The organism is Rosistilla oblonga (assembly GCF_007751715.1).
Taxonomy (GTDB): domain Bacteria; phylum Planctomycetota; class Planctomycetia; order Pirellulales; family Pirellulaceae; genus Rosistilla; species Rosistilla oblonga.
The window spans coordinates 6,920,578-6,978,248 of the sequence record NZ_CP036292.1; the positions used below are offsets into that span (position 1 = coordinate 6,920,578).

The 57,671-nt window shown below is 59.4% G+C and carries 37 protein-coding genes (2 of these 37 only partly in view); 19 read left to right on the forward strand and 18 right to left on the reverse strand.

The window, feature by feature from the left end; translation table 11 throughout:
• Positions 1–1,105: the start of a choice-of-anchor Q domain-containing protein gene (locus CA51_RS24435; RefSeq protein ID WP_145123728.1), read on the reverse strand. Its footprint begins 3,986 nt before the window's first position; 1,105 of the gene's 5,091 nt are visible here — the first part of the coding sequence; it begins with the start codon at positions 1,103–1,105; its stop codon lies beyond the left edge, outside the window.
• Positions 1,106–1,195: 90 nt separating this feature from the next.
• Positions 1,196–2,272, reverse strand: a complete 1,077-nt coding sequence (locus CA51_RS24440; RefSeq protein WP_145123729.1) for a TIGR03032 family protein — start codon at positions 2,270–2,272, stop codon at positions 1,196–1,198.
• 1,293 nt (positions 2,273–3,565) lie between these two features.
• Here CA51_RS24440 and CA51_RS24445 point away from each other — a divergent pair.
• Together CA51_RS24445 and CA51_RS24450 are read left to right on the forward strand one after the other, a co-directional pair.
• Positions 3,566–7,183 carry a DUF1553 domain-containing protein gene (locus CA51_RS24445; RefSeq protein WP_145123730.1) on the forward strand — a complete coding sequence of 1,206 codons (3,618 nt, stop codon included), beginning with the start codon at positions 3,566–3,568 and terminating at the stop codon, positions 7,181–7,183.
• 66 nt (positions 7,184–7,249) lie between these two features.
• A complete protein-coding gene (locus tag CA51_RS24450) occupies positions 7,250–8,518 on the forward strand; it encodes a DUF1501 domain-containing protein (RefSeq protein WP_145123731.1) in 1,269 nt (422 codons plus the stop codon).
• A 27-nt stretch (positions 8,519–8,545) separates the two neighbouring features.
• Here CA51_RS24450 and recQ read toward each other — a convergent pair whose 3' ends face one another.
• Entirely contained in the window at positions 8,546–10,747 is a 2,202-nt protein-coding gene (recQ, locus tag CA51_RS24455; RefSeq protein ID WP_145123732.1) for a DNA helicase RecQ, read from the reverse strand.
• A gap of 378 nt (positions 10,748–11,125) precedes the next feature.
• On the opposite strand from recQ, the gene CA51_RS24460 reads away from it, so the two are divergent.
• From CA51_RS24460 to CA51_RS24475, 4 genes are all read left to right on the forward strand, one after another.
• On the forward strand, positions 11,126–12,130 hold the full coding sequence (locus tag CA51_RS24460) for a DUF1559 domain-containing protein (protein WP_145123733.1): 1,005 nt from the start codon (positions 11,126–11,128) through the stop codon (positions 12,128–12,130).
• A gap of 85 nt (positions 12,131–12,215) precedes the next feature.
• Complete coding sequence (locus CA51_RS24465) at positions 12,216–12,740, forward strand: peptidase associated/transthyretin-like domain-containing protein (RefSeq protein WP_145123734.1); 525 nt, start codon at positions 12,216–12,218, stop codon at positions 12,738–12,740.
• Between the two features lie 747 nt (positions 12,741–13,487).
• On the forward strand, positions 13,488–14,495 hold the full coding sequence (locus CA51_RS24470; protein WP_145123735.1) for a DUF1559 domain-containing protein: 1,008 nt from the start codon (positions 13,488–13,490) through the stop codon (positions 14,493–14,495).
• 159 nt (positions 14,496–14,654) lie between these two features.
• Positions 14,655–15,170, forward strand: a complete 516-nt coding sequence (locus tag CA51_RS24475; protein ID WP_145123736.1) for a peptidase associated/transthyretin-like domain-containing protein — start codon at positions 14,655–14,657, stop codon at positions 15,168–15,170.
• Positions 15,171–15,227: 57 nt separating this feature from the next.
• Here the strand turns inward: CA51_RS24475 and ypfJ are convergent, their stop codons facing one another.
• On the reverse strand, positions 15,228–16,109 hold the full coding sequence (gene ypfJ / locus CA51_RS24480; protein WP_145123737.1) for a KPN_02809 family neutral zinc metallopeptidase: 882 nt from the start codon (positions 16,107–16,109) through the stop codon (positions 15,228–15,230).
• A gap of 244 nt (positions 16,110–16,353) precedes the next feature.
• On the opposite strand from ypfJ, the gene asnB reads away from it, so the two are divergent.
• Positions 16,354–18,261, forward strand: coding sequence for an asparagine synthase (glutamine-hydrolyzing) (gene asnB, locus CA51_RS24485; RefSeq protein WP_145123738.1), 1,908 nt, complete (start codon positions 16,354–16,356; stop codon positions 18,259–18,261).
• A gap of 299 nt (positions 18,262–18,560) precedes the next feature.
• Here the strand turns inward: asnB and CA51_RS24490 are convergent, their stop codons facing one another.
• From CA51_RS24490 to CA51_RS24500, 3 genes are all read right to left on the reverse strand, one after another.
• Complete coding sequence (locus CA51_RS24490) at positions 18,561–18,920, reverse strand: Hpt domain-containing protein (RefSeq protein ID WP_145101836.1); 360 nt, start codon at positions 18,918–18,920, stop codon at positions 18,561–18,563.
• Between the two features lie 99 nt (positions 18,921–19,019).
• A complete protein-coding gene (locus CA51_RS24495; protein WP_145123739.1) occupies positions 19,020–20,297 on the reverse strand; it encodes a DUF1552 domain-containing protein in 1,278 nt (425 codons plus the stop codon).
• 16 nt (positions 20,298–20,313) lie between these two features.
• Positions 20,314–22,725 carry a DUF1592 domain-containing protein gene (locus CA51_RS24500; protein WP_197451447.1) on the reverse strand — a complete coding sequence of 804 codons (2,412 nt, stop codon included), beginning with the start codon at positions 22,723–22,725 and terminating at the stop codon, positions 20,314–20,316.
• 168 nt (positions 22,726–22,893) lie between these two features.
• On the opposite strand from CA51_RS24500, the gene polX reads away from it, so the two are divergent.
• The 3 genes from polX to CA51_RS24515 all read left to right on the forward strand — a co-directional run bounded on the left by polX (position 22,894) and on the right by CA51_RS24515 (position 26,228).
• Entirely contained in the window at positions 22,894–24,630 is a 1,737-nt protein-coding gene (gene polX, locus CA51_RS24505) for a DNA polymerase/3'-5' exonuclease PolX (protein ID WP_145123741.1), read from the forward strand.
• A gap of 66 nt (positions 24,631–24,696) precedes the next feature.
• Positions 24,697–25,839 carry a metallophosphoesterase gene (locus CA51_RS24510; RefSeq protein ID WP_145123742.1) on the forward strand — a complete coding sequence of 381 codons (1,143 nt, stop codon included), beginning with the start codon at positions 24,697–24,699 and terminating at the stop codon, positions 25,837–25,839.
• Entirely contained in the window at positions 25,836–26,228 is a 393-nt protein-coding gene (locus CA51_RS24515) for a TspO/MBR family protein (protein WP_145123743.1), read from the forward strand. Before CA51_RS24510 ends, CA51_RS24515 begins: the two co-directional genes overlap by 4 nt.
• A gap of 36 nt (positions 26,229–26,264) precedes the next feature.
• Here the strand turns inward: CA51_RS24515 and CA51_RS24520 are convergent, their stop codons facing one another.
• On the reverse strand, positions 26,265–27,734 hold the full coding sequence (locus tag CA51_RS24520) for an RICIN domain-containing protein (protein ID WP_145123744.1): 1,470 nt from the start codon (positions 27,732–27,734) through the stop codon (positions 26,265–26,267).
• Between the two features lie 778 nt (positions 27,735–28,512).
• On the opposite strand from CA51_RS24520, the gene CA51_RS24525 reads away from it, so the two are divergent.
• The 3 genes from CA51_RS24525 to lipA all read left to right on the forward strand — a co-directional run bounded on the left by CA51_RS24525 (position 28,513) and on the right by lipA (position 32,020).
• The gene (locus CA51_RS24525) at positions 28,513–30,117 is read left to right on the forward strand and encodes an amidophosphoribosyltransferase (RefSeq protein WP_145123745.1); all 1,605 of its coding nucleotides are present in this window, start codon (positions 28,513–28,515) and stop codon (positions 30,115–30,117) included.
• Entirely contained in the window at positions 30,114–31,001 is an 888-nt protein-coding gene (locus CA51_RS24530) for a cysteine peptidase family C39 domain-containing protein (protein ID WP_145123746.1), read from the forward strand. The genes CA51_RS24525 and CA51_RS24530 overlap by 4 nt, the downstream gene beginning before the upstream one ends.
• A gap of 104 nt (positions 31,002–31,105) precedes the next feature.
• The gene (gene lipA / locus CA51_RS24535; protein WP_145123747.1) at positions 31,106–32,020 is read left to right on the forward strand and encodes a lipoyl synthase; all 915 of its coding nucleotides are present in this window, start codon (positions 31,106–31,108) and stop codon (positions 32,018–32,020) included.
• Positions 32,021–32,139: 119 nt separating this feature from the next.
• Here the strand turns inward: lipA and CA51_RS24540 are convergent, their stop codons facing one another.
• The 3 genes from CA51_RS24540 to CA51_RS24550 are packed head-to-tail and all read right to left on the reverse strand — an operon-like array spanning position 32,140 to position 36,340.
• On the reverse strand, positions 32,140–33,147 hold the full coding sequence (locus CA51_RS24540) for a hypothetical protein (RefSeq protein ID WP_145123748.1): 1,008 nt from the start codon (positions 33,145–33,147) through the stop codon (positions 32,140–32,142).
• Complete coding sequence (locus CA51_RS24545) at positions 33,144–35,060, reverse strand: dermokine domain-containing protein (RefSeq protein WP_145123749.1); 1,917 nt, start codon at positions 35,058–35,060, stop codon at positions 33,144–33,146. Before CA51_RS24545 ends, CA51_RS24540 begins: the two co-directional genes overlap by 4 nt.
• Positions 35,057–36,340 (reverse strand): MotA/TolQ/ExbB proton channel family protein, encoded by a 1,284-nt coding sequence (locus CA51_RS24550; protein ID WP_145123750.1) that lies wholly within the window; start codon positions 36,338–36,340, stop codon positions 35,057–35,059. The genes CA51_RS24545 and CA51_RS24550 overlap by 4 nt, the downstream gene beginning before the upstream one ends.
• Before the next feature lie 370 nt (positions 36,341–36,710).
• On the opposite strand from CA51_RS24550, the gene CA51_RS24555 reads away from it, so the two are divergent.
• The 3 genes from CA51_RS24555 (at position 36,711) to CA51_RS24565 (ending at position 39,356) form a co-directional block, all read left to right on the forward strand.
• Positions 36,711–37,085 (forward strand): hypothetical protein, encoded by a 375-nt coding sequence (locus CA51_RS24555; protein WP_145285396.1) that lies wholly within the window; start codon positions 36,711–36,713, stop codon positions 37,083–37,085.
• A gap of 92 nt (positions 37,086–37,177) precedes the next feature.
• Complete coding sequence (locus CA51_RS24560) at positions 37,178–38,965, forward strand: helix-turn-helix domain-containing protein (RefSeq protein WP_145123752.1); 1,788 nt, start codon at positions 37,178–37,180, stop codon at positions 38,963–38,965.
• Between the two features lie 64 nt (positions 38,966–39,029).
• Positions 39,030–39,356, forward strand: coding sequence for a hypothetical protein (locus tag CA51_RS24565; protein WP_145123753.1), 327 nt, complete (start codon positions 39,030–39,032; stop codon positions 39,354–39,356).
• On the opposite strand, the gene CA51_RS24570 is transcribed toward CA51_RS24565, so the two are convergent.
• From CA51_RS24570 to CA51_RS24580, 3 genes are all read right to left on the reverse strand, one after another.
• Positions 39,353–40,465, reverse strand: a complete 1,113-nt coding sequence (locus tag CA51_RS24570; protein WP_145123754.1) for an HD domain-containing protein — start codon at positions 40,463–40,465, stop codon at positions 39,353–39,355. The genes CA51_RS24565 and CA51_RS24570 overlap by 4 nt on opposite strands.
• 149 nt (positions 40,466–40,614) lie before the next feature.
• The gene (locus tag CA51_RS24575) at positions 40,615–42,297 is read right to left on the reverse strand and encodes a CRTAC1 family protein (RefSeq protein WP_145123755.1); all 1,683 of its coding nucleotides are present in this window, start codon (positions 42,295–42,297) and stop codon (positions 40,615–40,617) included.
• Between the two features lie 68 nt (positions 42,298–42,365).
• A complete protein-coding gene (locus CA51_RS24580; protein WP_145123756.1) occupies positions 42,366–43,772 on the reverse strand; it encodes a tetratricopeptide repeat protein in 1,407 nt (468 codons plus the stop codon).
• 89 nt (positions 43,773–43,861) lie between these two features.
• On the opposite strand from CA51_RS24580, the gene CA51_RS24585 reads away from it, so the two are divergent.
• Together CA51_RS24585 and CA51_RS24590 are read left to right on the forward strand one after the other, a co-directional pair.
• Positions 43,862–44,950, forward strand: coding sequence for a DUF1559 domain-containing protein (locus CA51_RS24585; protein WP_145123757.1), 1,089 nt, complete (start codon positions 43,862–43,864; stop codon positions 44,948–44,950).
• 53 nt (positions 44,951–45,003) lie between these two features.
• On the forward strand, positions 45,004–45,318 hold the full coding sequence (locus tag CA51_RS24590; protein ID WP_197451448.1) for a hypothetical protein: 315 nt from the start codon (positions 45,004–45,006) through the stop codon (positions 45,316–45,318).
• Positions 45,319–45,459: 141 nt separating this feature from the next.
• Here CA51_RS24590 and CA51_RS24595 read toward each other — a convergent pair whose 3' ends face one another.
• On the reverse strand, positions 45,460–46,863 hold the full coding sequence (locus CA51_RS24595; RefSeq protein ID WP_145123759.1) for a neutral/alkaline non-lysosomal ceramidase N-terminal domain-containing protein: 1,404 nt from the start codon (positions 46,861–46,863) through the stop codon (positions 45,460–45,462).
• A 694-nt stretch (positions 46,864–47,557) separates the two neighbouring features.
• Here CA51_RS24595 and CA51_RS26010 point away from each other — a divergent pair.
• Positions 47,558–49,216 (forward strand): calcium-binding protein, encoded by a 1,659-nt coding sequence (locus CA51_RS26010; RefSeq protein ID WP_197451449.1) that lies wholly within the window; start codon positions 47,558–47,560, stop codon positions 49,214–49,216.
• Positions 49,217–49,354: 138 nt separating this feature from the next.
• Here CA51_RS26010 and CA51_RS24620 read toward each other — a convergent pair whose 3' ends face one another.
• From CA51_RS24620 to CA51_RS24630, 3 genes are all read right to left on the reverse strand, one after another.
• The gene (locus CA51_RS24620; RefSeq protein ID WP_145123760.1) at positions 49,355–51,310 is read right to left on the reverse strand and encodes an ABC transporter ATP-binding protein; all 1,956 of its coding nucleotides are present in this window, start codon (positions 51,308–51,310) and stop codon (positions 49,355–49,357) included.
• A 252-nt stretch (positions 51,311–51,562) separates the two neighbouring features.
• The gene (locus CA51_RS24625) at positions 51,563–56,638 is read right to left on the reverse strand and encodes a PVC-type heme-binding CxxCH protein (RefSeq protein WP_145123761.1); all 5,076 of its coding nucleotides are present in this window, start codon (positions 56,636–56,638) and stop codon (positions 51,563–51,565) included.
• Between the two features lie 12 nt (positions 56,639–56,650).
• Positions 56,651–57,671: the 3' portion of a neutral/alkaline non-lysosomal ceramidase N-terminal domain-containing protein gene (locus CA51_RS24630; RefSeq protein WP_145123762.1), read on the reverse strand. 398 nt of this gene lie beyond the right edge of the window; only the last 1,021 of its 1,419 coding nucleotides appear in the window; the start codon falls outside the window, past its right edge; it ends in the stop codon at positions 56,651–56,653.

Sequence of the window (57,671 nt, forward strand, 5' to 3'; positions counted from 1 at the left end):
TCGTACTACCAGTGACACCGACCGCTGAGTCGCGAAACCACAACCCTCCGCCATCCGCATAATCCCCACCGGTTCTGTTGCCGCTCAACGTGCTACCCGTTATCGTCACCGAACCGCTGGACGTATAGATTCCACCGCCATCCGCATTATCCCCACCGGTTCTGTTGTCGCTTAACGTGCTACCCGTTAACGTCACCGAGCCACTGCCCGTCCTGACCCCACCGCCACTCGCACTATCCCCAGCGGTGCTGTTGCCGCTTAACGTGCTGCCGATTAACGTCACCGAACCACTAACCGTGCTGATTCCTCCGCCAACCGCCCAGACACCAGCGGTACTGTTGCCGCTTAACGTGCTACCCGTTAACGTCACCGAACCACTCGACGTACTGATCCCACCGCCCAACGCCCAGCTATCAGCGGTACTATTACCGCTTAGCACGCTGTCTGTTAACGCCACCGAACCTCGATACGTGTAGATACCACCGCCGAACGCAACTCCCCCAACAGTGCTGTTGCCGCTCAAGGTGCTACCCGATAACGTCACCGAACCACTGTACGAATAGATTCCACCGCCGCTCGCACTCTCCCCAGTGGTGCTATTGCCGCTCAGCGTGCTGTCGACCAAGGCAAGCGTGCCCGCCGAATCGAATCGGATCCCACCTCCGCTGTGTGTCGTTTCCCTCGAACCGTTTATGAATTCATTCGAACCGGTCGTGCGGCCACCGGTCAGCGTCATTTGCTGCAGCGTTACGTCGACCGATTCTCCGACGACATTCAGCACTCGCGATTGCTGATTTGCATCGATCACAGTCGTTGCTTGCCCGGAGCCAGTGATCGTAACCGTGTCGGTGATCGTCAATTCGCCAAGCCCCAGCACGATCGGCTGAGCGACGGTTTCGGAAAACGTGATCTCGTCCGCACCAGGCGAACTATTGGCCGCATCGATCGCTTCGCGCAGACTAAGCACTCCGTCGGACGCCGCGACGACGTCATCGAAAGTGGTGACATTGAAGACCGCCAGCAACCGCCGACTCTCCAGCGTCTCAACGCGCAAACGACGTGATGCGGTGAAAGACTTGCGATTTAATTTTCGTCGTTTTTTCATGGCAGTGTCTCAATATCTCGGCGTTAACAACAACGATGTCTTAGGGATATGACAGCGAGACGTTTCGTATGACGCCACACCTGTCGCGATTTATTTGCGAAGCTCCGGCGGAACATCAGCCAAGGCGTGATCGGGTAATTCAAACGAACCGGCCAGCAACTGGCGATCCTCGTTGACGAGTTCGGGGTAACGGGAACCGACCAAGACCTCGACGGCAAAGATCTCTTGGACGGCGTCTTCAAACTTGACAAACGCAACGATCTCGCCGGTCTGGATATTCACCACCCAGACACCGCAGATCCGTTCGGATAAATCGCGTTCGGCAATCGGCACGCCACCAAACACCGCCGCCTCACGAACTTGTGACAGACCGATGAAGGCCAGCGGACCGTGGAATGACAGACCTCGCGTGAACCCAGGCAATTCGACGATCGATTCGTATTTGCCCGTGCCCATGTCGATCGTGCCGAACCCGCCGGTCCCCGAATGCAAGACGAACAACTTGCCGTCGTACCAACGGGGCGAATGGGGCATCGAGAGCCCACGGGCGATGATCTCGTTGGTGTCGAGATCGATCAACAGTCCGCCATCCTTCTTATTCACACGCCAACCAGCGGGCTCATCGGTTTCACCCAGTGCCGAGACGTAGCGAATCCGGTTGTCGCGAACGGCCAGGCCGTTCAGATGACAGCAGTCACCGGGGATGTATTTGGTGATGAAGGGAGGGCGCCAGACGGGTTCAAAGTTATAGATGCCGCTGCGGCGAGCCAAACAGGAGAACAGCGTGTTGATGAAGACGACGTCGTCATCGACCCACGCCATCTCGTGAATCTGAATATCGCCGGTCCAATGTGCAACGCGAGGCAGAAAGCAAGCATCGTTGACTGCCGGGTCCAGCTTGGCAGCAGCGGCGGGAATGTTGTGGAATTCCCAGACCTGCATCGACGACCCGATCGCCAACCGGTTCGGCTCGACAGCCAGGCCCATCGGTTTCTCGAACACACGGAAGTGCGTGTTCAGAACGCCCGCCTCTGGCCGCAACATCACCAGCTTGCCCGACTGGTAGGTCGTCACGAGAATCGAAATCCCAAGCTGATCCAAGATCTCGGGCAGATTCGACGTATGCACCGATCGCAAGGCGTTGGGGGGCTCTGCGGGGGATTCCATGATGGCCTTTAGCTCCCTCCAGTACAGAACGTTCAAGTGTTAACACGAGTGACGCTCGCCAGCCGCCCATCGCAGCCACCCATCCAGCGCAACCGCAATATACCTAAAGAGTGGCCCACAGCAAGCGAAATCCATACAACCCAGCGATTAGGGACAGACGACTTGAGATTGCCGCAGATCGCAAAAGGTACCGAAAATCGCCCCTTGACCCCTTGTTCAAATAGGTTTACAGCGATGAAACCTGCCCGTTACCACGAGACAGTTAATCTCGGCGTATTTCGACTACATCCAGTGCAACGCTCCCGAAGGGATCGCAGATCGATCTGCGCCCCCGTCGGGGGCGGCGTTTGATTTACGACCAGGTTCCGGTGGTATTCGCTGCGCTCAAACCACCGGCTACCTTCTGAGGCCGCTTCGCGGTCCATGGGCCGCCGGAACGTTGGGAGCCTAGTTTGGTTTGGCGGGGCGAAGCTCCAGCAATTTGCCTAGCCCAGGCCAACGGCCTGGGCTAGGCGATCGCAGCATTCGATCGGTAGGGCCAACGGCCCGGCAATTTGCTGAGTTCGGATCGATCGGCGAACACATCGCCTGGCCTTCGGCCCGGCACCTGCATTGGGTGCGAGCACGTTACGGCCACGATCGATGCACCGAGTCCCGCAGGGACCGCAGACGGTAGCCGGAGGTCGCCGCGCCGCGGCGCACCTCCGGAACACAACGCCCACCGCGTGCGACGCTCCCGCAGGGAGCGCAGTTCGCTGTACGCCCCCGTCGGGGGCGGCATTCGATTTCGCGATTCGGTTCCGGTGGTATTCGCTACGCTCAAACCACCGGCTACCTTCTGGGGCCGCGTTGCGGCCACGATCGATGCACCGAGTCCCGCAGGGATCGCAGACGGTAGCCGGAGGTCGTCGCGCAGCGGCGCACCTCCGGAACACGACGCCCAAACGTGCCCAACGCTCCCGCAGGGATCGCAGATCGATGGTTCTGCGGGGCGAAGCTCCAGCAACCCCAAAGCTTGCGAACCGCAAAACCGACAGCCGCATTGGTTCGGTCGACGGCACCGAGCCGCGTCGCCGATACGTCTCTATGGCGACCCGATCACACCGACTCGCCTCACCGCCAAAATTCGACAAAATCGCGGCAAACGCTGCTAAAATAGGGCAGTACGACCGCTCTCCGCCGCAAGCCACGCGGTGACTTGGGCAAAAGATTGGGGTTCTGATCCCCCATCCGCCTGGTATAATGTCCACTCAACGGCCCCACCTTCACACCTCGCGCCCCCGATGATGCGATATGCGATTTCCCCACTACTGGCTTGCCTGCGTAGCCCTGATTGCAGCTCCCGCGATCCAGCCGACGTGCCAAGCCGCCGACAATAGCGGGCAACCGATCCTCCAATGGTCCTTCGACCAACAGCCTCCCGGCACGATCGTCGGCAAGGCGAGTCTGGAACCGTGGGGGCCCGCCGCTCCGGAATTCCCCGACTTCGCCAAGGACAACCAAGCGCTGTCGCTGAACGCGCCATCCTACATCCGCCTTGAAGATACGAAGGAAGAGGACCGCTACGATTTCGACAACGGCGATTGGATCTCGGTCGAAGCTTGGGTGAATCTGTATTCGATCGTTCAGCACGCCTACATCATCGGCAAAGGGCGAACCGGGCGCAGCGGTTTCGACTCCGACAACCAAAACTGGGCCGTGCGGTTGAGCAATCACCGTGGCGAAGCCTGCGTGAACTTCCTGTTCCGCAGCCGCGCCGACGAAGCTGGCCCCGCCGATTGGCATCGCTGGACCTCGTCCAAAGGCTTCGCTCCGGGAAGCGGCTGGCATCACATCGCAGTCTCCTACCAGTTTGGCAAGCCAGAGACGATCCAAGGTTTCGTCGATGGCAAGCCGGTCAAAGGTACCTGGGATATGGGAGGTCCAACCAAACGAGCCCCCGTCGTCGATGAAGACGAAGTCTGGATCGGGTCGTCGATGAAGGGAGCCCGCAGTTGTTCGTTCAACGGCGAGATCGATGAACTGAAGCTGTACCGGAACGAACTGCCCAGCGAACTGATCGCGTCGCGTTACAAATACGTTCCGCAACCGATCAAAAAGCCGGAGGTCCCCGAAGGCAAGGTCCTCGTCCAACTGCTGGGCCCCACGGCGACCTTCGATTCGATCCCGCGACGAATGGACGAACCGCAACTGGAATGGCACCAAGATTCGCTCGCGTTCTCCCAGCTTCCCTACAAATACGATGACTGGGGCATCCGCGACGATTGGACTGAAGGCAACCAAAAGTCGATGGTCGTCCGCGCATGGACCGAATTGACACTGCCGCCGGGCGATTACCAATTGCTGGTTCGATCGCGCGGCTACTCGCGACTGAAGATCGACGACCAGGACGTCGTCACGACGCCGCGGCAACCGAACCGAGCCGGTGCTCACCACGTGGTCGATCCGCTGCCGAAGGTTCCCGTGCCGGGAATGCGTCCGCACTTCATGAGCGATTCCGAACGGATCGTCGACTTCCACAGCGACGGCAAAACGCATCAGATCCTGTTCGAAGCGATCGTTGGCGGGCCGCGATATCGTCTGGAGTTTGGCGAATCGTGCGTCGCGATCGCTCGCCCCGGCGAGATGTTCGAAATCATTGGCCCAGGCAAATCGTACCCGCTGACCGACGAGGGCTGGCTGGCCTTTGCCGCCGACCACAAGCAACTGGTGGGCGACATGAACCGCGAGCGACGTCGAGCGGCAAACAAGATCCAATCCGATTATTGGCAGCAGCGACACGAATACGCGCGACAGCATCTGCTGGAAGAACCCGCGTCGCGAGAGATCGACCAGCTGATCGCCGCGAAGATCGACGCCGTCAATACAGAACGCCAAGCTGCCGCTACGGCGACCGCATCGGATACCTTCTATCGCGAGCGGATCGAACCGATCTTGGCATCCCACTGCGCCCGCTGTCACAGCGAAAAGCGGCAGGGAGAACTGAGCGTGGTCGATCGCCAATCGCTTTTAGAAGGGGGTGAATCGGGCGATCCCGCCGTCGTGCCGGGCGATCCCGACGCCAGCTATCTGATGGACCTGATCTCCGCCGATGCCGACGATTACCGCATGCCTCCCAAGGGCGACGGGCTGAGCAAAGAGGAGATTGCAGCGGTTCGCCAATGGATCGCCGACGGCGCCGCGATGACTCAGACCTCCAAGCCGCCGGTCGAACTGACCAACAACGTCGACGACTACACCTTCTTACGCCGAGTCTCGATCGACACCATCGGCCTCGCGCCGACGCTCGAAGAGATCGACCAGTTCTTCAACGACGATCCCGCCACTCGCCGCGACAACGCGATCGATCGCTTATTGAACGATCCTCGCTGGGCGGAAAACTGGGTCGGCTACTGGCAGGACGTGTTCGCAGAAAACCCGAACCTGCTGAAACCAACACTTAACAACACCGGACCGTTCCGGTTCTGGATCCTCGAGGCGTTGCAAGACAACAAACCGATCGATCGCTTTGCGACCGAGTTGATGATGATGCGGGGCAGCCAATGGTACGGCGGCTCGGCTGGATTTTCAATCGCTTCGCAAAACGATGTGCCGATGGCTGCCAAAGCCCACGTGATCGGCACCGCCTTCATGGGCGTCGAAATGAAATGCGCCCGATGCCACGACGCCCCTTACCACTCGTGGAAGCAGGGCGATCTGTTCCAGATGGCTGCGATGCTCAACCGCAATTCGATCAAGCTGCCCGAGAGCAGCACGGTACCGGCGGCCTTCTTCGAGAAGCAAGCTCGCAAATCGTTGATCGAAGTCACCCTGAAACCGGGAGCGACCGTCCGACCCGAATGGCCTTTCGCCAGCCTGTCGTCCGAGAGCGCAACGGACATCGTTCAAGATCCCTCCGATTCGCGGCAGGTCTTGGCGGCGCAAGTGACTGCTTCGCGGCGGTTCGCCGAAGTGATCGCCAACCGAATCTGGACACGATTGATGGGAGCCGGGATCGTGCAACCTGTCGACGACTGGGAAGGCAATCCGCCCAGCGATCCAGCCCTGCTGGCGGCGATTGCCGATATCCTGATCCAATCGGGCTACGACCAGAAAGAACTGCAACGGGCGATCCTTTCCAGCGACGCTTACCAACGCGTTGCGATCCCAGTCGATGGCGAACAACGCCTGTTCGCGGGCCCCTATCGCCGCCGCATGTCGGCTGAACAGATCGTCGATTCGTCGCTGCACGCCGTTGGCCAAACGATGCGTACCGAACAATTGACGATGGACATCGAAGGAACTCTGCCACCGAATACGTTTGTCAATTTTGGATTCCCCAAACGATCGTGGGAATTCACAACGTTGGCGAACGAACGCGATCGCCCCAGCCTGGCACTGCCGCGAGCCCAAGCGATCATCGACGTTTTGAAGGCCTTCGGTTGGCGGAACTCCCGCCCCGAACCGATCAGCCAACGCGAAGAGACGCCCAACCTGATCCAACCGGGCGTACTGGCCAACGCCACCTTCGGCACCTGGCTGACGCGACTGAGCGACCACAGCGAACTGACGCAATTGGCGCTGCAGGATCAAGACCTCGACGCCTTCATCGACGCGTTGTATCTGCGGATGTTGACTCGCAAACCGACCGATCCCGAACGGGCCCAGTTCCGCGAACTGCTGGAACCTGGCTACGCCGATCGATTGGTCAGCGACATCGACGCCTTTGCTCCGCAGCCTCCCAAACGGTTCCGTTATGTCTCGTGGTCGAACCACCTGAATTCGGAAGCCAATGTGATCAAGGTCGAGATGGAAGCCTACGCACGCCAAGGCGATCCACCGACACGAATGTTGACCGAAGCCTGGCGATTGCGAGCTGAAGATGCGATCTGGTCGCTGCTGAACAGCCCCGAAATGATCATGGTCCCGTAACGGACCTTTCAATCGCCCAGGAAACCTCACCTCCGACACATTCCCACGCAACCCAACGATCTTGCCATGAAACGACGACACTTTTTGCAATCGACCGCCGCTGCAGCAGCAGCCACACCACTACTCGCCTCGCAAACCAACGCGATGCCGATGGGCAAAGCGGAACACTGCGTGATGATCTGGCTCGGTGGCGGCATGGCTCAGATCGACACCTTCGATCCCAAAGCGATGGGAGACGCGAAGGCGAAGAAGGCGGGCAGCTACTACAAAGCGATCGACACCGCCGTCCCGGGCGTTCAGGTTTGCGAGCACCTTTCAGGGACCGCGCGGATGATGGATCGTGTGACCGCACTGCGAACGGTTCACCACGACGTCGTCGATGAACACGCGGCGGCGACCAACCGGATGCACACCGGCCGGCCGACGACCGGCACCGTCCAATATCCATCGATCGGTTCGATCATCGCCGACCAACGCGGTGCCGCGGGCGAAGGCGTTCCCGCTTACATGCTGATCGGATATCCCAACCTCACCCGCGGCCCGGGCTTCCTTGGCCAGAAGGCTGGTTTTGTCTACCTGACCGATATCGAATCAGGACCGGCCGGACTGGCTCGTCCGGCCGAGATCACCGACGGCCGCCAAGCCCGCCGCGAACAACTGCTCACCGCCGTCCGGTCCGCGGGCCGCAAGCGGTTTGCTGGCGACAAGCTGTACGCCGACTACGATTCGGCGGTTGCGGAGAGCCTGCGTTTGAGCGGCCCCGACTTTATGAAGTCGTTCGATCTGAGCAACGAACCGGACGACTTGCGGAACCAATATGGCGACGGCTTTGGCCAGCGTCTGCTGATGACGCGGCGGCTGTTCCAATCGGGCGTCCGTTTCATCGAAGTCTCCCACAACATGAACTTCCGCAACGGAACCGGCTGGGACACGCACAACGATGGCCAGCTGAACCAGCACGTGTTGATCCAAGAGCTAGACCGGTCGATGTCGGCGTTGATGGCTGACCTCGAAGCCCACAAGATGCTCGACAAGACGCTGATCGTGATCAACAGCGAATTTGGTCGCCCGGCTCAGTTCGATTCCGGCGGCGGCCGCGGCCATTACAGCAAGAACTTCTCGATGGTCTTGGCCGGCGGCGGCTTGCGTCACCAAGGAGCCTACGGAGTCAGCGACGAACTGGCGATGAACGCTGTCGAAAACCCGATCTCCGTTCCCGATGCCTTTGCCACGATCATGGCGACGATGGGGATCGACACCAGCATCAATCTATACGATGGCGATCGCCCCGTTCCGATCACCGATGGCGGTGTCCCGATCGCGAGCTTGTTCTAGGCAACCGCCACAGCGTCCCAAGCGGGATCATCCCGCTTCGCCTTGCCGGTTGCTCCAGCAACTGGCGACGATCCGGATCGAATCGTAATCGACCTTGCCGTCGAGGGCGTCGAAGATCGGCCGCAGCCGCTCGAGCCCCGTTTCGGCAAGCACGGCTTCGATCTGCCCGATCACCTCGGTCTCGACCCACGGCGTTGGGTCGGTGACGCGTTCGTGTTTCAGGTAGTCGTTCAAATAACCGGCCACCGTCGATCGGGCTCGCTTCAATTCGACGACCGCGTCGTCCAACGACATCCCGTTGCGGAACAGATCCATCGCGGCAAGGCTCGACGCAGCCAACGCCTTCGGTTTCTTCGCGACCGGCTTGACCGCTCGCGTCGCCACGGCGGCATCTTGCTGCAGCTCATGCTGGGCACAATAGCTGGCGATTTCCGCGAGGAAGATCTCGCCAAAGTCCTGCTGCTTCTTCTCGCCGACTCCCGAGACGCTCATCAAGCGGGGCACGTCCGATGGACGGATGCGGGCCATGTCGCGGAGCGTCACGTCGCCGAAAACGACATAAGCCGGCACCTTCTTCTCCGCGGCGATCTTGCCGCGCAACTCGCGCAAGTGCTCGAACAGCCCGCGATCTACACCCTCCCACGATTCGGCCGACGCCGCCTTGGGCTGAGCCTCTTTGTTGGCGGGGCGTAACAACCGCGGCTCCACCTCGCGGCGCAACAACTGGCGACCGCTTGGCGTCACGCTGATCGTGTTGTATTCGCCGCTACGCAACAAGAAACCTTGCTCCACCAGTTGTTCGATCCAACCGCGGACCGTGTTGACGGTCTCGCTGGAGAGCAGCCCATAGGTCGAAAGTTTGTCGTGCCCCATCTGCACTATCCGCTGCTCCTGCGATCCGACCAGACACTTGGCGTTGTAGTCGGCCCCGAACCGCTCCTCGGTCCGCAACACATTCGACAAGATCTTCTGACCGATCGTCGTCGCATCGTCGACCAAATCGATCTCGTCCAGACAGACGTCGCAGGCTCCGCAATTTTCCGCCTCGAGATCCTGGCCAAAGTAGCGGACGATCGATCGATGCCGGCACGAGACCGACGCGCAGAAGTGGTTCATCGCCTCAAGCGACGCCACTGCGGAATCGAAAACCGACGGATCGCCGCCGCGCATGATCCGCTTCCACGTCACCAGATCGCCGCCGCTGTAGATCAGCACGCATTCGGCTTCCAGGCCATCGCGCCCGGCACGCCCGCTCTCCTGTTGATAGTGCTCCAACGACTTCGGCATCCCAGCGTGGACCACGTACCGAACGTTCGATTTATCGATCCCCATCCCAAACGCGACGGTTGCCACGATCACGTCGACCTGCTCGCTGAGGAACGCTTCCTGGTTCTGCGCCCGCTGAGTATCGCTCAAACCAGCGTGATAGGGAGCGGCCTTGAAGCCCAACCGAACCAGATTCTCCGTCGTCCGGTCGACCTCCTTGCGGCTGATACAGTAGACGATTCCCGATTCGCCGGCGTGACGCTGGATGACTTCGCAGACCTGCCCGAACCGATTGTTCGCCGCCAAAACGCGATAGACCAGATTCGGGCGATCGAAACCGCCGACCAACATCTGCGGCGATTCCAATTGCAACTGCTGGGCGATGTCCTCGCGAACCTGCTGCGACGCGGTCGCCGTGTAGGCGTGCACGCCAACGCCAGGGAAGGCCTCTTTAAGGAACCGCAACTGCCGGAATTCGGGCCGGAAGTCGTGCCCCCACGCGCTGATACAGTGGGCTTCGTCGATCGCCACCATCGAAACCTTGGCAGACTTCAGGAACTCGATCATCCGCGCGTCGACAAGTCGTTCGGGGGCGACGTACAGCAGTTTCAGCTCTCCCGCCTGGATCTGGTCGGCAATCTCGCGGCGCTCGTCAGCCGAGAGCGTGCTGTTGATATACGCCGCCGAAATACCGCAACTGCGTAGCGCATCGACTTGGTCTTTCATCAACGATATCAACGGCGACACGACGACGCCCATCCCGTCGAGACAGGTCGCCGGGGCTTGGAAGCAGAGCGATTTACCGCCACCGGTCGGCAGCACAACGACGCTGTCGCGATGCTGCATCACACACTCCATCGCCTCGCGCTGCAGCGGGCGAAAGGAATCGTAACCCCAGCTTGTCTCTAGGGCGGCGAGCAGTTGCGATTCGATCGACAGATTTTCAGGTTCTTCGGTTTCCATGCTCGGAGTTTATCAGAAAGCACCCCGAATCGGCTGCCCGCCCAATCGACAATCAACGCACAATCGGTAGGCGTCGACGGCACGCTTCCTAAGCAAGACACCAGCGATTGCACGGCTTTCGTCGAGAAACGCCAAAAACACGAAGAACAAAAAACACGGCAAATCGCTGCGCAAATCGACGCCCCCCGATCCCCGCGACAAACACCGGCACACCTTTTGCATACCGCTCGATCAGCCATCCAGCAACTTCAGCTGGGCGGATCATTCTCCTCACGAGCGTTTGTTATCCCCACGATTTTCGGTGCCGGTATACCTGTAACTCCAACAGACAGCTCCAGTTCCGAACCCACCTCAAAAATCACCTGGAGTACATTCCCGATGCGTCGCAGAAACGGATTTACATTAGTTGAATTACTGGTCGTGATCGCAATCATCGGCATCCTGGTTGGCCTGCTGTTGCCAGCGGTCCAAGCCGCCCGCGAAGCAGCGCGGCGGATGCAGTGCAGCAACAACATGAAGCAGCTCGGCTTGGCTCTGCACAATTACGTCGACACCTACCAAAAGTTCCCCGCCTCAGCCCGCGGATACGGTGGATGTGTCGGGAACGCAGTCAACGGCGAAATCAAGAATGCCAACGGCCTGGTCGCACTGCTTCCCTACATCGAACTGCAAAACGTCTACGACCAGTTCAATCACGACGAAGCCTTTTCGGTAAACCCAGGCGGCTACCAACGGGCAACCGGCACCGTGGTCGGCGATCCGATCACCAACGGCAACGCAGCGCTCGCCGAACTGGAACTCGATGTCTTCCTATGCCCGTCCGACCCCAACCCGGCCAAGGGGCGGTTGGTGGGAAGCGCTTACGGTCCCGGCGGCAGCTTCTCCGGCGCCGCAACCAACTACGACTTCATCGTGAAGTGCGGCACTGAATTCGGCACATGCAACAGCTACGCCACGACCAGCAGCACCGAAAAACGGATATTTGGTGGCGACGTGAACTCCCGAATGGCCGAGGTCACCGACGGGCTTACCAACACATTCATGGTAGGCGAGACAACCAAGTATCACTCCAACGGCGCTGCCTTCGCCTGGTCGTATCGTGCCTGGGTGATGACAGGTATCGATCCCTATTACACGACCGCCAATGGTGGAATCAACGTCTGGCACCAACCCTGGGTCGCACCAACTTGGCAGAACCCACCCTACATTCCACAACGCGGCCGACCTCGCAGTTGGTGGGTACCAGCAGCCAGCTTGCACCCGGGCGGATGCCACTTTGTGATGGGCGATGCATCGGTGCAATTCATCAACGAAACGATCGACAAGCCGACTTTGTTGAACCTAACAGTCATGTCGGATGGCCAAGTCGTTACGCTACCGTAGTGGACGACAATCCAAACCGTCGGGCTGCAGAGCCCGTTCACCTTCCAAGGCGCATGCGATGTTCCGTTTTGCGAGAACGAGCCTTTTGATCACAGTTGCCGCAATCACCGGTTGCGGCAAGGCTACGAGCGATCCGGGGCCAAGCTTTATCCCCGTCTCGGGAACGCTCACTCTCGACGGTCAGCCACTCCCTTTCAAGAGCGTACGGCTGTCGCCGACCGACGGCACCGCAGGCCGCGGCGCGGCCGGATATTCCGATTCCGAAGGCCGGTTCCACTTAGTGGCTGTCGTTTCCGACAAGCTGCACGACATCACAGGCTGCCCTCCGGGGCATTATCGCGTGATTGTTAACGAACCGATGATCCCGATCTCCGAAGCGGATTTCGAAACCGGAAACCAAACGATCGCCGCACCAACAGCGGAGCCCGCGGTTGCGATCCTGCTTCCCGATCCCAAAGCAAAGAGCGACATCCCCGCGGTCTACCGTTCGGACAACACATCGCCACTGGAAGTCGAGATCCGCGAAGAAAACACAACGTTGACTGTAGAACTTCAGTCGAAGCCCTCGCAAAGTGCCAGCCCCGCAGATGCAGTGCAACACGACACCTAACGACGAAACCTAATCCAACTAGCCACACGAAACCGCAACGCGACTAAACCACGACACAACCGCCAACCCTCGCGCGGCGACGGCGAAGCCAAACCAACAACCACACGTCACCAAGACACACCGAACAAACAAACGACTCGCCAAAGCCGCGGCGTAGCACAACACAGAAGCAGCGCACAACAATCCAAACAAACTGCGCCGCGCGACGATCAAAACGAACAGCGAGTGTCGACGGCCTCCCGTAAACACAATCACCAAAAAAGCACCAAGGCGACACTAGACCACCTTAACCACATCGCACCGCAACCTGGCACACCGTAGTAAAAGCCGCGGACAAGATGCGGCAAACCACCTAGCAACCAATCCCTGCACGGCAAACTTCATGTTCTGCGAGCCTCATTTCCTTCCCAGGTCCAGCAAACTCCCTCAACGAACGTCGAGTCTATCGATCGATCCCAACGACACATGTCATTCCGTTCATGCATCGATTACGCCTACAGAAACTCTGGTTTTTCTGGCGAACAAACTGTTTCCACTCGAACCAAAGGCTGATACATTCAAATCAGCCAACATGTCATACAGGTAGACATTTCGCTTTCTATTTCACACTTAATTCGCCCCTCCGATCCATCGCCAGGCCAACCACCGACACCAAGAACATCCCATTCAAACCGGCACTGCACAGAATCGATAGCGAAGCTGCAAATCACGATCTGTTTTTTTCTCATCTCTCCCAGGAGACGTCCGATGTTTGCAAAAAGAAGAGCGTTCACCCTCGTAGAACTACTTGTTGTGATCGCGATCATTGGGATCTTAGTGGGCCTGCTGCTGCCAGCGGTTCAAGCGGCTCGCGAAGCGGCTCGGCGGATGCAGTGCGGCAACAACATGAAGCAGCTTGGCTTGGCGTTGCACAACTACGTCGACACCTACCAAAAATTCCCAGCCTCCAGCCGCGGATACGGCGGATGTGTTGGCAACGCAGTCAACGGCGAGATCAAAAACGCCAGTGGCCTTGTCGCTCTACTTCCCTACATCGAACTGCAGAACGTCTACGACCAATTCAACCACGAAGAAGCCTTTGCAGTTACCAGTTCGGGGCAGCGTGCGACCGGAAACGTGATTGGCGATCCAGCGACCAATGGAAATGCGACCATTGCCGAATTGGAACTCGACGTCTTCGCTTGCCCCTCGGACAGCAATCCCATCAAAGGCCGCCTGGTCGGAAATCACTACGGCCCTGCACCAGGATTTTCGGGCGCCGCAACCAACTATGACTTTATCGTCGCAGCCGGCCCTGAATTTGGCACCTGCAACAGCTACGCCACCACCAACAGCACCACGAAGCGGATGTTTGGCGGCGACGTCAACACGCGAATGGCCGAAGTCATCGACGGCCTGACCAACACCTTCATGGTCGGCGAAACCACGCGATACCACGTCAATGGCGCCGCCCTGGCTTGGTCCTATCGCGGCTGGGTAATGACTGGCGTCGACCCGTATTACACGTCGGCGGCCAACGGAGGAATCAACGTCTGGCACCAACCTTGGATCTCGCCAACATGGCAGAGCCCTCCCTTCACACCAATTCGCGGCCGCGCTCGCAGCTGGTGGGTTGCGTCGGCCAGCCTGCATCCCGGCGGATGCCACTTTGTCATGGGTGACGCTTCGGTCCAGTTCGTCAGCGAAACGATCGACAAACCGACCTTGCTGAACCTGACCGTCATGTCGGACGGACAAGTCGCCACGCTTCCGTAGCGAACGGCCTCAAGACAATTTGCATTTCACCCTCCGGCGCAGCGGGAGGGTGGGATCGGGGAAACTGCACTCAAAAATGCCCCCTCCCCATCAACCTCTTATCTCATCGCTCGACCACTCTATTTCGATTTGTCTTTTAAAGATTAGCAGGTGAATTTGATGTTTAAATTTGCAAAAGTCAGTTTTATCGCAGGAGTTGTTGCGATCGCGGGCTGCGGCGACGCGGGGCCACCACGCGTTCCAATCACCGGAACCCTGACGCTCGATGGAGAACCGCTGGCCTTCAAAAGCCTAACGTTGACGCCGATCGAAGGAACCACCGGCGGCGGCGCTTCGGGCTATTCCGATGGCGAAGGAAAATACCAAGTCCTGGCGATGGTCCCCGGCGCGGTGCAGGATTTTAATGGCTGCCCGCCAGGACGTTATCGCGTAACGGTTTCCGAGCCGTTGATCCCGATCAGCGATGCCGACTTCCAAACGGCCAGCAAGGGAGAGGTTATCGACAGCAACGAACCGGCGGCAGCGGTCTTCATGCCAACCACGCCGAGAAAAAAGAAGCAGGCCAAGGGAGCGATCCCAAGCGTCTACGCCTCAGGCACGATGTCGCCACTCGTGATCGACGTCGCCGAGGGGAACGAGCTGATCGACCTAGCGCTTGCATCGACGGCGAAATAATTTCAACCCGCCGATGCGATAGCGATCCCTCGCAATTCGTTCCAACCCACGGACTGGTTAGATCTGGTTATATGGCAACTCAAACAGTTCGTTGGCAACTTCGATCTGGCCGGTCTCCAAGCCTTTTCGGAACCAGTAGGCTCGCTGCTTGCTGGTTCCGTGCGTAAAGGCATCGGGAACCACTCGCCCCTGCATCTGTTGTTGCAAGCGATCGTCGCCGATCGCTTCAGCACACTTCATCGCCTCTTCGACATCTCCAGCGTCCAAGAAGGACTTCATCTTCTGGCCGTGATGCGCCCAGACGCCGGCTAGAAAATCAGCCTGCAGCTCCAACCGCACGCTCAACCGATTGGCTGCCACCTTGTCGGCGCTCTGCTGGCTGCGATGAACTTGGTCGGAAATGCCTAAGGTGTTTTGCACATGATGCGCGACCTCGTGAGCGATCACGTAAGCCATCGCAAAGTCCCCTTTGGCTCCAAATTGATTCTGCAGCTGTTCGAAGAACGACATATCCAGATAAACCTGATCGTCGCCGGGGCAATAGAACGGGCCCGTCGCACTGCTGGCCATTCCACAAGCCGACGAGACCTGATCGCGGAACAGGACCAACTTCGGCTCGGGATACCGCTTCCCGATCTGCTCGGTGAACAACTTGTTCCAGACATCTTCGGTGTCGGCCAACACCACCGAGACAAACTGCTTCAGCTCGCGTTCGGCTTCGCTATCTTCGACCGGGACGTTCTGCGGCGCACCGGCTTGCTGCTGCGCCTGCTGCTGTTGCACCTGTTGGATCAACTGCTGCGGGTCCTTCCCCATCATCAGCCCCAACACGATCACAACCAAAATCATCAGCCCACCGCCGCCAGCCACCGCCGGCCCGGCTCCCATGGCGCGTCGATCTTCAATATTTTCGCTCTCTCGTCTTCCACGCCAACGCATCGGATTATCCTGAAAAGGTTTCTTATAAACGCTGCGCCGGAAGCAGAGAGCATCGGGCTCAGCCAGCCAATAGTTGTTATCATACGTCGCAAACCAGTCTACCCAAAGCGTTGCACATTGACATTCGATTGGGCGGCTTTCCATTGTTGCAACAACCACGACAATGGGAATGGCGGCGTTCGGTGAACCGTCCCTTTCGCGATTCCTTTCCGACCCTTCTCCATCAAACTAACTAAATAGCTTTATGTGCGGCATCACCGGCGGACTCTGGACTCACCCGCAACACTCGATCTCCGCCGACGTCCTGCAGCGGATGACCGAGGCGATCCGCCACCGTGGCCCCGACGACAGCGGAACCCATGTCGAAGCGATGCGGACCGATCCGTCGGGCCCCGTCCCCGGCGTGGCCCTTGGGTTTCGGCGATTGAGCATCATCGATCTCGCCGGCGGCCACCAACCGATGAGCAACGAAGACGGTTCGATCTGGATGGTCTTCAACGGCGAGATCTACAATTTTGGCGATCTCCGCCGACGTCTTGAAGGAGCCGGCCATCGTTTTGGTTCCTCCAGCGATGGCGAATCGATCCTGCACCTGTACGAAGACCTGGGGGTCGAGTGTTTCTCGCACCTCAACGGTATGTTTGCCGTCGCGATCTGGGACCGCAACCGCCGCCGGATCGTGCTGGCGCGCGATCGCTTGGGTCAGAAGCCGCTGCACTACACGGTGCAAGACGATCGGCTGCTGTTTGCCAGCGAACTGAAGTCGCTGATGGAGGTGCCGGGGCTGCGTCGGGAGATCGATCCGTCGGCGATCGATGAATTCCTGACCTACCAATACGTCCCTCATCCGAACACGATTTATCGCGATATTCACAAGCTGCCGCCGGGACACTTTGCTGTCTTCGAAGACGAACACTTGAGCGTCAAGCGATACTGGGATATCGATCTCGCCAAAGAAACTCCGATGACGCAGGAGGAGGCGTCCGAGCAACTGCGGGAACTGCTCTCTGATTCGGTGCGACTGCGATTGCAAGCCGACGTTCCGCTGGGAGCGTTCCTCTCCGGCGGGATCGATTCGTCGCTGATCGTCGCCCTGGCTCAACAGCAGCGCGACGATCCGATCCGCACCTTCAGCATCGGCTTTCCGCTGAAGGATTTCGACGAAACCCACTACGCCAAACAAGTCGCCGACCATCTGGGAACCCAGCACACACGGTTCGAAGTCCAGCCGAACGCGGTCGACGTGATCGACAAATTGGTCTGGCACTACGACGAACCGTTTGGTGATTCGAGCGCCATTCCCACCTGGTACCTGTCGGAACTGACCCGCCGCGAAGTGACCGTGGCCCTCTCGGGCGACGGCGGCGACGAACTGTTCGCCGGCTACGATCGCTACCGGGCGTTGTGGATCAGTCGCCAGATGGATCGGATGTTGCCGATGCGTGGAATGCTGGGAGCCAAGTGGATCCAGCGGCTGCCCGATTCGACGCGGCAGCGTTCCCTGATCCGCCGCGGCAAGCGGTTCTGCGACGCGATCAGCCAACCGCCGGCGCGGCGTTTCATGAACTGGTTGCAGATCTTCCCCGAAGCGCTCCGAGGCGAGATCTATAACGAGGACTTCGTTAAGCAGTTGCCGGGGGACGATCCGTTCGAGTTCTTCCACATGGCCTGGAAACAGTCGGGGAATCGGGACGACGTCACCAAAGCATCGCTAGCCGATCTGATGACCTACCTGCCATGCGATCTGTGCACGAAAGTCGATATCGCGTCGATGGCTCACGGATTGGAGGTCCGCCAACCGATGCTCGATTACCGCGTCGTGGAACTCGCCGCGCGGATGCCGGTGAAATGGAAGTTCCGCGGCAAACGCGGCAAACTGATCCTGGACGACACCTTCGGATCGATGATCCCCAAAAACATCTGGACTCGCAAAAAGATGGGCTTCGGCATCCCAATCGCTGCTTGGTTTAAAAACGAATGGCGGCCGATGCTGCACGACATGCTACTGGCTCCCGACGCCAAGCATCAACAATTCTTCCGCCCCGAAGTCGTCGCCAAGATGGTCCACGATCACGAGACCGGCGCCGTCAACCACGGCTACCGATTGTGGAACCTACTGATCCTCGAAAAATGGCTCCGCCGCTGGACGTAAAGATCAAACGCCAACGGAGAAGCGAAAGAGAAGGGCAGAATGAACATCTCGCCCACCATCACTCTGCCCACGTCATCTGCCATCCCCTTCGCTATACAAACGCACGGACCTTCGTCAATGGCGGAGCCATGGCCGCATAAAGCCTGGGACGCAAGTCCCAGGAAAACGGCAACATCGCAGAACGAAGTCGCGGAGCGACGGCAGATGTTCGCTCGCAGAACGCGAAGCGCAGCAAGTTTTGGCAGAATGATAGGGGCAGAATGATAGGGGCAGAACGCGATGCGAAGCCAGAAGGTTTCCTACTGCCGGTCGAGCCACTGTTGCACTCGGTCCTGCCAGGCTTGGACGGTCGGTTGCAGTTGATCGTACAACGCGACGGCGTCGGAGACGCGCGACTCGCGGCCACAGCGTTCGATCTCTTCGGCCAGAGCGACTTCGTCTCCGCTGGAGACATATTTAAGACACGACTTCAGCGTATGCCCGTAGCGTTCGATCTCTTTCGGCGTGCCGCCAGCGATCGCCACTCGCAACCGCTGCGAAACGTCGGGCAGCTCCATCACCAAGCCTTCGGCAACGGCAACCATCGATTCGTGGTGATTCCCCGTGCATTCCCCCAGGCGATCGATCCACGGCTTGTCGTCTTTTGGTAATTCGCTCATATGACCTTCGCGGCGCTACCGCCGTATTCCCTTTTGCCTTCCCTTCATCCTAACACGCGGCCTGGGCAAAAGCGATCCGATTCGACCAGCGAACCGGGGTCAACTCGGCTGCAAACCGGTCAACGTACCGACGCCGCTAGAGAACTGATCGACCGCCAGCCCCAAGTGCTGCAGATAACTGACCATTAAATTTCCAAGCGGTGGCGATTTCTCGGATTCAAACCGCAGATGCTGCCCGTGTCGGAAGTGTCCTCCGGCGGCGATGATCGGCAGATTCGTGTTGTTGTGGCTCGAAGCGTTCCCCAAATTGGAGCCCATCAAGATGGCGGTCTGATCCAACAAACTGTGCTCACCCTCGCGAACCGCTTCCAGCTTGCTCAACAGCTCACCAAACAACCGCATCTCCTCGCGTTCGATGATCGCCAGCATCTCGATCTTTTCCGGATTCCGCCCGTGATGGCTCAAGTTGTGCCAGCCGTCGTCGACCCCTTTCAGCGACACCACCTCGTTGCCGCCGGCACCGATCAAAGTGATCAACCGCGTCGAATCGGTTTGGATCGCCAGAAAGATCATCTCGAACATCAGTCCCATGATCCCGGTGAAATCGGCCCGATCGGTGACGTCGGTCGGTGGCTTGCGATCGACGACCGGCTTCGGCTGCGTCGCCCACTGCGCCGCGCTGACCAACCGCTGTTCCAGCTCGCGAACGCTCGTCAGGTACTGATCTAGCGTTTGATTATCCTGACGTCCCACGCGGCGAGCGACGCCGCGCGTCTGATCGCGGACCAAATCCATGATGCTCTGCCCATCTTCGATCCGCCGGATTTGATCGGCTTGCTCCGCCGGCGTTCCCGCTAAAAACAGCTTGGCAAACAATTGCGACGGACGCGATTGAGCGGGAATCTGCACGCCCGATCGCGTGTACGAAAGACTCGATCGCCCGGCAGACAGGGCCAGCGACGCAAACCGCGTTTGATGACCGATCTGTTCGGCGGCGAACTGGTCGACCGAAATCGTGTTCTGGAAACTCGGCTGACCGGGATGAGCCGCTCCGGTCAAAAAGCTCTTCTCCGCGCTATGCCCTCCGTCGACATCGGGATGGTGCAGCCCCGAGATCACCGTGAACTTGTCCCGCAGTGGCTGCAGCGGTTCCAGGTAGGGCGTGACTTCGTAATCGGTTCCCGATTGGCTGGGGAACAGGTAGGGCGTGTGGATTCCCAGCGGAGCGCAGATCGCCAACATCCGGCGAACATCCCCTTTCCCAGATTCCCCCGGGGCAGCTCCAGCGGCGGTACCGGACATCGATTGCAGCATCGGCAGCGCCATCGAAACCGCACCGCCGCGCAACATCGTCCGTCGTCGCAAAACAGATCTCATCAACACGCTCCCAACACTAAGGTTCGATAAAAAGTTCGCTACTGGCGATCGCCAAAATCATCGACCGCAGCCCCAAGTCGCCCCCCGACGCGGCGACGATGCGATCGATCGCCGGCCGATCGGCCAGCGACAGCGGCCGCCCGGTCGCGTAGACGATCAATTTGGTCGCGATCGCTCGAGCGACCTGATCGCGGTCTTCGAGCAACCGTTGGCGGTAGCCGCCAAAGTCGGCGAACGAGCGGCCGTCGGCCAACCGCGACGCCGTTTCCACATCCGGCCCTTTGCGATAGGGCAAACGACCAAGCTTCTCCCCATCGCCAATCGATCGATACCATTGCCGCTGGCCACCGATCGCATCAAACGCTTCCAAGGCAAAGCCCGGTGGATCGATCCGGCGATGGCAGACGTTGCACGAATCGATCGCGCGGTGTTTGTCCAGTTGCTCCCGAATCGTGGTCGCGCCGCGGACATCGGGTTCGACCGCCGGAACACCTGGAGGCGGCGGTGGGGCAGGGCGGCCCAACAGGTTATCCAAAACCCAATTGCCGCGTTGGATCGGCGACGTGGTCGTGCCATTGGCTGTCACCTTCAACACGCTCGCATGCGTTAGCACCCCGCCACGCAAACTGTTGTCGGGCAGCGCGACCCTCCGAAAGACCTCGTTCCCACGCACCCCGGCGATGCCGTAATGTTTGGCCAGTCGCTCGTTGAGGAACGTGAAATCGGAATCAATGAAATTCAAAACGCTCCCATCTTCGTCGATCAAGTACTCAAAAAAGCTGCGCGTCTCGCCAAGCATCGCTTCCTGCAGCAACGGATCGAACTCGGGATAGAGTTTTTTATCGGGCGTCGTGAAGTCGATCTCCCGCAGATCCAACCACTGACCGAGAAAGTTCTCGACAAACCGCTCCCGCTTCGGATCGGCCAACATCCGCTGAACCTGAGCGCGTCGAATTGCGGGATCCTTTAATTTCCCAGCCGCCGCCAAATCGATCAGCTGCGGGTCGGGCTGCGAAGACCAAAGGAAATAGGAGAGCCGCGAAGCGATCGTGTAGTCGTCGACCGCGGGCTGGCTGTTGAGCAACAAAAACTGAGGAGCACATAAAACGGCGGTCACCCCCGCGCGAACCGCTTGTTCAAACGAGCGGCCAGCGTCGAGTCGATCGAGCGCCAATCGAACGAACGGCTCCGCTTCGGCATCGTCGACCGGGCGCCGGAACGCCCGCGGCAACAGATCGCTAACGATCCGCGCCACATCCTCGCGCGGCCGCTCCGATTCGACGCGATGCAACTGGACTCGCTTGCGATGCCGCATGTGAATCGATCGCTCCGGTTCCATCCGAATATGATCGACATCGCCAAACAACCGCTGAGTCGCCAACGATGGAAACTCTTGGTCCAACGGCCCGTCGGTCTCCACCCACGCGATCCCCACACCGGGACGCGGTTCGTGCTTGTCGCGCCACGTGACGTGTTCGGGCCAGATCCGAGGGACGATATGAATCGTCCCCCCCTGCTGCATCGGCACCGTAAATTCGATCACCCGCGGCTGCTGGGAACTGCCCGTGGCATCGAAGATCCCAATAAATCGATGCGCATCGGGACCAAACAACGAACCGACGTAAAGGGCCACCGACAACGTCCGCTCTCCCGGATCATGAGGCCAAACCGCAACGCGACAACGATACAGTCCATCTTCGATCGGATGGGCGGGATCGATCCGCGCAGGCGGCCAACCGGGAGTGAACTTCACAAACGATTCATCGACAGCAACCGTGCCCCCTTTTTTCTTGTCAACCGAATCGATGTTCTCTTTGACCTGCATCAGATCGGCTCGACGCGTCGCAACCGGCAACGGCTGCACGCGCCGTATCGTCGCTTCAAAAGCAACCGCCGCCGCAGCCAAGTACTGTTCCATCAAGACCGATGAAATACTCAGCCCGTCGGCGACGTTATCGAATCCCTGCAGGCTGCCATCCTCGGGCAACAGATCCATCAACGGGACATCGATCCCCAACAGATCGTGGACCGTGTTTTGATATTCGCGGCGATTCATCCGTCGCAGCGCCAGCGGCCGTTCGCCGCGCATCCGTTCCGCAAACCGACCGGCCTCCGAAACAAAACGCTTCACCGCAGCGGCGTTCGGACGGTCCTCACCCTCGGGCGGCATCTCTCCCGATTCGATGACATCGACGACGCGCGTCCACTGGCGGATCGCCTCGCTTCCCGAATCGGCGACTGTCAAGCGATCCAACCGCAGGTCGGCCTCTTGCGTATCGGCACCGTGACACGCAGTGCAGTGCTGATCCAAAAACGCGGCCAACCGCTTCGCAGCCCCGTCGTCGGCGACGGCAGACGCTGCCACTTGCGATCCGCAAACGACGGCCAAAGCGATGATCGAGCGACGGCAAATGATTCGAATGTTCATAGTTGTCATCATACCTGCCGCACCGCTCGATTGAGGAAATTTTGCAGGCGAACGGGACGGCTCGGTCGACGTTTTCCAACGCCGCCCGTGGGCAAGGATTTGGCAATTCCGTAGGATGAAGAAAAGGCCTGCTGCCGATACGATAGAGTTCAACGAGTGCTGGAACAAATGGATAATCAATCGATCGCCGAAGTTTTCGAACAGATGGCGGAACTGCTGGAGTTTAAAGGCGAAAATCCGTTCCGGATCCGGGCGTATCACAACGGGGCCAAAGCGATCCTCGACCTTGACGAACCGGTCGCCCAGATCCTCGACGATCCCAGCCGCAAGCTGTCCGATGTGCCGGGGATCGGCAAGACCTTGGTCGACAAGATCACCGTCCTGGTCGCGACCGGCAGCCTGCCCCAGTTGCTGGAGTTGCAAGAACAGTTCCCCGCCTCGGTCCTGGCGATGGCTCGCGTCCCCGGCCTTGGCGCGAAGAAGGCGGCTCGGCTGCACCAAGAACTCGGGATCGACAACCTCGCCGAACTGAAGACCGCTTGCGAAACGGATCAGGTGAGTGGCCTCAAGGGCTTTGGCAAGAAGAGCCAGCAGACGATCCTCGACGGCTTGGCGATCGCACAAGCGGCGGCGCAGCGGAAGAAGTGGGTCAACGCCGACGGCTGGGTCGCTCGACTGCGTTCCCATCTATCCAACTGCGATGCGATCGAACGAATGGAGTTTGCCGGCAGCTACCGCCGCGGCCGCGAGACCTGCGGCGATCTGGACATTCTTGTCGTCGCCGATCCCGCCGCTGCGGCGATGGATCATCTGGTAGCCTTCCCGCCACGGAAGGAGACCATTTTGCGAGGCGACACCAAGATCTCGATCCGCATCGACGAAGCGTTCCAAGTCGACATGCGAGTCGTTGCTGCCGATCAGTTTGGCGCGGCGCTGCAGTATTTCACCGGATCGCAAGCGCACAACGTTCGCGTCCGCAGCATGGCTAAATCGCAAGGGTTGAAGGTCAACGAATACGGAGTGTTTCGCGAAGACGATCCCGAGCACTCGATCGCCGGCGGGGAAGAGCAGGAGGTCTATGCGGCGATCGGTCTGCCTTGGGTTCCGCCCGAACTGCGCGAAGATCGACTGGAATTCGATTGGGCGAAAAGTGGCGACCCGTTCGACCTGATCGAACTAAAAGACATTTACAGCGACCTGCATATGCACACCACGGCGACCGATGGCGAAGCGACGATCGGCGACATGGCCGACGCGGCGATCGCCCGCGGCCTGACCGCGATCGCGATCACCGATCACAGCCAACGCGTGGCGATGGCTCGCGGGCTGGACCCGCAGCGACTGCGTGAACAATGGGCGCGGATCGATCAACTGCGGCCGCAGTACGAGGGCCGACTGACGATCCTCAAAGGAATCGAATGCGACATCCTTGAGGGTGGCGGGATGGATCTGCCCGACGATGTCCTCGCCGAAGCCGATTGGGTGCTGGCGAGCGTGCATTATGGGCAACGGCAAAGTCGCGAACAGATCACCGATCGAATCTTGGGAGCGATCGCGAATCCACACGTCACCGCGATCGCGCACCCGACCGGACGCTTGATCAATCGCCGCGAAGCGTATCAAGTCGACATCGACGCGGTTTTCCAAGCCGCCGCCGAAACGTCGACGCTGCTGGAACTAAACGCCAACCCCGCTCGGTTAGATCTTCATGAGGTCCATTGCCAAACGGCGTCGCGCCGTTACAACATCCCCATCGTGATCAACACCGACGCGCACTCGATCGATGGCCTCGACGTGATGCAGTACGGCATCCTGCAAGCGCGGCGAGCCGGGCTGCAAAAACAACACGTCGCCAACGCGAGGTCTTGGGATGCGATGAAGCCCCTGATGGGCAAATACCGCTAGCCGCCAACGCCAGCCGAGACGCGCCGTCGGAAACATGCCGCCTCACCCTCCACCAAAAGCCTTCCGATGCGAAACGTCTTAATCCTGTTGCTTTTGTTTGTCGCTTCCGATCTCGCCGTCGCAACGGAGATCCGACGGATCTGGCTGACACACAAGAGCAACGACCCGAGCCGCATCGTTGTGAACTGGATGAGCGAGAGCGCGGGGGATTCGGTCGTTCGCTTTGGCCTGACTGCGGACTACGACAAAACGATCCGAGTCGATGAAACGACGAAGCTGCATCATGTCGAAATTCCGCTGGAACATCGCGATGCGGTCTATCACTATTCGGTCAGCAGCGGCGACAAACGATCGAAGGACGCCACCTTCAAAGCCTACCCGAGCGATGAACTGCGGATTGCGATCGTCGCCGACTGGCAGAGCAAGCCCGACTTGTCGGCGATCCAAAAGGACGACGTCCATCTATTGCTGACCGCTGGCGACAACATCGCCAACCTCTTCCCAGCCTGCGGCGAGGGGACCAAAGATTGCGTGAAGCCCTACGCTGCACTGATCGACGCCTACCCCGATCTGTTTCGCTCCACACCGTTCATGCCGGCATTGGGGAATCACGACCGCCAGATTCGCCCGCGTGGGAAGATGCCGCCCGAGGAAGCCGTCTACGATGTCGATGCGACCGCGTTTCGCAAATTCTTCGAATTGCCGGGGGACGAGTGGAAGTGGCACTTCGACATCCCACAGTTTGACCTGCGGGTGATCGCGTTGGACTTCAATCACATCTCCGACTTCGGAACCACTTGGCAAACCTGCCACCGCTTCGACGAAGCCTCGCCTCAGTTCCTCTGGTACCAACAACAGATGGCCAACCCGCCCGGATTTGTTGTCACGCTCTATAACGAACGCAACGCGAGCATTCGCAACCAGGCGAACAAACAATGGCACAACCTGTTCCGCCGCGGAACATGTTGCGTCACCGGATACGGCTATTTTGCAGAGCGAGCCGAAGTCGATGGCTTTCCCTATTACAACAGCTCGCTCAGCGGCAGCGGCGCCCAATATCGCGACCCCCATTCGAAGTTCCTCGCGGGCGAGGACAGCTACCTATTGCTGACCCTCCAGCGTGGCGGCGAGATGGCGGTTAAGATCAAGAGTCTCAGCGGCGACGAATTAGATCACCAATCCTACAAACAACGGGAATCGACACGATGACATGGATTGAGTGGTACAACGGCCTGGACAAACCTTCGTGGACTCCCGCCCCCGGCACGATCGGCCTGATCTGGCAACTGTTGTATCCGGTAATCATCGTGACGTTTGGTTTCGTCTTCGTACAAGCGTTTCGCAAGCGACTGCCATGGCTGGTCGCATTGCCGTTTGCGATCAACCTCGTCGCCAATCTGTGCTTCACCCCAATTCAGTTCGGCTTGCGCAATCTGCCGCTTGCCGCCGTCGACATCCTGATCGTCTGGACAACGATCCTTTGGATGATGTTCGCCATCTGGAAGCACTACCGCTGGGTCGCGGTGGCGCAGATCCCGTACCTGATCTGGGTTTCGATCGCGACGACGCTACAGCTGGCGATCACATGGAACAATTGACGCCAGCCAGACTGCCAGCGTTTGCGTCAAACAAGATCAACGCGATGAGTTCCGCCCACTAAAGGCGTCTTCTGGATCGCCCTCGTCCCAATCCCAATCTTTGAGTTCCAGCCTTCGCACGCCGCCGGAATTGTTCTGCCGCTTGGCAGCTCGATAGACATCGCTGCGGCCGCCCTCAAAAGTCGCTGGCACTTGGAAGAAGCCAACGCTTCGCGGGGCGTGCTGGATCTCCGGCGCCGATCCGGGCTGAGTGCGATCGATGTAGACCGATTGCGGTATCATCTCGTAGACGCTGATGTCGTAGAGCGGCTGCGGCGGCACATCGACGACCGATTCTTCACGAACCCGCACTCCGTTGGGCTGCAGCACCTCGAGCAGACTAACAACTCGAGACCCCGGATCGCGTTCGAAGGTCGCCGGCCGCGACTCTCCCGCCGGGATCTTCAGCCGCTGCGAATTGTCGGGATCGCGCAAGTCGGTCACCAGCACCCACAAAGCGTTTGCGTGAGAGTTCGATAATTGAACCTGGACCGGTGCCAGCGGCGGATTGGACTCGACCGTCTTCGAAATCAGCACCGGCCCAACGGGATTGCCGATCGGCGGCGGGAAGCCGCTCGGTGGCAGGTTCCCCATCGCGCCAACTCGCTGCAGGCGGAACAACTGATTCTGCAAACCATGGCGAGTGAAGATGCCAACACTTGCGGGGCGACCGCCGCGCGGCTTCACGACGTCGATGACAAAATCGCGATTCGCTCGCAGTTCAAGCGTCACGAAGCCAGCGTTGTCGGGGACGATGCGAAACTGCATTGCATCGCCGCCGCCCATCCGACGATCGAACAGTTGAGCGTTCCCCTGGTTCCCGGCCAGGCCGGTCGCCATCCCGATCGCGAGCCCCCGATCCTTCATCGGCACGATCGAGACATAACCGCTGTCGGTTGGCAGCAACCGAAAGAAGACGTTCTGCCCGCCGGTGGCTTGCGTTTCGATCCGCACATTGGCGCCAGCTAGTGGTGCAACGGAAAGCAGCAACCCGGGGCCGAGTGCCGATTCAATCACGTACACCGATTTGGGGTCGTTGCTGGGATTGCCCGCAGCTTGCGGTCCAACCTGGTTGCCGGGCAACACGCCTGGTACGCCAGGATTGAGACCACCGTTGCCGCGCGGCGAGACGATCATCTGCGTCGACCGGAATGCGATGCTCCCCAGCGGTCCGGCCAGCGAAGCGACTTGCATATTGCCTGCACCACGCAGCGGCCAACGAATCGACTGGCCCATCGCCTGACTCGAATACGCGGCGTAGCCGTTGGCGTCGAGTTGCGGATCACGATCGTAAATCGATGCCTGACCATTGGCATCGACGATCACCAATCGATCCGCCGTCAGTTGCGCGGTCGAGCGCAGACCGGATCCCGGCACGATCAGGTCGAACGTCTGCGCGTCGGCAAGTCGAGCGAACACCGATGCAAACAACAACGCGGCGAGACTCAAGCGGTTGGGAAAAGACATAACGGGTTCCATCGGAATCGGAAACACGGCGGCTCTTCTCTCCTTTATATGGCTTCCAACGGCAAGTCTGGACAACAAACGCCGAATTTTCTTACCCACACGAACCGCAAGCGAATGATCGTGATCCGGCACCCATACCAGCACGAAGCGCAAGCGAGTGACGCACCTTCAATTTCTCGTGACCACTCGCTTGCGTTTCGTGCTGGTATTTGAGATCGCTTGCTTGTGTTTCGTGGTGGCGTGGGGGGATCACTCGCTTGCGCTTCGTGCTGGTATTTGTGATCGCTTGATTGCGTTTCGTGGTGGCGTGGGGGGACCACTCGCTTGCGCTTCCTGCTGGTATTGAAATCACTTGGTTGCGCTTCCTGGTGGTATTTTTTTGGTTGGTGCCGAAGCGACAAACTCGGCTGGCGAGCGGCGGAGTGGGGCATGAATCGGATCGCAACATCCACCAATTCGAGTTACCACAACCCTCCGCAAGGCCTCCGAGCAACTGGAGTTGCCGAGGCTGGTTGGCTAGCTGTGAGGCGACGTTTGGGTTACCGAATTCCGCAATCTACATAAATGTTGGGAAAGAAAACCTGTTGTGCCGATAGGGATCGGGCAAGCGATTCACGTGTTTGCTGCCGATCGACCGCGGATTAACCGCAGTCGAAGCAATACGGCGGAATTGCCGAAACGGCGTGGATGAGTAGACTTTATTAAGACGATAGTGTCCCCTTACATGAACGGCTCGGCTTGCGAGCCCTCAAAATGCACAACGACGGCGAAGGCCTGGATGAGCGAAATACATCACGAGTGCGGTGTTGCGGCGATCTACCATCTTCCACGTACGGCACCCAGCCCGATGTGTCCGGACCAAGGTCCGTCGCAGATCTCGCGGCTGATGCCTCGGATGCTGCTGGACATCCAGAACCGTGGCCAACTGGCGGCCGGGATGACCAGCTTTCATCCCAAGCGGCCTGAGATCCTGGCAACGTACAAAGACATCGGCACCGTTTCCGAAGTTTTTAAACTGAGCCATCGGGCCAAAAGCGAATCGATGATGCGATCGCTAGCCGGCCGCGCGGCGATCGGCCACGTACGGTATGCCACCTGCGGCCAAGACGACCGCTCTTACGCTCAGCCGTTCGAACGCCAGCACATTCACAAGCGGAAGTGGTTCAGTTTCTGTTTCAACGGACAGCTGGCGAACTATCAAATCCTCAAGCATCGCTTGCTGGCTGATGGCGACCATCACCTGTCGCGCGACACCGATACCGAGATCATTCTGCATGAGGTCGGCCGCCTGTTGAGCAACAGCGAAGGCAAGCCCGACTGGATCGATCTACTGGGCAAAGCGACCAAAGACTTCGACGGCGCTTACAGCATGGCCTTCCTGACGGCGCTTGGCGAAATGGTTGTCGCCCGCGATCCGCTGGGGATCAAACCGATGTGTTACGCCTTTGACGGCAGCCTGTTCGCCGCCGCTAGCGAAGACGTCGCTCTGGTCAACCTGGGCTTCGAACCCGAAGACATCAAGACATTGCCGCCGGGGCACGCCGCCCTGGTGACTCCCGGAGAAGGGTTGCGAATCGAGCCGTTTTGCGAGAGCAAGAGCCGAGCGCACTGCTTCTTCGAATGGATCTATTTCGCCAACGTCGCCAGCACGATGGACGAGAAGAGCGTCTATCTGAGCCGCACGCGATTGGGCGAAGAGCTTGCTCGCATCGAAATCGAATCGGGCGAGATCTCGTTGGATCCCGAGGACACGATCGTCGTCCCGGTCCCCGACACCAGCAAAGCCGCTGCCGACGCAATGGCTTACAAACTGGGCATCCCCAGCCGCGAGGGACTGATCCGAAACCGGTATTCCGGCCGAACATTCATCGAAGGCGGCCGAGCGCGACGCGTCAAAGCGTCGACCAAATACACTCCGCTTCGCGAAGTGCTCGAAGGCAAACGGGTCCTCTTGGTCGAGGATTCGATCGTTCGCAGCACGACGATGGGAGTCCTGTTGGATCGCATCCGCGATATGGGCGGGGCTCGTGAGATCCACGTTCGCGTTGCCAGTCCGCCGATCGTCGCCCCTTGCTTCTATGGCATCGACATGAGCACGATCGATCAATTGATCGCTCCGCGCTACTTCGAAAACGCCACTTTGACCGAATCGGGTCAACGCGAGATGGCTCGCGAACTGGGTGCCGATTCGCTGCGCTACCTGCCGGTCGAAGCGATCGCCCGCGCGATCGGGCTGCCGGCTGAAGAGCTGTGCCAAGCTTGCATCACCGGGAAATACCCGACGCCTTGCGGTCAAAAGCTGTATCAATTGGAACTGGAGAACGAAGGCCGGCCGCAAAGTGCCGAACGGACCTACGAGCGACTGGTTTCCAACCTCACATGACCGACATTTTCACAGCAATTGGCATCGTCCTGGTCGTGTCGCTCACGCTGGGACTGCTTGTTGCAAGGTCGCCGCAGCCCAGCGGCGTATGGCGCACCGCCGCGATGGCGATCCTGTTGATCGGGGCTTTTGGCAATGTCTTCTACAGCACCGGGCTGATCGTCTGGGCTCGCTATATTCCGCATTCGGCAGTGATCGTCTGGGCCAACGTCGTCCCGATCGCTGCAGCGATCTCCGCGGGACTCGCCTATCGCCTGCCCAACACGCCTCACTGGCGACAACTGCTGGCATCGGGCCTACTGGGACTGCTCTCCTTCGGCACCGTCTTCTGGCCGCTACAAGGTTTCATCCTGAGGCCACCGCAACCGGGCGGCAACACGTGGAGCCAGGGCGTGGCGCTGCAGACCTCTTGGTCCTCCTGCAGCCCTGCCGCAGCGGCGACGCTGTTGCGAGCCAACGGAGTCGACGTCGACGAGAGCGATCTGATGACGGCCTGCCTGACCGACAATCGTGGCACCGTTTCGCTGGGGCTGTATCGCGGTGTCAAACTGTTCGCCGACGCCAACGATCTGGAAGTCGAGATCGTTCCTCCCTCGCTGGATCAGTTGATCATCGACGACCAGTGGCCGGTATTGCTGATGGTGCGACTGCCCAAGACGGGCGTCGAAGACCCGCGTTACGAACACAACTGGGGCTGGATCCCAGGCCTTGGGCACTCGGTCGTCTGTTTCGGCCGCCTCCCCAACGGCAACTTCATCGTCGGCGATCCTTCGATCGGCCGCGAACAATGGACGACTGAAGACATGAAGATCCTGTGGCATGGCGACGGGATTCGCTTGCATAAGCGAGGGGAGCCCTTCGACGCCAACGCCCCGAAGCACTAGAATGCGATTGGCCCGGTGCGATTCGGAGCGATCCCAAAGCGGCACCCGCGCAGCGAAGAACAAGCAAAACGACGTTAGAAAACCTCCACAAGAGTATTTCAAAGATGGCATTTCGGTTACCAGTTGTCGCCGACCCGATCCCCGATCCAAACACTCCCGTCTCGGGTTCCGGTCGCCTGCCGCGGTGGCTCAAGCGCGAAGTCCCCAAGGGAAACGCAAACAACTTCACCGCTGGCCTGCTGGACGAACTGCGTCTGGAAACCGTCTGCGACAACGCCAAGTGCCCCAACCGCTCGGAATGCTACTCGCAGAAAACCGCGACGTTCATGATCCTGGGAGCGATCTGCACGCGGCCCTGTGGATTCTGTGCCGTCAATCGCGGCCGGCCACCGGAAAAGCCGGAGGTGGACGAACCGCAACGGCTTGCCGAAGCTGCGGCGCGACTGGGGCTGAAGCATGTCGTGATCACCAGCGTCACTCGCGACGACCTGCCCGATGGCGGAGCGGATCATTATTACCAATGCATCACCGCGGTCCGCGAGCGGACCGGAGCGACTGTCGAAGTCCTCACTCCCGACTTTGTGCAATGCAAAGAAGCACTCGACCGCGTCGTCGAAGCGCGTCCGGAGGTCTTCAATCACAACATGGAAACCGTGCCGCGGATGTATCGCCGCGTTCGTGGTCCGAAGAGCGATTACCAATGGACGCTGCAGTTGCTGCGTCGCGTCAAAGAGCTCGATCCAACGATCAAAACCAAGAGCGGCCTGATGTTGGGGCTCGGCGAAACCCGCGACGAACTGCTCGACGCGCTGGCCGACATGCGAGCCTACGACATCGACTTCCTGACTCTCGGCCAATACCTGCAACCGGGCGAAAAGTACCTGCCGGTTCAGCGATACATCACGCCGGAGGAATTCGACGAACTGGGCGAGATCGCCAAGAAGCTCGGCTTCAAGCAAGTTGCCAGCGGACCGTTTGTCCGCAGCAGCTACCACGCCCGCGACATGGCCGAAGCGTAGCCAACGGGCGAACGATGCTGCCGACGCGCACATCAGCCGCCACGCGTTAGCGTCCGGTTGCCAACAGAACCGGACGCTAACGCGTGGCGGCTAATTCCCGATACTGGCCAGCGTTCTGGCTACTGCGACTGAGATCGCGAGCCCGAGGGGCTGCCGGCGATCGGATGGCCGTGCGGCAGGGGGCGACCGGCGGTGGCGAAGCCCATTCGGTAGAGATACTCTTTGACCTGCCGGAACTGAGCAAAACTCTCCGGATAAACCCAGACCGTGACGGTCGTGCTGGCGGGATCGCGGCCAGCCAGTTCATAGGCCAATTGCGATTGTGGCTGCAGTGCTTGAGCGATCGGTTCGCCGATCGGTTCGCGCAGTGGTTCGATGATCAGTTCCGCCACCTGCACGCGCGATGCCATTCCGATCTGGCCACCGCGAGCGACCGATTCTCGTGACATCTGCATGCTGTAGTGAGCGACAAAATCGCGGATCGGACCGACCGACGACTCTTTGTCGCCGCTTCGCGCACTGCTGGCCAGCCGCTGGAAATCCTCTTTGATCTCGTCTAACAACGCGTCGATCGGGACCATCGCCAACAAACCGTCCTTCAAGCGGAAGTGAACCTCGTCGCCGAAGACGGTCTTGGCCATCGGCGTCGGCAAGTGTTCGACGGCGACGATCGATTCGGGAACCTCTTCCAAAGCAGATGCTTGGGCGTTGAGTTCAGCCAGTTCGTTTTCGGCGATCTCGCGATCGCGTTGCAGCGCCGCCGTCTTTTGCTTTTGCTCGTCCATCTCCGCCAGCGATTCTTCCCACTGCTGCTGAGCCACGTCCAGCAATTGCATCAGGACCTCGCGTTCCTTGCGGCGATGTTCCAGTTCGCCGTCGTAGGCGCTGATCGATTTCTCCAACCGCTCGACATCGCGGCTGACCGACAACGCGGTCCGATGCTCGCGATCGATCAACGCCAACTCCGCTTCGGTCGGCGGTTCGATCTCAATCTCTTGAGCCAGTTGATGCGACCGCGCACCGAGGATCACGACCAAGATGATCAGGATGCCGACCAGGTTGGCGACGATATCGAGGAACGAATCGTGCCCGCCGGAGAGTTGATCGGAACGCTTACGTCGACTCATCGCACGCTCCTTCCATCGACGCCGATCCCACTTCCATGAAGCAGGGTATTCAGCTGGTTAAAATTGGCTTCGCCCCCAGGAGCGATCGCCACCTGCAGAACCGGTTGCCAACGACCGCCGGTGAGTGCCAAGCCCCAGTTGTCGACGCGTTGCCGAACGAGTCCCGCCAACCGCACGACCGCGGCCGATGGGTCGGCAGGATCGACGAGGATCACGTCGGTGTCGTTGGTCGAATCGCCGATCATCACCAATCGATTGCCATAACATTGAACCTTGACGTTGCGGACGACAGCCGGTCCGTCGGAAGCTCCTTTGCTGCCACGCATCGCCCAACCGCGGCCACGCTGCTGCGACAACGGAGCACTCGCCGATACGCTTGCCGAAACACTGGCGTTCTGCGCCGCATCGGGATCGCTGCTGGCGTCGCTTCCCGATCCCATCTGCTGCGCCGACGCTTGCCCCGCGGCGACACTGCCATCGGCAGCGATTCCACCCGCGGCGTCGGAGGACTGTCCAGACGCATCCGCTTCGGTCCCTGCGCCGGTATCGGAGGAACCATAATCGCTACCGGTCTCGTTGCCACCAGCAGGTCCCTGCATCGCGCCGGGGCTGCCAAAGTTGCTGCCATCGCCCGTCGGAGGAGACAGCGACAACGAATCGTTAGAACCCGTCGTCCCGGGCGGATATTGGCCCGTCTGCTGCGAAGAATTCGGCTGGCCGAGCTTCGATCCCGACGCTGACTGCTGCGGCGAACCAGGCTGCCCCTGCTGCGTTCCCGCTGAAAACCGATTCGAAGATCCGTCGGAACTGTTTGCGATCGAAGAGCCGAGGTTCTGGTTCCAACGCTGCATCGGTTCTTGCATTCCCGAACCGTTGCCGCCGGAATAGCCCGAACCGGTTGGCGATTGACCGGGATGATTGCCGCTGCGACGACTAGCGAATCCTGTCGCTTGACGCTGCGTGGCGTCGTCGATCGCTTCGCCAATCGGATCGGATCCCGAACGCCCCTGTCGATATCGACTCGGCACGGCGCTGATCATTGTCGCGCGGCGGCGGACCGATTCGGCGACCACTTTTTCAGTTCGTTCGGCCAACACGTTATCCGGTTTCGGAAACGCCAACTCGACATCCGCGGGGACCAATTCGTAACCAAACTGATCATCCCAGGCGGTCATCGAAACGCGAGCGGCGGTGTAGGCCATGATCCCATCGGGACGGACGATCAGCAGCGGATACGGAGGCTCGCTGCCACTGGTCCCTTGCGATTCCCAGTAGTTGCGGATCGTACGGAGCGCAGCATCCAACGGATTGCCCGGCCCCGTCGGCCCACGCAATTCATCGATCGTGATCCGAACCCCTTCGGGCTGCAGAACGATTTGATTCGCCGAACACTCCAGATAGATCGGCCGCCGCTGGGTTCCGTTAGGACCGCGGTGAGGCATGATCGCGACGCGAGGCCGCCGCCCGGCGTTGCGTTCCTTCAGATCTTCTAACGATTCCTTTTTGTCTTCGATCTCGGCCGTCAGCTCTTCGATCTTCGACTTCAGTTCCGCTTCATCGGTATCCTCGACCAGAGCGCTGCGAATCTCCGACTGCAACGCTTCCAACTGACGCTTAACACGGCGCAGGTGATCTTCGACGTGAGCCAACTCCGACCGCCGCTCTTCGAGCACTTGGGTCTGCTGGTCGCGCACGTTCTGCAACTCCTCGGCCCGCCAACGTTCCTGCTGCGCCACCTCGGTGACCTCTTGCAGCATCTCTTGACGCTGCTGTTGAGCCACTTGTTCGGCGCTTTCCTTGGCATCTTTGGCGACCAAAGCGAGCAATAATATGAGTGTGCCTAGCGTACAGACGAGCACCGCAAGGAACGGAAACAGCGACGGCGCTAGACCAGGGCGTCTGCGCCTGCTCATGCCGCTTTACTCCGATTGGATTGCGATGGAACACGATCGACGATCAGATCGATGGCGCGGGCCAGCGAACGCATCGCGTCGCTCATCTCGGGCATCGCGGAGAGTCCCGCGGTGTTGGTCTGCAGCAGTTCGCGAACCTCGGCCAATTCCTTGGCGCGGTCGGCGGTACCGATCAGCAATTCGTTCTGTTGGGCGAGTGTTTGTTGTTGCACCATCAGAACCCGCGCGTTGTCGCTGAGCGCGGTCTGCCATTGCTTCCAACGTTGTTCGATCTGCTGCGAAGCGTTTTGGTGAGTCTTGTCGACGTGCTCGGCGTGGCTTTGCAGTGTCAGCTCGATCGCTTCGGTGAGCGCCGATTGCACTTGGTCGCCCGCGTTACCGACGACGCTGGTCCAGTGGTCGTGAGCCGAATCGACGGTCTTCTTCCACAGCTCGGCTTGCGTTTCAACTAACTGATTGACCGACGCTAAGACGGCCCGATTCATTTCGGCAATCGCCTGCAGAGGTTGGTCCGCAGTCGATTCTTCGGGGAAACCGCCCGAGAGGATTTCGATCGACCGTTGATCGAGAGTCGCCATCAAGTGATTCATCTTCTTCTCGACAGGGAACTGCAAGAAGATCGCGATCACGGAAAGGACCAGCCCCAACGCCGTTGTATCAAAGGCGACGTACAAGCCGGCTTTTAAGTTGTCGACGGCGTTCTGGCCGTCGCTGAAGTCGAGGCCACCGAGCGTCTGCGTGATACCGACCACGGTTCCCAGGAAGCCCAACATCGGGATCGCCCAGACGATGATCCGCACCAATTGCAGGCTATCGTGCGATTGATCCGCTTCGCGATCCGAGACATCGCGAAGGTCGTCGTTCAAGAAACGCGTCGTTTTGCGGCGTTGCTGGCGGCCCAGCAGATCTTCCAGGCGATGGACCAACTGGCAACCGCGCTCGCTGCGCGGCAACTGAGCCAAATGATCGAGCCAGTGAGTGACGTGCTCTCCCAAATCCGACGACGTCCGCTCGGCTGGCTTAAGTTCGCTGTCGGCCAGACCGGCGACGATTCCCAGCTGGCGACGCGTATCCAGATGCCGAACGATCAATCCGACCAGGGCGACAAAAAACAGCACGGTCGCCGCATAAGCGACCGGGTGCCCCATGAAGTAGCGGTGCAGGAAAGGGACCGGGGAAACATACAGAACGCTATAGAAGATCGCCGCGACCAAGGGGCCCAGGGCGACGCTAGCGAGACCACTCCAACTATTCGAAGCCAAATTGTTTCGACCTGCCATCGTTGACCTTCGTTCGCACGCGAGATTCCGAACCGTGCGCCAGAGAGACTCTGGCACACCTATCACTTCAACCCGTCATCGTCCGTTACAAACGTGCAACTTGATTGGATCGTTAAAGTTTGCGCAACTGAACCCAAGCAGGGGGCGATTTCATAACCTATCGTTCAACTTCCTGGCGAAACCGCATCGCTTGCTAGCACAGATCGATCTTGATGTTGGATGCCCGACCGACCTACAACCGTCGGTCTAAACGACTGATTCGATTGTGCGGCAAATATCCTTCGTAGCGGCACAGCGCGGCAGACCGACGCCGAAAGCGCTTGAAGCTTTCGAGCAACGGCTCATAATGCCGTGAAGGATGTTTCCGCAGATGGCACAAGATAGGGAGATTGGTGCGATGCGGTTATGGCTGGGACTTGTGATTGCGGTGTTCACTCTCGTATTGGCGAATGTTTCGCCGGGCTCGGGAGCGGGCGAGACGCAGACGAAACCCGAGGCATCGCGGCCCGCCCTGGTGGCTGGAGCTGGAGAATTGCTCGGTTTTGTAAATCCTCAAGCAAACGACGGCCAGCAGATTACAATCGTAAATGCTACTCGCGGCACGATGCTGGTGTATCATATAGATGGCCCCACAGGTCAGATTACGCTGAAAAGCAGTCGTCGACTGACCTGGGATTTTTCCTTAGACGAATACAACGCCACTGCGCCGCTGCCGACCGAAATCCGGCAGATGGTTGAGCGTTAGGCCGGTCGGTCTGACGTTTGCCAAAGGGCCGCCAGTGGAACGTGAATCAACATCGCGCTTCTCTTCCTTTTCAGACACTGGTTCGGTAGGTCATGGCAAACAAATTCATCCCCCTCGAAGAAGCTGCACAGCTGTTGGGCATTCCAACCGAAAAGCTGGTTGAAATGCGTTCCAGTGGAGATGTCCGTGCCTTTAAGGATGGAGCCAGTTGGAAGTTTCCCAAGGACGAGATCGACCGCCTGTTGGCCGATGGGATCGAAGGCGATTCGGGGATCTACACCGGATTTGGCATCAGCGACGACGATGAGGGATCGTCGATCCTCGTCACCGAACAAGGCGCCGGGTCGGGCAGCCGAATCATTGGCGGCAACAGCTCGCCATCGGACAGCAGCGATTTGGAAATCGGCGGTGAACCCGAAGGGCAGGGGAGCGACGTCGCGTTGGTCGCTCGATCCAACGACGATGCCGGCAGCGACAGCGATGTGCAAATCATCGCCAACGAACTAAAGCTCGAAAGCGACGACTCGGCCATCGACAGCGGAGCTTCCGAAGAGAGCGCCGCCGATAAGATCAGCTTGAGCCTCGCCGACGATTCGATGGGCGACCTGGAACTGGCAAGCCCAGAACAATCTCCCGCCGCCGACGACGAAGTCGACTTGAGCCTCGATCTCAGCCTCGCCGACGACAGTCCTTCCGATGGCGGTAACATCGATCTCAGCCTCGCCGACGACGGCGGCAGCGACATGGGCGACGTCGACCTCTCGCTTGCCGAACCGGCGACCGGCGGCAGCGATCTGGACCTGAACTTCGACGACGTGGCCGGATCGGGACAGGGCGACAGCGCCATCCATCCCCCGGAGATTTCACTGGGGGCCGACAGCGACGCCGACGACTCGATTGGCGACCTGGGACTGATGGAGGACAGCGACGACGAGATCGACCTCTCCGACCCTCCCGTAAAAAGCGGTTCCAATCGAGGTGGCGACGATGTCCTCTCCGAACTCGACCTCCTGGGCGTCGATCAAGGCGGTTCGGGCAGCCTGATCAGCGGCGATAGCGAACCTTCGCTGCTGGGCGACCTGGACATGGAGTCGGCTCTTTCGGGCATCTCCGATATCGATGACGCCCTAAACGACGACGATGACTTGGTCATCTCCGGCGACGACGACGACTTGGTTCTCGGCGGCGCGGGGAGCGACATTTCGGTCGTCGGCGACAGCGGTATCAATCTGATGAGCCCTTCGGACAGCGGTCTGTCGCTGGAAAGCGAACCGTTGGACCTGGCCGGATCGAGCATTTCGGCACTGGATCTCGGCGGCGACGGCAGCGGCGTGACTCCCGGTTCGGGACCTGGCAGCAGCGGTCGATCGGCCGGTGGCAGCGGATCGCTTGTCGATTTCAAAGCGGACGAGGAGTTTCAGCTTTCGCCATCGGGAATCGGCCTGGAAGCCGACGACGATAGCGCTTCCCAAGTGATCGAAGTCGAAGAGTCCGACGCCTTTGGTGCCGCGATGGACCTCGGCGACGCTGGCTTTGTCGATCCGTCCACCGGGGACGGCCGCGGCTGGGCCGAACGAAACGAATTGCTAGCGGATGACGCGCAGGGGATCGACGAAGCTGGCCTGGTTGCCGACGGCGTCGAAGAGGATCTGATCGTCGCCAACGCTCCGGTACAACAAGCCGCCGCGGTGGCCCCCGGATATGAAGTCCCCTTCTCGGTCTGGAACGTTTCCGCCTTAGCCGGCATCCTGGTGATGATGAGCGTCGGTGGGATGATGACGACCGACCTGGTCCGCAATCTCTGGACCTACAGCGAAACGACAAGCCCGATCAGTTCGTTGACCGAAACGATCTTGAGTGCATTGGGCATGAACGGCTAAAAAGGGGAATAAATCCGCGCGGCTCGCTGCGGATCCTCCCTGCATTTCCGTTCAGGCTTCGTCGATGAACCCCCAAGCCGTTTTTCTATTGTGCGTCGCGATGCTGTTACCGGCATCGACAGGCTGCAGCCTGTTTGGACGCGACAAGGCGGCTCATCTAGAATCGGAATCCGAACGGCTGCTCGCCGACTATCGCTACGAGCGCGAGCGAGCCAATCGCCTGGAACTGCTCAACAATGTTTTGACGCAGCGCGTCGAGAGCCTCGAAAAACGACTGGCGATCAACACCGACCAGACCGCCCCCACCCCGGTCGCCGACCGCCGACAACCGGTCGACTTTCCCAGCACCGCTCCAGCTGTCGATCCTTGGAAACCGACGCTCCGTCGCTAGCCAAACATCGTTTCCAGACTACGGATATAGTCGAGCGCATCGCCGACATCATCCACCTGCACTCCCTGCTGGCGCCCCAGCCGGTCGGCATCCGATAGCGACACCAAGTCGTCGTGCCAGGGATGTTCCACCAACCGGCGACGCGCTCTGGCGCCGAGTGTTCGATCGCGCAACTGGTGAGCCAACATGTGGTGCTCGATCAACCAAGCGGTCCGCGGTTGGATAAATCCGTCGAGCGCTTCGAGCCCCGCAGCCACATGGTCCTGCGGATCGATCGCCTTGCCAACGTCGTGCAGCAGCGCCGCCAATAGAAAGTCCTCGTCGTAAGGCATCTCATCGCGAGCGTGTTCGAAGACTTGCAAGCTGTGATAAAGCGCGTCCCCCTCGGGATGATACTTCAGATTCTGCTTGACGTTCTCCAGCGGCCACAACAACGACTCGTACAACTGAAACCGATCGACTTGGCATTCGGCTTCCTCCAACGCATGATCCTGCTGGTCGATCCCCTGGCCGTGCTCCAGTTCGATCAACCGCTGCAACTGCGGTAGGCTGGCCCGCTCGATCGCCTTCCCCGTGATCGAACTCTTAAAACGATGGCCGATCAGCGACGGATGGTAGACCGTCAGTTCGACGGGAAATTCGTCGCGGAGATGGATGTGCGTGAAGACGCGTTCCTCGCCATCCTTGCGAACTCGCTTGCGTTCCATCTGGCAACCGCTCCCCGTCTCTTCGACGTGCAGCAAGATCGACTGCGGATTGCTGGCGAAGACATGGATGTCGATGTCCGAACCATCGCGGACGTGCCCGGTCAGCACGCTGCCGATCAGATAGGGATGGAACGCCTGCAACTGACGCATCCACCACAGAGCTCGCAGCCGCATCTTGTGCAGTCGCTGGGAATGCCCGAGATCGCCTTCGTGCATCCGCGCCATCATCTGGACCTGGTCGCGGATCTCCGCATTGCTAGGCAGATCGGCCGGTTTGACCCAAGATTTCTGAACCCGCCGCGCCGCCTTCAGCTTGGCTCGGTAGTATTCGGATTCTTCGTGATCGTACAGCAGCCGAGCTGCTTCCCAAGCGATTGCATAACGCAATTTGGGTGATGCCATTTCACAAGGCTCGAACGATGCGAGCCGGAAAGATCGAGTAACAAGAGTCGATTGACGCGAGATCGCCAAACGGAAGTCACTTCGATCTTACGCCAGCGGTTGGTGAAAGGCAATCAAAAGGCGATCGGCCAGCGGGGCAACCCACAGTTTCAATTTGCCGCATCCGCCGGCTCGATCACATCGATGTAGCGATCCAATTGGTCGATTTCGATCTGCTGCTCTGCGCCGCTGGGCCAGACGACACGAAGACTCTCTGCCGTGGCTCCCGCTGGAATCCCCAACAGAACGCGTGGATCGCAATGCGACAGATAGCTGCCGCCACCGGCGAGCGTCCGGAACTGGGGCCCGGCGGATGTCTGCAGGTAGATCTTGGCACCGATCGCCGACCGATTCGAACGACGCCCGATCAACCGGACTCCCAACCAATGCGTCTCGCAAGAGGTTCGGTTTCGGATCAACGCGGCGTCGGCGTTGTTATGCGAGAAGACAAAATCGAGCATTCCGTTGTTGTCAAAGTCGGCCGATGCTAACCCGCGACCAAGATGCGATTGGCCGAAGTAATCGTCCTCAGCAAACGCGACTCGCTGAAAGCTATTCCCCTCATTTTGAAGCAGAATCGGTTTCTGTTTGACGAGACCACTGGTGGGACGCTTGATCACGTGACCGTTGGAGACGACAAGGTCTTCGTCGCCATCGCGATCGATGTCGCAAGCAACTGTACCAAAACCGACGTTGGTCGAATTCAACCGATAGATCCCGGCCGACTGGCTGGCATGGGTGAAGACATTGCTCGCGTCGTTCCGGTAGAGCGCAAAGGATTCGTTTTCATAATTGGCCACCCACAGATCGGGCCGCTGATCGCGATTGAAGTCCAAGACGGCCACGCCCATGCTTCCGTTAGGGACGCCGCGATCATCGGTTGCCAAGCCTGCGATGGTGCCGGTTTCGGAGAGTTTCGCATTACCATCGTTCACGTAATAGAAGTTGTCGACAGTATCGTTGGCGACGTAGACATCGAGATCGCCGTCGAGGTCGAGGTCGGCGACGGTGACTCCAAGTCCCTTCCCGCCTGGCACGAGCCCCATCTCCTCGCTCGCATCGCGAAACGTTCCATCGCCATTGGCCATGTACAAAACATCGTCGACTCCCGAAAAACTTCGCGGCGGACAGATGTCTGCAACTCCACTGCTATCGGTGCAATCGGGGTCGTTTTCCCACGACCAATCGACGTAGTGGACAACGTACAGATCGAGATTGCCATCGCCATCGAGATCGCCCCACGCCGCACTGCTGCTCCACAGCGAATCGCTGAGTCCGCGATCGACATGCGTTTCGCGAAAGGTTCCGTCCCCTTGGTTTTGAAACAATTGCAGACCGCCGTAACCGGTTACCAACAGATCGTCGAAACCATCGTTATCGAAGTCGCCGACCGCGCAACCGTGAGTATAGAACTGGGACGATGCGATCGATGCATCATCCGACACATCGTCGAACTGAAACGCTGAATGCTGGCGAAACAATCCGCTTGGTCGCGGGCCCGGTGTTTCACCGGCGGCCAACACTCCACCACCGGGAAAAAAGATATCGCAGTGCCCGTCGCGGTCGTAATCCAAGACCCCCACGCCGCCGCCCAACGCCTCCAGGATACTATTGGTCGTCTCCAGCCCACCATGACGATACATAAACTGGACACCGCTACCGGCCGTAACGTCATCCAACTGAATCGTCTCGATAGGATCGCTGACTTCATCCTTGCTGGGTTGGGGATCGGGTGTCGATCGCGAGCATCCAATCGACAGCAGGATCAGCGTTGAAACGACAAGTGTTCGCACGATTGCAACCTGGGATCAAGACGGGGCGGTAGGTGAAGTGTGAGTCAAACCAAAGCCTAGGCGATCGATCACGGCACGACTACCGATGTCGATTCCGATGGGACAGCGAGAATCTCGTTTGCCAATCCACGATGACGCCTAGCAAGCTCCGCAAATGATGGCGAGCGAGCGGCATTGTTTTCGTAGTAGGTCGCCAAAGCGTCGTGCGCACCCCAGTGCCGAGGATCCTGAGCGAGCACACTCTGCAACCAAAAGATCCCGAGCTTTGGCGATTGGTACTTTAGATAGATCATCGCCACCTGAAACCGCGCCTCGTTGTCTGTCGGGTCGGTGCCGAGAGACGTCCGTAGATTTTCAGTTTTCGCAAGCTCCTGCCGGACGGTTTTGACGTATTCGAACTCCTTCTCCGCCTCGGCTTGCTCACCTTGCCCCCGCAATGCGATCGCCAACGCATAACGCGCATCGAGATCATGAGGATTCGCTGACACAGCCCGCCGCAGCCGAGGAAGGGCGGCAGCAAAATCGCCGTTTGCGGAATCCAACTTCCCCAGTTCAAACGCCGCGGGATCGCCATCGGGCTGGAAACCAAGACGCTGAAAAGCGACGACAACCTGCTGCGGCTGGTAGTCTTCAACCTGCTGGAGAATTTCGCGGGCATCGTCGCTGTTGCCCAACATCACCAGCGACCTCGCTTCACCGATTTGCGCCGCAGCGGCAGTGTCGGGCGAGACCTTGTGACAAAGCTGAAAAAGCTCCAACGCCTCCTCGGGCCGCTTGCGTTCCAAAAGCAGGCGAGCCAACGAATAAATCGCCGGTGCGTAGCTGGGCTGCTTCGCCAACGCGCGGCGGTACTCCTCTTCCGCCGCGTCCTGCTGCAGCGCGTATTCGCCAATCCTCGCTCGCTTCACATGCGGCTTGGGATCTTCGGGAAACCCCGTTTGCCAAGCTTCCAAAAGTAACTGAGCTTCCTCCAGCCGACCTTGGCTTGCCAAACCGTGGGTATAGGCGTCGCAGATGTCGGCGCCGTCGGTCCCCGGCGATTCGAGCCAAGCCTTCAACTCGGGCTCAATCTTCTCCAACTCCCCATTTAGCGCAGCCGCTAAAAGTTTTTCTCGTTCGATGTCGCGAGAATTTGCCCCGTGCTGTTGGGCGCGGCGCAGCTGCAACTCCGTCTCCGCCAAATCTCCACGCCGCAGACTGATCCTCGCCCTCAGCAGATCGATGGAAACTTGATCACCATTGCAAAACTCCGCAAGCTGCAACGCCTCGATCGCCGATGCATGATCCCGCCGATCCATCGCCGAGCGAGCATTTTGCAGCGGCCAGAGCGCAAACCCTCCTTGCAGATAGGCCACGAGAACAAGCAGAACGAGGACCACGCCCCCCACTACGGCCGTACGTCGTTTGCTGCCAGGCACTTGCTGCGGCGAAGCGGGTTTGGCGGTGCAAGCGACACGACTGTTCTTCCTACTCATCCCGCAAATTGTATCCCAACCAAAAAAGGGCTCCAAAAGAAATCATTGACACGCATACATCATACCGATTTAATGGTTAGCTGGTGCCCTTGACCCGGCTGCAAGGGCCACATTCTTCCTTTTCTATTGAGAGATATCTTCTTATGAAAAGCAAACGCGAAGGTTTTACCCTAGTTGAGCTGCTGGTTGTGATTGCAATCATCGGCATTTTGGTTGGGCTGCTGTTGCCAGCAGTCCAAGCTGCTCGCGAAGCAGCCCGGCGTATGAGTTGTTCTAATAACATGAAGAACATTGCGCTCGCGTTCCACAATTACCACGACACGTACAAAAAATTCCCGATTTACACCAACCGCTTCACAAGTAGCGCTGGAACATGCAGCCACTGGGAAGGATTCAGTGCGCACACAATGATCCTGCCCTTCATGGAGCAGCAACCGCTTTATGATCAAATCAGCGCAATGTGGACCACTGCCCCACAATTGCACGAGGGTTGGCGTGTCGACCCGTTCACCACACCACGTCGAACTCGAATCGATGCATTCATGTGCCCGTCGGACGGATCGAATTCCGGTGCAGACACGGGCAACTGCAGCTACGCCGTTAGCGAAGGCTGTGCGTTGGGATGGACCGGAACCAATGCAAACAACAACGGTATGTTTGGTCGCGAAACCGGATTTGAACGTCGGATGGCCGACGTTAAAGACGGAACCTCCAACACCGTGATGGTCGCAGAACATTTGTTGGGAGACCACGACAACAACTTCTATCGCCCCGGCGACGTAGTTCGCGCTATCGGATGGACAGGCACGAATAAGGCTTGGCCAGTAACCGGAGAACTCTACAGCCCAGGTGACATTGAAACCTATGGCCAGGCTTGTGAAGCTGCCATCGCAAACCACCACAGTCACGCTGGTCGGGATTGGATGGCGCCGATGCCAACCCAAACCGTCTTCAACACCGTAGCCCCACCAAACTGGAAATACCCCAACTGCCAGCCCTGTAGCGGTTGCGGATGGATGGACAGCGAAGGCGTCTTTCCTTCGCGAAGCCAGCACCCTGGCGGTGCCATGCACGGCTTGGCCGATGGCTCGGTCCGCTTTGTCGCCGAGACGATCAATGGACAAACGTATTGCCACTTGGGCAATCGTAATGACGGTCAAGCCATCTCGCTCGACTAGACTCGCTGAATTGCAAACCCTTGCAATCACACCTTCAACTGGACTAAGGACAAATGGAAATGATGGGACGTTGTGTTTTCGGCGTTTTACTGACTCTTGCGATGATCGGCTGCGGATCGGGTACGGCACCAGTAAAGGTCCAACCGACTGCGACACCAGCGGCACAGACAGTAAAAGCCACGCTTGAACAGGTCGCCGAATCCGGCGAACTCGGCAGTGGAGCTGAAGAGCTTCAGAAGGCCTTAGAGGAGATGAAGGCGAGTGATCCCGCCAAAGCAGACGCGCTGCTTTCCGACTTCGAGAGCCTGAAAAACAGCTCAGGCGCTTCGGCCAAGTCGAAGGCAAAGGCAATGCTGGGCAAGATGTAGCGTTCGCGAGATCGAACGGCAGCATTCGAAATTGACGCTGGCCGGTCACCAAGCTTTATTGCTCGGTGCCCGGCCAGTTTTCGTTCTACAACCAATGAACTTCAACTGAATCGGTAACTCTCGATTCCATCAGCGGATCGGCTATTTCAGGTCCTGCATCAATTCTAGCAGAGTCTCGGTGATTCGGTCGGAGGCGTCCAACTGAACGCGGTTGGTTCCCATCCAGGTTTCGTAGCCGCCCAGTTTGTGTTGAGCCGGCGTGGGGAGATAACCGTAGCTGCCGTTGGCCAGTTCGATCGTGAAAGCGTCCGCAAAGGGAGCCTTCTCTTTGATGTCCAATCCGATCTGCGTAAAGACTTCGAACGGGATCGCGGCGATCGTCAGGTCGCCGATCCGCACCGCTTGCAACAACACGTCCCATTGATCGGGACCTTCCAGCAGTCGCTGGACGCGGCCGGCATAACTTTTCTGATGCCGGTGATATTCCTTAGCTCCCTCGGGCAAGGCTTTGATCGATGCAAAGTATTCCTGCATCTCGGCGTCCGGCTTGCGGACCTTGAGCGTCAGATCGCGGTGAGCAACGCTCAGTGGCACCCAGTCCTGGAATTCGATCTTGGCGTGCGCATCGATCACCTTGTCGGCCACTTTGTGCGCTACCTCGGTCATCTTTTCATAAGGCTTGTAGGGACGGCCGCGATCGCGGAAGTTGATGTTGTTGACATCGCCGCTGGTCCCGTTGGTGAGGATACCAACAAATGGTTTGTCGCTATCGGAGGCCTTCAGTAGCTCGCCGATCCGCTGGGAAAAGACGCCAAAGTAGTCCGCGGAGACCTCGCCTTTGCCCATGCCGCCAACGTAGTGCAGCGAATAATTGGCCATCAGCGAAATCGGACGGCCGTCGATCGATTGGACGCTGATAAACGAGATCTCCGGATCGACGGGGCCCGCCGGCTTGATCAGAGTCGGGTGACCGCTGGGTGGGTTCATGCGAACCGTATCGACGCCGCCAAACGGATTGCGACGGTGCCGCTCATCGCCGATGTGCCAGCGGCGGTTGAAGACCTCCGACGGCTCCTCTCCCGCCCCCCAGCCGATTTTGGCGGGTTCGAGATTCTCGACAGCTTCGGCAACTGCTTTGACGATTCCGGCAACCAGAATCGGGCGATACTTTTCCGAAGTCGCTCGCGTGGCGCTGTGCGTGTGCGTCGCCGACATCAACAGATTTTCGCCGTCGATCGCACCGGCTCGATCGATCTGCTCGCGCGCTTCGTCCCAGATCTCGCGCGAGATCCCAACGTTGTCGCAGACGACAAAACCGATCCGGTTCTTGCCGTCGTCCAGGATCAAACACTTCGCGTGCAATGGATCGTGGATATGTTGAGCGGGAATCGGAACCCAGTTGCCGACGACGAGTTCGCCAAGCGGAGGCGTGATATCGACCATCGCAGCACCGGCGCGCAACGTCGGCTTTTCCGCGGCGGTAGCATCGAGGGGAGCGATCGCGATGGCGATCAACAACAGACAGAACGGGACACGGCGCAACATGACGGGGACCTTTTCCTTCTTGAGTGAATTCGTAGGGAGGAGCGACAGATCCAACGCGATCGCGGCGGGAAGCGGCCCCAAGAAACGGGAACACTTGATCGACGAGGACCCCCGAAAGTATAGCAGTCAGCGCGAGGCGATGCCTTCAACTTGTAAGACAGCCCTCACGCGGCAGGCCGGGGCTGCTCCCCACACTTGCCCCAGCGAAGCTCGGGAGGGTCGGAAAACGTGCGTCTAGCAAGTTTTTCGGAGAGAGTGCAGTCGTGTATCGCTACAGGGACGCCCTTTCCGTGACGGTCCATCTTCATGTTGTGACGCAATGCGATTTAGGGAACGCCGGCTCTCCTCTAGCTTGCCTGGGCAGATTTGCAACGGTTTGGGCGATCGCAGCACTGTGCAATTATTTTCTCAAGCCGAACCGATTCCCCGCACCGCTCCTGGCGGCGGAACGAAACCTAGCGTTCACCGTAGCGGGTTCATTTGATGCGGGGTACGTCCAGGCGGGCGCTCGATCGAATACCGCGATGCCTGATCCATTCAGCGTCTATTCAATCGAGTCCAAGGGCAAAACAGTATGAAGCGGTTCGTTCAGTCCATCAAAAATCTATATCTCGGAAGCATATCCAACGAAACCGAAGCTCCCGAGCTCCCGAAACCGCGTGCAATCGGCGACGGTACCGAAACGACTGAGCCGATGTTGCTGATGTCGGCTTCCTGCGGAAACGCTGGCGATATCGTCGACAACGACATGCCCGCACCCAACGACGACATGCCTTCGTGTGGCAATGATGGTGGCCACGGTTGTGGTGCCAACGGCCACGATCTGTTCGGCAAAACCGGCGACGACGCGTGCGACATCTTCTACGACGGCGGACAGGACGACGGCGGACAGGACGATGCTGGACAGGACGATGCTGGACAGGACGATGCTGGACAGGACGATGCTGGACAGGACGATGCTGGTCAGGACGATGCTGGTCAGGATGATGCTGGTCAGGATGATGCTGGTCAGGATGATGCTGGTCAGGATGATGCTGGTCAGGATGATGCTGGTCAGGATGACGTCATCAATACGATCGACGGGACCGACGGACACGACTTGTTGGTCGGCGGTGAAGATGCCGACACGATCAATGGCAACGCGGGATCGGATCTGCTCAAGGGTGGCGCTGGCAATGACACGATCGACGGCGGCAGTGGCGACGATCTGATCAAGGGCGGAGCTGGCGATGACAAGCTCGAAGGAGGCGAAGGTGCCGACTTGCTCAAGGGCGAAGAGGGTGATGACCTAGTGAAGGGAGGTGCCGGAAACGATGTCCTCCAAGGCGGCCTTGGCGATGACTTGATCGACGGCGGCGAAGGCAACGACCTCGCCGACTTCAGCGGCAACCGCGACGATTATTCGATCGTCGACCTCGGCAACGGAACGCTGCAGATCAGCGGTCCCGATGGCGATGACCTGATCCGATCTGTCGAAACACTCCGCTTCAGCGATCAGACCGTACTCGTTTCCGACATCCTCAACCCCACACCACCGGTCGTCGTCGAACCACCGGTTGTCGAACCACCGGTAGCTGAAGAACCGCCCGTAGTCGTCGATCCTCCCATGGTTGATCACCCACCCGTCGTCGAACCACCGGTAGCTGAAGAGCCGCCAGTAGTCGTCGATCCCCCGATGGTAGATCACCCACCCGTCGTCGAACCGCCGGTAGCTGAAGAACCACCCGTAGTTGTCGATCCTCCCATGGTTGATCACCCACCCGTCGTCGAACCACCGGTAGCTGAAGAGCCGCCAGTGGTTGTCGATCCCCCCGTGGTTGATCACCCGCCCGTCGTCGATCCACCGGTAGCTGAAGAGCCACCCGTGGTCGTCGATCCTCCCGTGGTTGCTTACCCACCTGTCGTCGAACCTCCGGTAGCTCAAGAGCCACCTGTGGTCGTCGATCCCCCCGTGGTTAATCATCCACCTGTCGTCGAGCCGCCGGTAGCTGAAGAGCCACCCGTGGTCGTCGATCCTCCTATGGTTGGCCAACCACCTGTCGAAGAGCCACCGGTAGCTGAAGAGCCGCCAGTGGTCGTCGATCCCCCCGTGGTTAACCAACCACCGGTCGCCGAACCACCGGTGGCTGAAGAGCCACCGGTGGTCGTCGATCCCCCCATGGATGGATATATAACCAATGGCGGAATGGATGACGGATCCGATGACGGATCCGATGACGAGGATGAGGACGAATATTGGCGAAACGGAAGCGAGCGGGCGAACGAATATCGCCGCAACGTTTTCGAATACCTGAAAGCCAACAAGCGTGGCGGATCGGGCGGCGATAAAGACAATCCGTTCGGCGGCTACTAATCGTTCGCTCGCCAGAGCGAGCTAGATCCCCCAGGCACGCCGCGTTTTGCACACAGCAATCCGCGGCGGCGCAACGGCATCGAAGAACGAAAGGGAGCGGTCATGGGACGACCGTTCCACTGGTGATCACGGAATCGATCAACGACGGTTGCCGGTCGCAGAGCCATTGGCGTGCGGCAGCGGTTCCATCTGCAGATGGACCATTTCTTGATAGCGACCGTTTTGCGACATCAGCTCTTGGTGCGTGCCGACTTGCACGACGCGTCCCTCCTCCATCACGACGATCTTGTCGGCGTGGATGATCGTACTCAAGCGGTGAGCGATCACGATCGAGGTCCGGTTCTGCAGCAGATAGCCGAGACTGTCTTGGATCAGTCGTTCGCTTTCGCTGTCGAGATTGCTTGTCGCTTCGTCCAGGATCAAGATCTTCGGATCGGCGAGGATCGCTCGAGCGATCGCCAGCCGTTGGCGCTGGCCTCCGCTCAGCTTGACGCCCCGTTCGCCGATCCAGCTCTCGTAGCCTTCGGGCAGCTTTTCGATAAACTCCGCCGCCGCAGCCGCCTGCGCCGCCGCTTGCACTTCGGCCAGCGAGGCATCGCGTCGGGCGTAACCGATGTTGTCGCGGATCGTCCCGTCGAACAGGAAGACATCTTGTTCGACGATTCCTAACAGCTTGCGAAAACTCTCCAACCGAATGTCGCGCAGATCGCGGCCATCCAAGCGGATCGCACCGGAAACGGGATCGTAAAACCGGGCGATCAGATTCGTCAGCGTCGTCTTCCCGGCGCCGCTGCGTCCGACCAACGCGACAGTCTGCCCAGGTTGGATCTCCAGGCAAACGTCCTGCAAGACCATCGATTCGGTATCGGGATAGTGGAAGCCGACGTTTTCGAGCGTGATCGCCCCGGCAACCTCCTCTTTTCGCAGACTGACCGCCGTCGGATTGGTCGGCAGCTCGCGAGGGCTTTCCAAAACGTCCAGCACGCGATCGAGCCCCGCCAGGTTGTTTTGGAAGGTGACTGCGCTGCCGGCTAGCGCGGCGATCGGGTCCAACAGCATCGTCAGATAGACCAGGAACATCATCAGATCGCCGAGCGTTAGTTCGCCGTTGATGATCTGCGAACCGCCGTACAGCAGCAGCCCCGTCGACGCCAGCGGAATCACGACCTCCCAAATGATCTCGATCGCCCGGCTCCACCACCATGTGAACAATTGTTGCCGAACCAACATCGTCCCCTCGCGGACGAAGCGGTTCGATTCGCTGCGGGCACGAGCAAAGGTGCGGACGATGCGGATCCCGCCAAACGTTTCGGTCGCTCCTGCGTCGATGTGCTGCCGTTGCTTGCGGATGTCTTTGAACATCGGCCGGATCCGGTTGATCCATGTGCGATGAGTGATGTAGACGCCGGGCAACAGCAGCAGCCCGCCGAGCATCAGTTTCCAATCGACCAACATCAAAATGATCAAGCTGCCCACGAACTGGATGATCGCACGCCACGGGTTGTACAGCATGCTGAAGATCAGATCGGCGATCCCGCCGGCATCCTCGCGGATCAGGCTCGCCGCACCGCCGCTCTTCAGTTTGTAGACTCGGGTCAGCGGCAATCGGATCGCGTGATCGAAGACTTTGCGACGGATCGAGATTTGCACCTGATTGACGGTCTTCGTCGCCAGCCAGCGGCCCCACAATTGGATCACCGTGGCGCAAGCTGTAAAAAAGGCGGCTCCCAACGCGATCGCTACCAGCAGCGACATCTTCTCCTCGGGCCAGGCGAACCCTTGCAGGAAACCGGGCATCGGTTTGGCTGGATCGGTCAGCACGCAATCGATCGCCAACTTAGTCGCCGCCGGCGGAACCAGACGCAGCAGCGTGGCCACCGATAACGTCGCCAGCCCCAGGATCACGCGTCCGCGATATCGGCCCAACAGTCCCCAGAATTCGGTGAACAACTGGAAGAAGGAGCGCTGGCGGTTGGTGCCGCGATCGCTGTGCGGGCTTGGACTCGCCGAGTGAGGATTGCCACCGGAGCTTCGTTTTTCTCGAAATTCTTGGCGGTACTGGTCGAAACGCTGGCGTGAGGATTCTGGATGCATGAACTATTGTTATGCGTTTTACCGTAAAATGACAAGTCGGCTGCACGCGACGAACCAGCAAAAAACGACCCCACACGCTGCGGAAGCATCGCAGCGGAATACTGGAAAAAGCAGGAACGGCGACGTCCGCCGATCGCTACATTCGATCGGCGGAGATGATCGCCTGCAGCGCTTTGAGGCAGCGGGGGGCTTGGAACGAAGCCTATGCGGAACGGTTGACTGAACGACCATCCCCGCCGATTTCTGAGGCTGCTACTGAACAGGTTTCAGCGTGATCGCTCGCAGATCCAACAGCCACTTCTTCAGTTCTTCCGTCGCTTGCAGGCTGGCGGTCAACGTCGACGCTGGCAATTCGATTGTGCCAATTTTCACCTGTTCGTAATCGTCCCACGATCCGGTGCCGGCGACGGTGCCGGTCAGCGTTTCGTTGCCACAGCGGAACTGGAACCGATTCCCCGCCGTGCCGTCGGCGCAGGCGTAGTCCAGCCAGACTTCATAGTTGCCCGCTGCGGCGACCTCCAACGTCCACTCGGCGCGATCCCGTGGGCTTCCCCAGTGGCCGATGTTTTTGTATTTCGATTCGAAGACGCAGCGATCGCCGTAGATCCGGCTCGCGGTCGCCGTCAGCGAAAGGTTTCCATCGGCAGCCGGCAGAACCGTCGCGGGATGGTTACCGTCGAACTGCTTGGCCGGCGGACCGACATCGTCCAGGAAGGCGAGCAGATCGTTCATCTGATTGACGGGGATCAGTTTTTCAAAACCTTCGGGCATCAGCGACGTGCCGGTGTTTTGAATCTGTTCGATATCCTCGCGGAGGATCGTCTTTCGCTTCCCCTCCTGCATTTGCAATTCGATCGCCGTGCTCGATTCGTTGGCGATAATCCCAGCGGTCGCGACGCCATCGATCGTCAGCACGCTGTAGCCGCGGTACTTGTCTTCGACCGCTGCGTTGGGATCGAGGATCGCCGTCAGCATCGCAACGGGAGATCGATCCTTGAGGCTTGTCAGATCGGGGCCGATCGGATGGCCAATCTCTCGCACGCGGTGACACGCGGCGCAATGCTTGGTGAAGATCGCCGCACCACGCGAGGCATCGCCATGCTGCGGCGCTGCCGTTTGATATTGTTTCATCAGCATCTGCTTGTCGGCTGCTGAACTCGATTCGCCGAACAACTTGACCGCTGCCGCTTTGACTTTCGCGCTGGCGTGCGACGCCAGTTGCTGACGCTGGCTGGCACCAAGCGTTTGCGGCGGCAGGCGTTTCGTTTGCAGCGCGTCGATCAGGATCAGTGCCGATGCTTCGCGCGAGAGGACTGTCTCCAGGATCGCCGTCCGCACGCTGGGACTTAACGATTCCAGGCGTTCCAAAATCTCCGCCGGTTGCTTGGCTGCAAGCACTCGCGACGCTGCGACTTGGACTTCGATCGGCTCTGCCGCATCGACGAGCCCAAGCAGGTTGTTGGTGCTGTTCCCGAGCGACGCGATCATTTCGATAGCAGCTACGCGGCGGGGAACGTCGGCGCCGGGATCGGTTGCCCAATTCGTGGCATCGCGGACGATCTGATCGATCTGCGATTGAACGCCTTCGCTGAGCGAAACGTTCTGTTGCCGGATCGACGCCAGCGTGCCGCTGAGCGAATCGAGCTGGTCCGCTGTTGGTTTGCCATCGATCGCTGCAATCATCTCGCCCACGCGCTGCGACAAAAACTTGGCATCTTTGCTTCGCACCGCCATCTGCAAAATCGGCGACTGGAACGCTTTTGCTGCTGCCGGATATTGTTCGATCGCCGCATGAAAATCGGCCAGGTTTTGAGGGCTCAACGAGCTGATCACCGCCGCGCGGATGTTGCCATCGCTCACCGAATCGCTAGCGATTTTGGCTAACAACTGCGTCGCACGCGGCGATTCCGAGAAGCCCAACGAATAGGCTAACTGCAAGCGAACGTGGGGATCGGTCGCGTCGCAGGCGATCAGCGCCGAGAGCAGTTCGTCGCTGGCGGCATCCCCTTTCGCCAAGAATGATTCGGACAATCGAATCGCGTGGCGGCGGACGGTTGGATGGGGATCGGCGATGGCGGATTGCAGCGTCGCAACGTTTAAGGCAGCAAGGCCGTCGAGCGTGCAGATCGCATGCAGCCGAGCCAGCGGAGCTTCGGACGTTTTGGCGGTCGCTTGCAACAGCGGAACGACGCTGGCATCGGCGCGGTCGATCAGGATCGCTTGCGCGAGATCGCGGGTGCGGCCGTTGGGCGAGGCGAGTTGGGCGACGAGTTGTTCGCTGCTCATCGGGCCCAATTTGGCAATCGGTCGCGGTTTCTTGTCGCTTGGGTAGATCCGATAGATCCGGCCGCGATCGTGGCCAGCGCGGAGGAAGAGTTCCTTTTCTCGTTGGTCGTCGATCCATTCGGGATGTTCGATTACCAGGCGATACATGTCGGCAACCCAGAGCGCACCGTCGGGGCCGGTGGTGACTGTCGACGGCCGGAACCAACTGTCGCTGGAAGCCATGAACTCGATCCCCGCTTCGTCCGCCGGACGAACGCTCTCAAAAGTCACGCCTTGAGGGACCAATTGGCGCCGGTGGACTGCATTGTGAACCGGTTCACAAGTGAATGTGTTTTGTTGGAACTCCGGCCCCAACAGGTCGTCGCGATAGACCATCGTGCTGCAGGCCGATGTGAATTGATGCCCGCTGCCGGCGACTGGCGGTTTGTATCCCGACCAATGACTCAGCACGCGCGAGATTGGAAACAATTGAGTGTTATCGAGCCGAGCGATATTTCGCCCCGAGGCGGGAGGAGCGACCAACGGATTGCGTCGCAGATAATGATCAGCAAACACGTAATGCCGAACGGGGACCGAATTGTTGCATCCGAACCAATTGCCGTGATCGTCGCGGTGGCGGCCAAATTGCGTCTGGCCAGCTTGCACGTCCAGCGATCCATCCTCGGGCCGGATCCGCAGATCCTGGCCGCGAATGTCGATCGTTTTGCCGGTCTGTTTCGATTCAACCGTGCCGCCGCTGTCCCCATTGGCCAGATACAGCCAGTTGTCCAAGCCGCGTTCGAATCCGTTGACCAAGTGCTGTTGGTTGCCTTGAGTGAAGCCGTGGTAGAGTTCGGTGCGAGTGTCCGCGGTGCCATCGCCGTCGCTGTCGGCGGCGTAGAAAATCGTCGGCGCAGCGCTGACGATCACGCCGTCGCGATAGGCGATCACGCCGGTCGGATACGGGATGTTGTCCAAGAACAGTGTCGACTTATCGTAAGTCCCGTCGCCATCGGTATCCTCGAGGTAGCGGACGCGGCCTCCCGGTTTCCCCTTGTCGTCCAACCCCAGCGGATAATCGGCCATCTCCGCGACCCACAGCTTGCCGTCGGGGCCCCAGTCCAAGGCAACGGGATCCATCACCAAAGGCTCGGCGGCAACCAATTCCACCGTAAAGCCGGGGCGAACTTGAATCGAGCGCCATGACAAATCGGGACTCCGCGGCCCCGGATCAGCGTTGCCGATCAACTCGGCAAACGTGCGGCGGTCGACGCCATCGGGCAAGCGGTGCGTATCTTCGTTCTGCAACCACACGTGATCGGCGGCAAACCAAGCTCCGTTGTTCGTGCCGGCTCGGACGATCAAAGGTATCTCGGTCGCCGGTTCCACGTCGCGGGTGAAGTCGCCGGTCGCACTGTCGTACAACCGAATCGCCGACTGGCGCGTGTTGGAGACGATCATGTCGTCGTAGCCATCTTTGTCAAGGTCGACAAATCGCAAGCCGTTGTCGCCGCCGGTTTCATCGACGATGGCAAACGGCAGCGGCACCGGATCCGATTTCCAGTTGCCGTCGCCGTCCAGCGAGAAGACCTGCCGCGTCTGTTCATTGGCAACCAAGACTTCGGAGATTCCATCGCGATCGAGGTCGCGCATCCGCACGCCTTGATCGACACCGTCGACGCTGGTCTTCGCGGCGGCAAGCGGCTCGGGGAGCGGACTTCGCTCGATTCCGTCGTCACTGACCCGATAGATCGCTTGGTCCTTCGCATTGTTCACCAACAGCGAAACGCTGGCGTCGCTCGACAGCTGGCCAAAACGAACGCCCAGGTCGACGCGCTGTTTTGCCTCGCCCGCGGCTGTGAACTGGACAGGGCTTTCCAGCTCGCGCCACTCTCCGGTTTTCGGCTGCCAAATCCGAGCCAGCTTGCGATCTTCGTTGCCGATCATCACGTCGACGAAGCCATCGCGGTTGAGGTCGACGACCCGGACTCCATTGTCGCCACCACCGTCGGGGCGGCGGAGCGGTTGGTCGGCCAGCAGATTCTTATTGATCCGGTCGATACATTCCTTGAAGGTCAGGAATTTGACTCGCTTGCCATACTTCGTGTTCACGCGGTCGACGACTTCGGCGATCTGTTCGCTGCGAATCCATTCGTACGGATGAAAGACGATGTTGGCGATTCCCTGCTTGATCACCGTCGCATCGATCGCGGCGACCATGTCGTCGACGGTTCGTGGATTCTTCGGTTGTTGAATGTTCTGCGCCTGCCAGTCGTCGGGAATCGTGCAGGGGAATTCCCAACACAGCTTCCCGATCACATACGGGTAAGGGTAGTTCTCGATTTTGTTGACAAACGAAGGGAACGGGATGTAGCGTCCAAAGCGTTCCTCACCCTCGTCGGTCAGCGTGAGCGAACGTGGCAGTTGGGGATCGCGTGACGTGAAGACGCAGACGACCGAGGTGCTCGCCTGCAGGAAGTTGCCACCAGGCGTCGTCTTGTTAATAATTTCAGCAAACCCACGCGGGCTGGGCGTGTTCTGGGAATCCATGCAAGGAAAGCGGAACGCGACAGGACGGCTGTTCGGAATCGACGACATCAGGTCGACACAGCGGTCGTAGGTCGATTTGGCTTTGGCAAAATCGCCCGCTTGCAGGCACGGACAGGGATGGTCGACGGTGTGTGTTTCGATCGACAGTCCTTCCTCCAGCCAAGCTTGCAGCTGAGGATCGGCGGGGTCGACCTGGCAGGACATGATGCTAACCGGCGCGCGACCATCGATCTGTTTCAACCGGTTCAGGATCGGCCTCAGATAGGTCTCGTATTTCGCGGTGTCGCGCATGTCGTCGATCCCCAGCGTCACCACCGCTTCGACGCCCGGTTCGCCAACCCATTGCGGCGTCGTCAACTTGGCAAAGTCGGCGTGGGGATAATAGGAATCGGAATAGGCGTCGAGATAGGCAACGGGATTGTCTTGCGTTGCGTCGTGTTGATTCGTCGTCGATTGGGCGAGCAGCGTTCCGCACCAGAACGCCGCGATCCAGCCAAAATACATCCGCAGCATGGGGTGTTGTCCTTAAGTGGTTCGCGTGAGCAATTGATTGGCAAAGTCGGCCAACTGACTGGCCGCAGCGGTTTTAAACGGCGGCAGGTCGAGGATTCGCGGGACCGTGACGGCGGCGTATTCGCCCGCCTCGTAGGCCCGCGGGTCGACGAGATACCCGATCAGATCGTCGGTGTAACCGACAACGATCGTGTTTTTTAGCGGTGAATCGCGTTGGATCTGCAGCCCGTAATAACTGTACAGTTCGCTGGAATGGAACAGGATGCCGAGATCTCCCAGCCGCAGCGCCGTCGTGGGCGTGGCATGCGTTGTCCGCTGCAAATCCCAATCCTTCGCCGATTCGTACCAGGCTTTGGCAAAGCCGGCATCGACCCACTGGCCCGACGCACATTGCTCGGGATGCTCGCGATAGAGTTCCAGTTGCTGTTGCAACAGATCGATGTTCAGCGGCAATGCAAACGGTTCGCTGACCAGTCGCAGTTCATTGGCGTCGACCCGTTCGCTGGCGTCCAACGCGCGGTCGATCCCCTGCACGATCGCCGCCGCCGTCGGTTCGGCTTCGCCAATCCAGATGTCTCCATCCCCAGGGTTCACGTCGCCAGCGTGTCCTTGCAGGAAGCCGGGGGTGACGCCATGTTTGGCTTGCACTTGATCGGCGACCAGCCCGAGCCAATCGGGGCCGGCTTCGCCATCACGATAACAGACCGGATGGCAGGCAAAGTGATACCACATCACGTCGGGTTTGTTGGCTCGTTCGAAACGCAGCACATGCAGGATCGTATCGAGCCAGCGATCCGCGGCGGTTGCATCTGCAGTGAATTCCTGGTCGGTCTTCCAGGTCGGGCTGGTTCGATTGAAGTTGCCTCCGTCGACCGAACTCTTGCCGACGTACAGTTCCGCCGCCGAGAGATCGCGATGCGCCTGGACGACGGCATCGACGACGTGCCCCAACGTCTCTTTCAGGTAATCTTCGGGGATGGCTCCCCATTGCCGTAGATAAGAAAACGCGGGCATCGAATGCGTGTGCGTGGCG

Excerpts from the sequence above, each read along its gene's own strand:
- CA51_RS24520 (WP_145123744.1), bottom strand. The coding sequence starts at position 27,734 with ATGTCTTTTCCCAACCGCTTGAGTCTCGCCGCGTTGTTGTTTGCATCG.
- CA51_RS24555 (WP_145285396.1), top strand. The coding sequence starts at position 36,711 with ATGGCACAAGATAGGGAGATTGGTGCGATGCGGTTATGGCTGGGACTT.
- CA51_RS24530 (WP_145123746.1), top strand. The coding sequence starts at position 30,114 with ATGACCGACATTTTCACAGCAATTGGCATCGTCCTGGTCGTGTCGCTC.
- CA51_RS24450 (WP_145123731.1), top strand. The coding sequence starts at position 7,250 with ATGAAACGACGACACTTTTTGCAATCGACCGCCGCTGCAGCAGCAGCC.
- CA51_RS24475 (WP_145123736.1), top strand. The coding sequence starts at position 14,655 with ATGTTTAAATTTGCAAAAGTCAGTTTTATCGCAGGAGTTGTTGCGATC.
- CA51_RS26010 (WP_197451449.1), top strand. The coding sequence starts at position 47,558 with ATGTTGCTGATGTCGGCTTCCTGCGGAAACGCTGGCGATATCGTCGAC.
- CA51_RS24595 (WP_145123759.1), bottom strand. The coding sequence starts at position 46,863 with ATGTTGCGCCGTGTCCCGTTCTGTCTGTTGTTGATCGCCATCGCGATC.
- CA51_RS24560 (WP_145123752.1), top strand. The coding sequence starts at position 37,178 with ATGGCAAACAAATTCATCCCCCTCGAAGAAGCTGCACAGCTGTTGGGC.
- CA51_RS24470 (WP_145123735.1), top strand. The coding sequence starts at position 13,488 with ATGTTTGCAAAAAGAAGAGCGTTCACCCTCGTAGAACTACTTGTTGTG.
- CA51_RS24545 (WP_145123749.1), bottom strand. The coding sequence starts at position 35,060 with ATGAGCAGGCGCAGACGCCCTGGTCTAGCGCCGTCGCTGTTTCCGTTC.
- ypfJ (WP_145123737.1), bottom strand. The coding sequence starts at position 16,109 with ATGCGTTGGCGTGGAAGACGAGAGAGCGAAAATATTGAAGATCGACGC.
- CA51_RS24495 (WP_145123739.1), bottom strand. The coding sequence starts at position 20,297 with ATGAGATCTGTTTTGCGACGACGGACGATGTTGCGCGGCGGTGCGGTT.
- CA51_RS24525 (WP_145123745.1), top strand. The coding sequence starts at position 28,513 with ATGAGCGAAATACATCACGAGTGCGGTGTTGCGGCGATCTACCATCTT.
- CA51_RS24500 (WP_197451447.1), bottom strand. The coding sequence starts at position 22,725 with ATGAACATTCGAATCATTTGCCGTCGCTCGATCATCGCTTTGGCCGTC.
- CA51_RS24515 (WP_145123743.1), top strand. The coding sequence starts at position 25,836 with ATGACATGGATTGAGTGGTACAACGGCCTGGACAAACCTTCGTGGACT.
- CA51_RS24540 (WP_145123748.1), bottom strand. The coding sequence starts at position 33,147 with ATGAGTCGACGTAAGCGTTCCGATCAACTCTCCGGCGGGCACGATTCG.
- CA51_RS24620 (WP_145123760.1), bottom strand. The coding sequence starts at position 51,310 with ATGCATCCAGAATCCTCACGCCAGCGTTTCGACCAGTACCGCCAAGAA.
- CA51_RS24490 (WP_145101836.1), bottom strand. The coding sequence starts at position 18,920 with ATGAGCGAATTACCAAAAGACGACAAGCCGTGGATCGATCGCCTGGGG.
- polX (WP_145123741.1), top strand. The coding sequence starts at position 22,894 with ATGGATAATCAATCGATCGCCGAAGTTTTCGAACAGATGGCGGAACTG.
- CA51_RS24565 (WP_145123753.1), top strand. The coding sequence starts at position 39,030 with ATGAACCCCCAAGCCGTTTTTCTATTGTGCGTCGCGATGCTGTTACCG.
- CA51_RS24590 (WP_197451448.1), top strand. The coding sequence starts at position 45,004 with ATGGAAATGATGGGACGTTGTGTTTTCGGCGTTTTACTGACTCTTGCG.
- CA51_RS24625 (WP_145123761.1), bottom strand. The coding sequence starts at position 56,638 with ATGCTGCGGATGTATTTTGGCTGGATCGCGGCGTTCTGGTGCGGAACG.
- CA51_RS24580 (WP_145123756.1), bottom strand. The coding sequence starts at position 43,772 with ATGAGTAGGAAGAACAGTCGTGTCGCTTGCACCGCCAAACCCGCTTCG.
- CA51_RS24570 (WP_145123754.1), bottom strand. The coding sequence starts at position 40,465 with ATGGCATCACCCAAATTGCGTTATGCAATCGCTTGGGAAGCAGCTCGG.
- CA51_RS24460 (WP_145123733.1), top strand. The coding sequence starts at position 11,126 with ATGCGTCGCAGAAACGGATTTACATTAGTTGAATTACTGGTCGTGATC.
- asnB (WP_145123738.1), top strand. The coding sequence starts at position 16,354 with ATGTGCGGCATCACCGGCGGACTCTGGACTCACCCGCAACACTCGATC.
- CA51_RS24440 (WP_145123729.1), bottom strand. The coding sequence starts at position 2,272 with ATGGAATCCCCCGCAGAGCCCCCCAACGCCTTGCGATCGGTGCATACG.
- recQ (WP_145123732.1), bottom strand. The coding sequence starts at position 10,747 with ATGGAAACCGAAGAACCTGAAAATCTGTCGATCGAATCGCAACTGCTC.
- lipA (WP_145123747.1), top strand. The coding sequence starts at position 31,106 with ATGGCATTTCGGTTACCAGTTGTCGCCGACCCGATCCCCGATCCAAAC.
- CA51_RS24445 (WP_145123730.1), top strand. The coding sequence starts at position 3,566 with ATGCGATTTCCCCACTACTGGCTTGCCTGCGTAGCCCTGATTGCAGCT.
- CA51_RS24550 (WP_145123750.1), bottom strand. The coding sequence starts at position 36,340 with ATGGCAGGTCGAAACAATTTGGCTTCGAATAGTTGGAGTGGTCTCGCT.
- CA51_RS24510 (WP_145123742.1), top strand. The coding sequence starts at position 24,697 with ATGCGAAACGTCTTAATCCTGTTGCTTTTGTTTGTCGCTTCCGATCTC.